At 50.5% G+C, this 57,671-nt stretch carries 48 protein-coding genes and 2 riboswitches (2 of these 50 cut by a window edge); of the genes, 18 read left to right on the top strand and 30 right to left on the bottom strand.

Features of this window, described 5'->3' with window-relative positions:
- Both AC0YOB_RS26050 and ytxJ read left to right on the top strand, forming a co-directional pair.
- On the top strand, positions 1-1,420 hold the 3' portion of the coding sequence (locus AC0YOB_RS26050; protein WP_475795244.1) for a glycosyl hydrolase family 18 protein. The gene continues 494 nt to the left of window position 1, outside the view; only the last 1,420 of its 1,914 coding nucleotides appear in the window; its start codon lies beyond the left edge, outside the window; the stop codon is at positions 1,418-1,420.
- Between the two features lie 101 nt (positions 1,421-1,521).
- Positions 1,522-1,863 carry a bacillithiol system redox-active protein YtxJ gene (gene ytxJ / locus AC0YOB_RS26045; protein ID WP_210040481.1) on the top strand — a complete coding sequence of 114 codons (342 nt, stop codon included), beginning with the start codon at positions 1,522-1,524 and terminating at the stop codon, positions 1,861-1,863.
- Here the strand turns inward: ytxJ and AC0YOB_RS26040 are convergent.
- On the bottom strand, positions 1,829-2,137 hold the full coding sequence (locus AC0YOB_RS26040) for a hypothetical protein (RefSeq protein WP_475795243.1): 309 nt from the start codon (positions 2,135-2,137) through the stop codon (positions 1,829-1,831). The two genes, ytxJ and AC0YOB_RS26040, sit on opposite strands and share 35 nt — an antisense overlap.
- A gap of 144 nt (positions 2,138-2,281) precedes the next feature.
- Between AC0YOB_RS26040 and AC0YOB_RS26035 the strand changes: the two genes are divergently transcribed.
- Complete coding sequence (locus AC0YOB_RS26035; RefSeq protein ID WP_210040480.1) at positions 2,282-2,386, top strand: YjcZ family sporulation protein; 105 nt, start codon at positions 2,282-2,284, stop codon at positions 2,384-2,386.
- A gap of 297 nt (positions 2,387-2,683) precedes the next feature.
- Here AC0YOB_RS26035 and AC0YOB_RS26030 read toward each other — a convergent pair whose 3' ends face one another.
- From AC0YOB_RS26030 to AC0YOB_RS26015, 4 genes are all read right to left on the bottom strand, one after another.
- The gene (locus AC0YOB_RS26030) at positions 2,684-3,226 is read right to left on the bottom strand and encodes a CBO0543 family protein (protein WP_475795242.1); all 543 of its coding nucleotides are present in this window, start codon (positions 3,224-3,226) and stop codon (positions 2,684-2,686) included.
- A 396-nt stretch (positions 3,227-3,622) separates the two neighbouring features.
- Entirely contained in the window at positions 3,623-5,482 is a 1,860-nt protein-coding gene (locus AC0YOB_RS26025) for a YncE family protein (RefSeq protein WP_475795241.1), read from the bottom strand.
- A 275-nt stretch (positions 5,483-5,757) separates the two neighbouring features.
- The gene (locus tag AC0YOB_RS26020; protein ID WP_475795240.1) at positions 5,758-6,954 is read right to left on the bottom strand and encodes a glycosyltransferase family 2 protein; all 1,197 of its coding nucleotides are present in this window, start codon (positions 6,952-6,954) and stop codon (positions 5,758-5,760) included.
- 12 nt (positions 6,955-6,966) lie between these two features.
- Positions 6,967-8,079, bottom strand: a complete 1,113-nt coding sequence (locus AC0YOB_RS26015; protein WP_475795239.1) for a glycosyltransferase family 2 protein — start codon at positions 8,077-8,079, stop codon at positions 6,967-6,969.
- A 602-nt stretch (positions 8,080-8,681) separates the two neighbouring features.
- On the opposite strand from AC0YOB_RS26015, the gene AC0YOB_RS26010 reads away from it, so the two are divergent.
- A complete protein-coding gene (locus AC0YOB_RS26010; protein ID WP_475795238.1) occupies positions 8,682-9,761 on the top strand; it encodes an LLM class flavin-dependent oxidoreductase in 1,080 nt (359 codons plus the stop codon).
- Between the two features lie 299 nt (positions 9,762-10,060).
- Here the strand turns inward: AC0YOB_RS26010 and AC0YOB_RS26005 are convergent, their stop codons facing one another.
- The 7 genes from AC0YOB_RS26005 to AC0YOB_RS25975 all read right to left on the bottom strand — a co-directional run bounded on the left by AC0YOB_RS26005 (position 10,061) and on the right by AC0YOB_RS25975 (position 16,780).
- Positions 10,061-10,855, bottom strand: a complete 795-nt coding sequence (locus AC0YOB_RS26005) for a formyltransferase family protein (protein WP_475795343.1) — start codon at positions 10,853-10,855, stop codon at positions 10,061-10,063.
- Between the two features lie 2 nt (positions 10,856-10,857).
- The gene (locus AC0YOB_RS26000; protein ID WP_475795237.1) at positions 10,858-12,207 is read right to left on the bottom strand and encodes a DUF4910 domain-containing protein; all 1,350 of its coding nucleotides are present in this window, start codon (positions 12,205-12,207) and stop codon (positions 10,858-10,860) included.
- A gap of 298 nt (positions 12,208-12,505) precedes the next feature.
- The gene (locus tag AC0YOB_RS25995) at positions 12,506-13,186 is read right to left on the bottom strand and encodes a DUF7002 family protein (protein WP_475795236.1); all 681 of its coding nucleotides are present in this window, start codon (positions 13,184-13,186) and stop codon (positions 12,506-12,508) included.
- Positions 13,187-13,386: 200 nt separating this feature from the next.
- Positions 13,387-14,019, bottom strand: a complete 633-nt coding sequence (locus AC0YOB_RS25990; RefSeq protein WP_475795235.1) for a response regulator transcription factor — start codon at positions 14,017-14,019, stop codon at positions 13,387-13,389.
- Positions 14,016-15,086: a sensor histidine kinase gene (locus AC0YOB_RS25985; RefSeq protein ID WP_475795234.1), complete on the bottom strand. Its 1,071-nt coding sequence runs from the start codon at positions 15,084-15,086 to the stop codon at positions 14,016-14,018. Before AC0YOB_RS25985 ends, AC0YOB_RS25990 begins: the two co-directional genes overlap by 4 nt.
- A gap of 1 nt (position 15,087) precedes the next feature.
- A complete protein-coding gene (gene liaF, locus AC0YOB_RS25980) occupies positions 15,088-15,789 on the bottom strand; it encodes a cell wall-active antibiotics response protein LiaF (protein ID WP_475795233.1) in 702 nt (233 codons plus the stop codon).
- Positions 15,790-15,805: 16 nt separating this feature from the next.
- Positions 15,806-16,780: a DUF4097 family beta strand repeat-containing protein gene (locus AC0YOB_RS25975; protein ID WP_475795232.1), complete on the bottom strand. Its 975-nt coding sequence runs from the start codon at positions 16,778-16,780 to the stop codon at positions 15,806-15,808.
- A 262-nt stretch (positions 16,781-17,042) separates the two neighbouring features.
- On the opposite strand from AC0YOB_RS25975, the gene AC0YOB_RS25970 reads away from it, so the two are divergent.
- Entirely contained in the window at positions 17,043-17,705 is a 663-nt protein-coding gene (locus tag AC0YOB_RS25970; RefSeq protein ID WP_475795231.1) for a phosphatase PAP2 family protein, read from the top strand.
- A 178-nt stretch (positions 17,706-17,883) separates the two neighbouring features.
- Here AC0YOB_RS25970 and AC0YOB_RS25965 read toward each other — a convergent pair whose 3' ends face one another.
- Entirely contained in the window at positions 17,884-18,351 is a 468-nt protein-coding gene (locus tag AC0YOB_RS25965; protein WP_210040451.1) for a GlcG/HbpS family heme-binding protein, read from the bottom strand.
- 172 nt (positions 18,352-18,523) lie between these two features.
- Here AC0YOB_RS25965 and AC0YOB_RS25960 point away from each other — a divergent pair, with 172 nt between their 5' ends.
- A complete protein-coding gene (locus tag AC0YOB_RS25960; protein ID WP_210040449.1) occupies positions 18,524-18,928 on the top strand; it encodes a CBS domain-containing protein in 405 nt (134 codons plus the stop codon).
- A 108-nt stretch (positions 18,929-19,036) separates the two neighbouring features.
- On the opposite strand, the gene rhaA is transcribed toward AC0YOB_RS25960, so the two are convergent.
- The 6 genes from rhaA to AC0YOB_RS25930 all read right to left on the bottom strand — a co-directional run bounded on the left by rhaA (position 19,037) and on the right by AC0YOB_RS25930 (position 26,155).
- Positions 19,037-20,314, bottom strand: coding sequence for an L-rhamnose isomerase (gene rhaA, locus AC0YOB_RS25955; RefSeq protein ID WP_475795230.1), 1,278 nt, complete (start codon positions 20,312-20,314; stop codon positions 19,037-19,039).
- A 298-nt stretch (positions 20,315-20,612) separates the two neighbouring features.
- Positions 20,613-22,289: an ABC1 kinase family protein gene (locus tag AC0YOB_RS25950; protein ID WP_475795229.1), complete on the bottom strand. Its 1,677-nt coding sequence runs from the start codon at positions 22,287-22,289 to the stop codon at positions 20,613-20,615.
- 32 nt (positions 22,290-22,321) lie between these two features.
- Entirely contained in the window at positions 22,322-22,672 is a 351-nt protein-coding gene (locus AC0YOB_RS25945) for a phasin family protein (RefSeq protein WP_475795228.1), read from the bottom strand.
- A gap of 51 nt (positions 22,673-22,723) precedes the next feature.
- Positions 22,724-24,100 (bottom strand): Glu/Leu/Phe/Val family dehydrogenase, encoded by a 1,377-nt coding sequence (locus AC0YOB_RS25940; RefSeq protein WP_475795227.1) that lies wholly within the window; start codon positions 24,098-24,100, stop codon positions 22,724-22,726.
- A 290-nt stretch (positions 24,101-24,390) separates the two neighbouring features.
- On the bottom strand, positions 24,391-25,662 hold the full coding sequence (locus AC0YOB_RS25935; protein ID WP_475795342.1) for an MFS transporter: 1,272 nt from the start codon (positions 25,660-25,662) through the stop codon (positions 24,391-24,393).
- Positions 25,663-25,735: 73 nt separating this feature from the next.
- Positions 25,736-26,155 (bottom strand): Rrf2 family transcriptional regulator, encoded by a 420-nt coding sequence (locus AC0YOB_RS25930; protein ID WP_475787312.1) that lies wholly within the window; start codon positions 26,153-26,155, stop codon positions 25,736-25,738.
- Between the two features lie 222 nt (positions 26,156-26,377).
- Here AC0YOB_RS25930 and AC0YOB_RS25925 point away from each other — a divergent pair, with 222 nt between their 5' ends.
- Positions 26,378-27,322: a helix-turn-helix domain-containing protein gene (locus AC0YOB_RS25925; RefSeq protein ID WP_475795226.1), complete on the top strand. Its 945-nt coding sequence runs from the start codon at positions 26,378-26,380 to the stop codon at positions 27,320-27,322.
- A 203-nt stretch (positions 27,323-27,525) separates the two neighbouring features.
- Here the strand turns inward: AC0YOB_RS25925 and AC0YOB_RS25920 are convergent, their stop codons facing one another.
- The 7 genes from AC0YOB_RS25920 to AC0YOB_RS25890 form a co-directional block, all read right to left on the bottom strand.
- Positions 27,526-28,560 (bottom strand): glycoside hydrolase family 88 protein, encoded by a 1,035-nt coding sequence (locus AC0YOB_RS25920; protein ID WP_475795225.1) that lies wholly within the window; start codon positions 28,558-28,560, stop codon positions 27,526-27,528.
- A gap of 157 nt (positions 28,561-28,717) precedes the next feature.
- Complete coding sequence (locus AC0YOB_RS25915) at positions 28,718-29,725, bottom strand: ABC transporter substrate-binding protein (protein WP_475795224.1); 1,008 nt, start codon at positions 29,723-29,725, stop codon at positions 28,718-28,720.
- A gap of 487 nt (positions 29,726-30,212) precedes the next feature.
- On the bottom strand, positions 30,213-31,148 hold the full coding sequence (pyrB, locus tag AC0YOB_RS25910; RefSeq protein WP_475795223.1) for an aspartate carbamoyltransferase: 936 nt from the start codon (positions 31,146-31,148) through the stop codon (positions 30,213-30,215).
- Positions 31,149-31,313: 165 nt separating this feature from the next.
- Positions 31,314-31,952: a metallophosphoesterase gene (locus AC0YOB_RS25905; protein ID WP_475795222.1), complete on the bottom strand. Its 639-nt coding sequence runs from the start codon at positions 31,950-31,952 to the stop codon at positions 31,314-31,316.
- Positions 31,953-31,958: 6 nt separating this feature from the next.
- Positions 31,959-33,062 carry an ABC transporter ATP-binding protein gene (locus AC0YOB_RS25900; protein WP_475795221.1) on the bottom strand — a complete coding sequence of 368 codons (1,104 nt, stop codon included), beginning with the start codon at positions 33,060-33,062 and terminating at the stop codon, positions 31,959-31,961.
- Complete coding sequence (locus AC0YOB_RS25895; RefSeq protein ID WP_475795220.1) at positions 33,055-34,785, bottom strand: ABC transporter permease; 1,731 nt, start codon at positions 34,783-34,785, stop codon at positions 33,055-33,057. The genes AC0YOB_RS25900 and AC0YOB_RS25895 overlap by 8 nt, the downstream gene beginning before the upstream one ends.
- A gap of 8 nt (positions 34,786-34,793) precedes the next feature.
- Positions 34,794-35,990 carry an extracellular solute-binding protein gene (locus tag AC0YOB_RS25890; protein ID WP_475795219.1) on the bottom strand — a complete coding sequence of 399 codons (1,197 nt, stop codon included), beginning with the start codon at positions 35,988-35,990 and terminating at the stop codon, positions 34,794-34,796.
- Between the two features lie 161 nt (positions 35,991-36,151).
- Between AC0YOB_RS25890 and AC0YOB_RS25885 the strand changes: the two genes are divergently transcribed.
- The 3 genes from AC0YOB_RS25885 to AC0YOB_RS25875 are packed head-to-tail and all read left to right on the top strand — an operon-like array spanning position 36,152 to position 38,267.
- Positions 36,152-37,036 carry a LysR family transcriptional regulator gene (locus AC0YOB_RS25885; RefSeq protein ID WP_475795218.1) on the top strand — a complete coding sequence of 295 codons (885 nt, stop codon included), beginning with the start codon at positions 36,152-36,154 and terminating at the stop codon, positions 37,034-37,036.
- Between the two features lie 36 nt (positions 37,037-37,072).
- Positions 37,073-37,891 (top strand): ParA family protein, encoded by an 819-nt coding sequence (locus AC0YOB_RS25880; RefSeq protein WP_475795217.1) that lies wholly within the window; start codon positions 37,073-37,075, stop codon positions 37,889-37,891.
- A complete protein-coding gene (locus AC0YOB_RS25875) occupies positions 37,854-38,267 on the top strand; it encodes a hypothetical protein (protein ID WP_475795216.1) in 414 nt (137 codons plus the stop codon). The genes AC0YOB_RS25880 and AC0YOB_RS25875 overlap by 38 nt, the downstream gene beginning before the upstream one ends.
- A 157-nt stretch (positions 38,268-38,424) precedes the next feature.
- On the opposite strand, the gene AC0YOB_RS25870 is transcribed toward AC0YOB_RS25875, so the two are convergent.
- Entirely contained in the window at positions 38,425-38,868 is a 444-nt protein-coding gene (locus tag AC0YOB_RS25870) for an Hsp20/alpha crystallin family protein (RefSeq protein WP_475795215.1), read from the bottom strand.
- A 305-nt stretch (positions 38,869-39,173) separates the two neighbouring features.
- Between AC0YOB_RS25870 and AC0YOB_RS25865 the strand changes: the two genes are divergently transcribed.
- Positions 39,174-39,818, top strand: a complete 645-nt coding sequence (locus AC0YOB_RS25865; protein ID WP_475795214.1) for a class D sortase — start codon at positions 39,174-39,176, stop codon at positions 39,816-39,818.
- Between the two features lie 65 nt (positions 39,819-39,883).
- Positions 39,884-39,966: riboswitch (cyclic di-GMP riboswitch) on the top strand.
- A 39-nt stretch (positions 39,967-40,005) separates the two neighbouring features.
- A riboswitch (cyclic di-GMP riboswitch) is annotated at positions 40,006-40,086 on the top strand.
- A 14-nt stretch (positions 40,087-40,100) separates the two neighbouring features.
- Positions 40,101-40,913, top strand: coding sequence for a transglutaminase-like domain-containing protein (locus AC0YOB_RS25860; protein WP_475795213.1), 813 nt, complete (start codon positions 40,101-40,103; stop codon positions 40,911-40,913).
- A gap of 281 nt (positions 40,914-41,194) precedes the next feature.
- On the opposite strand, the gene AC0YOB_RS25855 is transcribed toward AC0YOB_RS25860, so the two are convergent.
- Positions 41,195-47,854, bottom strand: coding sequence for an SdrD B-like domain-containing protein (locus AC0YOB_RS25855; protein ID WP_475795212.1), 6,660 nt, complete (start codon positions 47,852-47,854; stop codon positions 41,195-41,197).
- Between the two features lie 577 nt (positions 47,855-48,431).
- Here AC0YOB_RS25855 and AC0YOB_RS25850 point away from each other — a divergent pair.
- Positions 48,432-50,369 carry a terpene cyclase/mutase family protein gene (locus AC0YOB_RS25850; RefSeq protein ID WP_475795211.1) on the top strand — a complete coding sequence of 646 codons (1,938 nt, stop codon included), beginning with the start codon at positions 48,432-48,434 and terminating at the stop codon, positions 50,367-50,369.
- A 119-nt stretch (positions 50,370-50,488) separates the two neighbouring features.
- On the opposite strand, the gene araA is transcribed toward AC0YOB_RS25850, so the two are convergent.
- Positions 50,489-51,979 (bottom strand): L-arabinose isomerase, encoded by a 1,491-nt coding sequence (gene araA / locus AC0YOB_RS25845; RefSeq protein WP_475795210.1) that lies wholly within the window; start codon positions 51,977-51,979, stop codon positions 50,489-50,491.
- A 667-nt stretch (positions 51,980-52,646) separates the two neighbouring features.
- Here araA and AC0YOB_RS25840 point away from each other — a divergent pair.
- Entirely contained in the window at positions 52,647-52,970 is a 324-nt protein-coding gene (locus AC0YOB_RS25840; RefSeq protein ID WP_210040409.1) for a helix-turn-helix domain-containing protein, read from the top strand.
- Positions 52,971-52,988: 18 nt separating this feature from the next.
- Here AC0YOB_RS25840 and AC0YOB_RS25835 read toward each other — a convergent pair whose 3' ends face one another.
- Positions 52,989-55,109: an ATP-binding protein gene (locus AC0YOB_RS25835; protein ID WP_475795209.1), complete on the bottom strand. Its 2,121-nt coding sequence runs from the start codon at positions 55,107-55,109 to the stop codon at positions 52,989-52,991.
- Between the two features lie 47 nt (positions 55,110-55,156).
- Between AC0YOB_RS25835 and AC0YOB_RS25830 the strand changes: the two genes are divergently transcribed.
- The 4 genes in view from AC0YOB_RS25830 to AC0YOB_RS25815 are tightly spaced (each overlapping or abutting the next) and all read left to right on the top strand, a layout consistent with a single transcriptional unit that may run on beyond the window.
- Positions 55,157-55,885 (top strand): response regulator, encoded by a 729-nt coding sequence (locus tag AC0YOB_RS25830; protein WP_475795208.1) that lies wholly within the window; start codon positions 55,157-55,159, stop codon positions 55,883-55,885.
- Entirely contained in the window at positions 55,872-56,738 is an 867-nt protein-coding gene (locus AC0YOB_RS25825) for a class I SAM-dependent methyltransferase (RefSeq protein WP_210040403.1), read from the top strand. The genes AC0YOB_RS25830 and AC0YOB_RS25825 overlap by 14 nt, the downstream gene beginning before the upstream one ends.
- Positions 56,738-57,493 carry an RluA family pseudouridine synthase gene (locus tag AC0YOB_RS25820; protein ID WP_475795207.1) on the top strand — a complete coding sequence of 252 codons (756 nt, stop codon included), beginning with the start codon at positions 56,738-56,740 and terminating at the stop codon, positions 57,491-57,493. The genes AC0YOB_RS25825 and AC0YOB_RS25820 overlap by 1 nt, the downstream gene beginning before the upstream one ends.
- Positions 57,490-57,671 carry the beginning of a CapA family protein gene (locus tag AC0YOB_RS25815; protein ID WP_475795206.1) on the top strand. The gene runs 1,153 nt beyond the window's last position, so only the first 182 of its 1,335 coding nucleotides appear in the window; its start codon is at positions 57,490-57,492; the stop codon falls past the right edge of the window. Before AC0YOB_RS25820 ends, AC0YOB_RS25815 begins: the two co-directional genes overlap by 4 nt.

Genomic DNA, 57,671 nt, shown 5'->3' with positions numbered 1-57,671 from the left:
GACCAATCAATGGATTTGGGATAACTTAAGCGCTGCGCAAAAGCAGGCCCAGCGTTCGGCGGCAGCCGTCTACGATATCCGGCAAAATGGCATATCGACCGGAAGCATGCGCTACTCCTTCCTCCTCGATGCGATGCGAGCCGCTGCCAGGCAGCCAGGAAGCGTTGTGGTAAACACCGCAACCGGACTTGTTCCATATACAACAATAAAGCCGTTCACTGTCACGCAAAATGGCCGGCCTGTTCAATCCTTCAGCGGGCTGGGCGGCGCGCTCGTTTATGCCAAGACGCTGTCGGGTGCGGCAATCATAAAAGACGGGCAGGAATGGTGGACGAATATTCCTTATTTGAGCGTTAGACAAGGGGATCGTGTTGTGTCCTATTTTCATACGAGACAAAGCGCAGTTGCCTTCGCTAAGGGTTACAAGAACGTTTCGGTCGCTGCGGCAGACGGCCGTATTATTTGGAGCGATACAAGGGAGCTTGCTTATTTGGCCTGGAATGGCACATCCAGCACGGATACCATACTAGCACAGGTCCACAATACACAGGGGCTGGATATCGACTCCCCTTCCTGGTTCGAGCTTGCAGGTTCTGACGGAACGCTGACCGATCATTCCGATCCTGCCCTTGCGGCATCGATGGAGAAAGAGGGCTTAAAGCTGACGCCGCTTGTTCATAATCAGTTTGATACAAAGATGACCAGCGTTTTCCTCCGCAATCCGGCTGCAAAAGCCAAATTTATCAACTCCCTGGTGGAGCGTCTCGAAGCGCTTGAGGTTGAAGGTGTGAATCTTGATTTTGAGGGGCTGGACGGGGGCGACCGCGCCCTCTACACTTCCTTCGTTGCCAGTCTAGCTGAAGCTGCGCACCTACGCGGCCTGACGGTATCCATTGATTTGCCGCGCGGCGATGTGGCATGGGATGCCCAGACCGCCTATGATCACAAGGCTTTGGCGAATATTGTCGACATGATCATGATCATGGCTTATGACCAGTATTGGGAGGGCAGCCAGCAAGCCGGCTCCGTCTCAGAGCTTCGCTGGGCTGAAGAGGGAATCAAGCAGTTCCTCGCCTACGGGATCCCCCGCGGCAGGCTGATGCTGGGCATTCCCTTCTATGTCCGCGAATGGCGGCTCGACGCGGCAGGAAAGCTGGTCGACAGCAAGGCTGTCTTTATGAAGGACGTCGCGGAAACGATTGAACAGCAAGATGCTGTCGGCACGTATGATCCCGGAGCTGGCCAAACGAAATATACGTATAAAAAAGACGGGTATACGTATGTATTCTGGGCGGAAACAGCGGATACCGTGAAGGCGCGGGTTGACCTCGCCAGAAAATATGGCCTGGCAGGCGTTGCGGCCTGGCGTCTGGGCTATGAAAGCTCCGATCTTTGGACGATGTTATTACAGCAGAAGTAAAGATTTGTCCGCGACTTTATTAGTGCTTCCTCCTACCGATATGGTATGATAATAGGGAACGGTTGAGAAACTATTAGACAGCTTAAGGAGGAGATCAGGATATGTCGCAATATAAAGAAATTCAATCTCTTGAAGAATGGAACTCCGCTCTGGAAGGTTCTGCAGATCGTCCGCTTGTTGTGTTCAAGCACAGCACGACCTGTCCGGTAAGCGCGAATGCGTATGAGGAGTTTACAAAATATCTGGAGCATGACTCCGGCTCCGATACGGATTATGTCCTGGTAAAGGTGATCGAATCCCGTCCGGTTTCCAACCAGATTGCGGAAGATGTTGCCGTCAAGCATGAGTCTCCTCAAATTATCATGATCAAGAACAAAGAAAAATACTGGAGCGCTACGCACTGGGCGATTACTGAAGCCCATATGCGCGCGGTAATGCAATAGTACCGATTCGCCTGAAATCCAAACAGCCAGCCTCTGAACGTCTGATGACGTCGTGGCTGGCTGTTTGGATTTCGTAAGTTAGCTGTTTTCCGTTCAACTGCTTCAGCAGCGCTTCAGCCGAGCCGACCGGTGCTTCGCAAGCGAAATCCCGGCACACATAGTCAGCCGCCTGGCCGCCTATGGAGCGTTTATCGGCCAGATGCTGCGGGTGCGGGTAGCTCCTGCCATTGCTGTCATGCTGCTCCGCAATGAAACGCGGGCTGCCATAGGGCATGTAAGCCTTTCCTCCTCCATGTGGTTTTGTTTTATCGCTACCCGGACAATCATTGGGTCAATGCCATTCCGTAACATTCATCCAATCACGCCGAAGCCTGTATGCATAAATTACAATGTACCGAAAATCAAGGAGGTGCTTTGAATGTCTGATGTAGTTGGCGGTGTTGGCTCAAGTTTCGCATTTATACTCGTCCTCTTTATCTTGCTGGTCATTATCGCTTGCAGTTGCGGTAAATTCGGTTATTAATTAACCCGGAACCTGACCCCCTTTCATGTTCCTAACTTGCAAAAATCCCCAATTGACCCGCTATGCGGGTCTTTTGCTCTATAATAATATATTTTCGCTGCTCCATACGAACCCCATTTGCGGCGCCATGTCGCTTCACAGATAAACATCGGAATTTGTTACTGAGTTTGTATCGTTGTCGGTAATGCAAACCAAACGATGGAGATGTTCACTGAATTGGAGCCAGGAGCAATTATGCATGCCGTGGAAAAAAACTGAGGCTATATTCATTGGAGGATCCTTTTCCTGCTGCGGCTTTCATTTAAACGATGACAGAGGAATTCCATTAATCACGATAAACAATATCGTTCCAATGAGAAATATAACGTAGGCCAGCAGCGGCCTGGAATAATGGAGCACCACAATCGGCAGCATTACGAAATCAAAAAGCATGGATTTCAGCAGGTTCCATCCGTGATCGTAGTGATAATCTCCAAACACATACAGAATTCCTTCTATTAACGTTAATAACAGCGCCCATACAGATATGTAAATCCCTTTTTTAATAATTCCTTTATCGTCTGGATAGTTGGTCAGATAAATTAGTGTCTTGGGTGGATAGAAGAAAATACATATCAATAAATCATTAATTAAATCTCCTCCCAATACAGAACGTTGATCCCACAACGTATATCTATAGGTTATTAGATTAATCATTAAATCACCAGCAATTAAGAACAAAATAGTGGATTGGTAATTTTTCCAATTCCTCCAATCACTTTTGTAGTAAGCAACGATCCAAACCAAAAGAAAAATCGCAATACGCATCATAATAATCACCCCAGTATCAAACATTCCCATTTCGTTTACTTTTAATCGTCAACTGAGGGATGCAAAAAAGCCACCCGCAGTGGAATGGCTGATATTATAGGTTTAAAATACGCATGAACACTCATTCCCGTGTTTTTTCACGTTATTTATTTACAGACTTCTCATCATTAATCCAAAATACATAATGTTTCTTTTTGTCCCATAAATCAGGATTGTCTTTCCTTCCCGTTCCGCAAAAGCCAGCGGATATGAATATAAATCCAAGTGATAATCGTCCCGGGATAACTTCCCGATCTCTTTGCGATGATGCAAGTCAATAAGAGAGGCATATTGATAGAAAATCGCGGTATACAAGCAAATAAGAAGACGTGCTTGTTAGCGGACAATGCACGTCCCCCTATCCTCAAAGAAGCATAGTCTGGAGCATTAACCATCCATAGACGATACAGAAATTACGGAGTGCCTCGTATAGCTGGCCACTATCGCATGAACCTGCCCCGGCATAGCCAAGGGCTCCCTTGCAGTCTTGCTGATCAGATTTGCACTATAGACATTGACGAAGCTGGGGTTAGGGTAAAAAGTCAATGAATAGGCATATTTACTATCCGCTGTAATTGTCATTCCTCCGGAGCTCGCGAGGGGAATAAAGGCGCTTGGAGGCGTTGATATACCGGCTGGAACGACCGAAATGATTTGCAGCCCTGACTGCTGTTGATTTATTGAATTTCTAATTAAGACGCAGATCCGCTTTCGATCCGGTGTCACGGCAATTTCTCTTTGATCCGTATAGCTGTCGATCGACTCAATGACGGTATTTCCGTTCATTCGAATTATTTTTTCAACATCCGATTGTATAATATACCTTGAATTATTGGGTAATCCGGTCATGCTGAGCGGACTTTGCAGAAGTGGATGGGTGATTCGCTGATTATTGAACAGATCGTTTACAGGAGCCGAGAAGATATCGCCGGGGCTGTGATCTTGAGTTTGGACATTCAAAGCCTGAATTTGATACGCTCCCGGGTACCCGACAACCGCAAAAGGAATTACTTGTTCCATATAGGCGGGTGATCCGTACTGGCTTGCAAGACTTGCAAAAATATCATGCGTAACCGAATGTGTCCCTACCGGAATAGCATCCACTATGCCTCTCGCCGAAGGAGTGCCCGCCATATTATTGATAGCTACAAATACAGTGCTGCTGTCGGGTGATACTGTCAGCGATACATTTTCACCTGATGAGGTGTGAAGATCGTACAGAAACAGTTTATTGGCTGCATCAAAGACCTTTACAATACCGGAGTGCAGATCGGCTGCGTAGAGATAGTTATTATCCGGGGTTACCAGCATGGCATTCGTATACCAGGATTGTTCAAATGAATATATTTTGACCGCTTCTCTGGTCAATAAGTGGACTGCATAAAGCGAGCTGTCTACTAAATTGGCTACATACAGCTGTGTCTCGTCCGGGCTTATCGCCAGGTTCAGCAGGTTGGCCGGCACTCCTCCGGTAGCCACACCAACAGGAACTGACGCACCGGTAATGGTATTAGTTACGGGATCCACATAAGAGATCAATGCAGTGGATTCATCGGGGGATAAATGAGCGACATAAACGTAATTGGGAAAAGTGGACGTTTGGAACACGGACGCATTGAAATCGCGTTCGCTCACGGTTGGATTATAACCGCCAATCTGGCTTTCTACACGCGCGCGCAGCGTGTAGGTATAGGATCCAGCCGACGGCTCGTCAACGAATGTCAGGGAGACGGGTCCCTTGAAGTTAATGGAGCTTCCGGTTCTGGTATGATCATAAATAACCGCGTTGGAATAGACGGGGTCATCATTTCGAAGAATTTGATACGTTATGTTCAGTACACGGGGCAAACCTGGCGGGCTGCTGAAGGCAAGTTGAAAAGCGGCATCCAGCTTAACGACCAGCTGATCGGTCGATACAAGCAAATTATGAATCGTATTCAAGGTTACCCATGCACCGGGCGTTCCTGAAGGAAATATGATCGGTGTCATTGACCGGTTGTAGCCCATGACCGGGATTACTCCAGACCCATGCCCCATCGGCCCGATGGGGCCAGCCGGTCCTTGCACTCCCGCAGATGGATTGCCGGCAGCTCCCTGGGCTCCTCCAGCCGGTCCAACAACTCCGGCACCTGTTCCCGAAACGGGATACCCCGTCATGCCTGCAGGTCCTGCCCCTTTCGGGCCTGTGCTGACTTGAAGATCAGAATCTCCCTTCGGCCCCGTCGGACCTAATGGTTCTATAATCATACGATGCACTCCCTCTCTGAAATCATGAGCAGTCCCACAAAATTCCTATCTGGAATTCCGTTATGGATGGTCTGGCTGCTGTCTCTCTATCATCTTTACAATATATGAAGTTTACAAGATTATGTCTTGGCATTTGCCTCAATTTTCTAAATCAGGGCAGCTGTAAACCCAAATAATAGATACCAGTCTGGTATAGAAATAAAGCTTGTATTTCTGCCGGCAACTGATGCAATAGAATGGGGCTTTAAGAGGAATCTCTCAAAGCCCCGCTTCATTCATATTGTAATGCGGCTATCATAGCGGTATCGGGGTTTGGCCCCGACAGCCTCTACCTCCTGAGGCAAAAGAAATCCAGCAGCCCTGCGGATTATGTAGCGCAGCTCATTCTTGTACCAAAAAGAGACGACATCATATTCGTTATCGAGCGAAAGCTTCAAGCCGGCAAATTTTCTTTGTCCGGTGGAATCAAGAGCATCCCCCGGCTTCAGCCACAAGAGATACGGCTCCGATGCGGCTTTATGTATAAATTGACATGCCAGACGATAGTCGACCATTCCAGTAAAGGTATAAACATGCCGGGTAAAGCGTTTTGCGATTTCCACCGTATGATCCGTGGATCCCTGATCCAGCACAACAATTTCATCAACTAGTCCGGCTGTCGACGAAAGCGAGGCTTCCAGCCGCTTCGCGTCATTATTTGTTGTCATGCATAAACTGAGCCGGATGGGATCCTTCTCGATAAGCTCTCGAATGGGCGCCCCCCACTTGCTCTCCGCCTTCTTTTTGTTTTCTATAAGCAGATTCTGTAAATTCATTGCCGGCAGCTGATTGCTGCTCGCATGTCCGATATGGTGAATGAAGGAATCCTGTACAATCAGCAGTTTGTAGCCATTGCGGATCGCTCTCAAGGATAAATCGTCGTCTTCATAATTGCCTAAACCATACTGTTCGTCGAAGTGTCCGATATCTTCAAGAACACTGCGTTTGGCGAGCAGGCAAAAGCCAATGAGACGGCGTACCTCCAGGACCCTTCCTCTACGTTGTTCACAGTAGCTTTTCGCAAAGCTCTCCATATCTTCAATAGCCTTGTAGTCCACCGCGATTTGTTGATTGCCGCTGGCATAGTTCGTTACCGGACCTACCATTCCGACCAGGCCGCTGCTATACAGAGCTTCGATTAAAGGCGTTAGCCAGCCTGTAGGGACAATGGTATCGTTATTGAGAAATAGAATGTTGTCCCCTGTTGACACCTCAAGACCTTGATTGCAGCCTTTGGCAAAGCCGAGATTATGCTTGTTGGCAATCAGGACGATGTTATCCAGACGTTTGAGAAAGTCAACCGTGCCGTCCGTGGAACCATTGTCCACAACGATGAGCTCGTAATCTTCCGATGTGCATCGTCTAATGCTGTCCAGACAATCCGCCGTCAACGCAAGCTGATTATAAGTGAGAATAACAATACTGGTCTTCATATCCCCACCCCTTTACTTGTTCTCACCTCCTGGCCACGTAAGCTCCACATAGCCGGCACCCAGCAATTCTTTGTAGTAATTTCTGTTGTAAATCATGCTTGGATGTGACGGATAGTAATGCAAGGCCACTTCATTATGGTAGTTGGCTTTGTGCGAATCCCCCAATCGGTCATAACACAAACACAGCTGCAGATGGGGCAGCCAGGTGGAAGAAACCGTGTCCTTCATTCCCATCGACTCTTCACGATCCGGCAGGGCTATGGCTTGCTCGTACCAGTAAATGGCCTGGATATAACGGTTATCCGTGAAGAAATACGATCCAAGCCTGCAGCAGAACTCAGACCGCGGAATATCATACTGGAGAGTTCTGCAGAGGGATTCAAATTGCATCTGTTTATCCCCCAGCCGTTCCCGGCATTCGGCCAGTTTCAGGCAAGCCTGAAAATTATCTTCAATCCACCCCAGTCCGGTTGCCAGAAAACGCTCGTAATAATCGCAAGCTTCCTCATTGAAAGCATGTTCACGAAGCTCATTCGCGTAATAATATAAATCCCGTGGGGAGAACGCCTCTCCCTGTTCGGCCCGCTTGCGGTATATCCGTAAATTCCGGTCGGTATGCGGCTTATCCTTCTGATGGGTGATGCATACTTCACTGGCAAGCGAACTGCCGAATACCGCCAAATATTCATGCACTGGCCCCACCCACAGAAAATGGCAATCACGTCTTACCAGACGGTTGCGTCTCAAGCTGGAGGTTACCTTCCCCTCACTGTCAAAGGCAAGATTGTATGCCATGCTTACCGATTGAATATCGGGTTTGAGCGATGCCTTCAATTCCTTGAGAAGCGTCCGGTCCTTCTCCTCAATGTAATCATCGGCGTCCAGCCACAGAATATATTCGCATGCCGCTTTGCTGAAGGAATAATTTCTCGCTGCCGCAAAATCGTCGATCCATTCGAAATTATAGACCTTCGCTCCCCATGCGGCGGCGATTTCCTTGGTTTTGTCTGTTGATCCCGTATCAACAATGATTATTTCATCTGCAATATCCTTGACACCGGACAGGCAGCGCTCCAGAATTTTCTCCTCATTGCGGACAATCATGCATAGACTGATCGTAATCATTGGCTTCCTCCATTCCGATCTTCCGTGACAGATTCCTCCAGCGTGGATTCCTGGCCTAAAAGGCGCAGCCAATTCTCATCATCTATATTTATATAAAATATATAGAAATAACAACGGATGTAGACCATCTCAGGCGGCGAGCCGGGCAATACCACAAATACTGAAAAAGACACCGACGGTTTTGACGGTACAACCGGATTAAATCAGTATGCGGGTGCAAAAGTTCACTTTTATTCCCCGAGGCGATATCGGCGCGGGTAAAAATTCATATTGATTAAAGCTTATCCGGCTGCTGCTTACCCTCCTCCTATCCGGATTCAGAAACAAGCTTTTTTCAAAATATAAGGAAGGAAGAATCGCCCGTTACATGCTGGCTTGCGGAATATGCATCAGCTGCACTTTCAGTTGATTGAAGGTCGCAGATAATTATTAAGAGGATCATGCCCCATCTCCGGCATGATCCTCTTTATGGTTTCCCCCAAGATACCGTGACACTTAAATGTGCCTACTTCCCAATATATTATTCTGGATACATAATAGCATCACTGGCAGGTGGACTATCAGAGAGTCATATCATACTTGAATTGAAAGCAGGTGCAATAGTGGAAAATCATCAAACAAATGCAGAAATCAAAGCACCCGCTTTTGAAATCGGCCTATATACTTTCGGGGATCTGGTTCCCAATCCGGACGGCGGGGGAATCATCCCTGCACGGCAGCGCATCCGGGAAATCGTGGACGCCGCTGTGCTTGCCGATGAGGCGGGACTCGATATCTTTGGCGTAGGCGAGCATCACACGCTGGAATTTGCCGTATCCTCCACCTCGGTTGTACTGGCCGCAATCGCACAGGTCACGAAGCGAATCCGGCTGACCAGCGCGACCACAGTACTGAGTACCATTGATCCGGTCCGGTTGTTCGAGGATTTCGCCACCGTGGATTTGCTGTCGGACGGACGCGCTGAAATTATTGCAGGGCGTGGAGCGTTCGTGGACTCCTTCCCGCTGTTCGGCTACGATCTTGACGATTATCACAATCTCTTTGCCGAGAAAATCGGCCTGCTTATGAAGCTGGGCGAGCGGGAGCGGATCACCTGGAGCGGCCGTTACCGCAGCGCTCTGAACAATCTGGAGATTGCTCCGCGTCCGAAGCAGCCTGAATTGCCCATATGGGTAGGTGTAGGAGGAACACCGGAGAGCGCAGCGAATGCGGGCCGGCTTGGACTTGGCATGGCGCTTGCGCTGCTCGGCGGACCTCCCGAGCGGGCAAAGCCCCTCGTTGATATGTACCGGCAGGCAGGTCAATTAGCTGGTCATCATCCATTGAAGCTGAAGGTCGCAGTCTCCAGCCACGGTTATGTGGCCGAAACCTCCCAGCTTGCGAGGGATGAATTGTATCCGTATTACAGCAGCTATCTCGAGCAATTTCTGGGTAAGCGGACAGGGAGGGGAAGAATGTCCCGCACCGAGTTCGAGCAATCAGCCAGACCCGGCACCGCGTTTGCCGTCGGCAGCCCACAGGAGCTGATCGAGACCATTCTGCACCAGCATGAGCTTTTCAGCCACAGCCGGTATATGGTCCAGCTCGATATTGGAGGGATGCCTTACTCCAAGGTCGCGAAGGCGATTGAATTGCTGGCTGCTAAAGTTGCACCCGTAGTACGGCGCGAGCTGGCACGCTGACGGCATTGGAATTCCAAGTGCAGGACACCTTATTCTATTTTCCAGCGGTTCTTTATTTATGAAGCCCAGCCTTTCATGATCTTCGATGAGACTGCAGATATAATGTCAGCGAAAAGAGCAGAACCTCGGTTTTGGAGGCTCTGCTCTTTTGCTGCTCTGCTGCTCTTCTGCTCTGCTGCTCTTTTGCTGCTCTGCTGCTCTTTTTCTATGATGTGTCTTCAACCAGCGCTAGGCTGACACCGGACGGGGTTTGTACGATTGCAAGCCACGCCTGCCAATCTGTCCGGAAACGATGTCGTCTAAAAGGCCTTGATTAATTTGGGCTCGGCGCTTTCAAGCTTCCCATCCAGATATTGATCCACAATATCATTATTAAATGTGTTATAGATCATTCTTAGATGCTGGGGCATCCAGTCAGCAGAAGTAAATAATTTCCCATTCGATTTTTGCGGAACGGCATGGATCGGGTGGCCATCGCTAACAAGCTGCAGGAGCTTTATTAAATCCTCCGACACTTGTATGACCGCCTTGCAGGCGACATCATGTATGCCGTCTCCGCGTTCCAGAACAGGAACACAATGATGGATGATGCCGCCTCCATCCAGCTTGGAGGTAAGCTTGTGGATAGTCATGCCTGTCCAGTTCGGCTTCAGGAAATAAAAAGGCCAGAATAACGTGGTATTTCCCCTGTACCAGGGAGATAAACCGCCATGAATATTCCAGGCATACGCGGGAAGGCTCGCCAGCATATCTTCATTGAGCTTATGGATGCCGTAGCTGACAGCAATATCGGGCTGAAGATTTTGTATCCACTGCCTTGTTTGCTCATCATTAAGATTTTCTTTCGTTGCAGGATAAACCGGGATGCCGCTAAAATAGGAGGAATCCAAAGATCCGAAGAATTGCTCCTCACTTGTTTGCCGGTCCAGGAAATGCCGCTCAAAATTTTGTCTGTCTATCGGGGATAACTGATCATCGGGAACGGGCATAAATTCCTCACGGACCTCGATTAATAATCCCGAAAGTAAATGTTCATCGTATAATTTTTTGGCTACATATAAATGGCGGGGATGAGACCCTGTAAGAAATATCATTTTCACCCTAGCTCTCTTCCTTTCTCATGGAACGGTCCTTTCAACAATCCCTTCTCCACCAGCTTCTGCACGTATGGCATAAGGCCGTCAATATTACATTTGCTCCGTTCTGCTATATCCAGTAAAGTATGTTTGCCGTCTGAATAATTGAGCAGCGTTAAAATGCGATTAAGCTGCGTACGGCTATCAACGATTTCATTGGAAGATAAAAATCTGGTTGCGGGAGCGTTCATGTCAGGGTACAGATCATGTTTGTCCAGCTTCACTTCCCCATATGGGAATTGATTGATATAGCAGCCTTCCGCTTCATTCATCCGTAAAAGGGATTCCAGCTCATCAATACTTTGTTGAATCGCTTCTATCGTCATGGATTCTTTGGTATCCAGCGAATTATGATACCCCGGGTAATCGCCATAAACCATCCGGGCCATCTGGCCGACAGGCAGATTAAAGCCCGGCGAGCAATACTGCCTTTCATCCGAACCGAATTCCGGAGTAAACGGTCTTGTATCCCCCTCATATTGACCATGAGCAACCATCTGCTGCCATATTCGATCAAGCGGATTTTTGCCGGAACGTGACAATTTATAGCTTAATTTCCTTTGTCCGCCCAGACAGGTCAGTACGAGTCCCGCATGGGTACGTTCTTTCATTTGTTTGCCGAACCGATGCAGGTAGGCAATACTGCCAATGGTCTCCGGCGCAAACACGAAACGGTACGAAAAGCGGCGATTGGGCCAATTTGCAATTCTGTTATACAAAAAAGCAGCAGCCAAGGGTCCGCTTAATTCGTTATTAGCCATAGAAGGATGACAAATGTACGTGCTGATTAAGATTTCCCGCTTGCTTTCTCCAGGCAAGAACGCATGGGCATAATTTAATTCGCCATTTATCATTTCGCTGTCGATATAGGCAAGGTAGTCGCCATCTTCAAGCTGTTCAAGCTGATTGTGGGAAAGACAGAACCCCCATCTGCGTGTGTAATAGGAGGTTACATATGGAATGGCATCCGGCAGCCCGGGGATTGTATATAAGTGCTCCTTGAGCTTTGCGAGCGGCATAACCTCGTTAACAGGGGTACTATAATTGAGAATATGAAGATTATTCGTTTTGAAATTTGCAATGATTTCACCATTTGGCCCCTTTAGCCATGCATCTCGAATCACCCATTCCTCCGGAATTACCCAATCAAATACTTGAGTTCCAGTGGGGATGCCAAACACTTCCAAGGGAAGCTTCTCCGACAGCAGCATAAGAGTGTCTCGCAATCCCTGGCCGGTAATACTGCGGCAAAGGGGAAAGAGCTCGTCAAATAACAGGTTTATTTCCGCCATTTCCTGCTGCTTATTCACTCTTAATCCCTTTCCTCTCTCTTCGTTTCATGGAGATAGATTCATATAAATGGACCAGCTTTAAGGATATGGCGTTCCTTTCCATAACCGTTGAACCCCACGTGCGGTCGCATCACAGCATATCCACATTATATGATCGGTGAGACCGGTTTGATACTGGTATAGATGCATCATAACTTGCAGTCCCGTTGAACCTTCGCATGAATTTCATGCGGGATTAACCGGCTGTTATGCAGCTGACAACGGCAGTTTCGGAGATCGGTAATCATACCGCCTTTGAGCACTATGGATCGTCAGACTATTTCAACTCTTCCAATTTCCTGGTCAGCCCCATCCACCTCTCAGGCACATCCTCCACCCGATCGGCATAAACCGCCTTCAAATAATCCGAGACGTTCATCACCCGGTCTTCAACCAGCACCTCCCGTATTTCAGACGGCTTCCCTGGCACCAGGTTATTCAATACCGATTGGAAGCGGTCCAGGGGCAGAAACATGGCCGGACTTTTTCTGTAGGAGCAGAGTTTGGGATAACGCGGTGAGCTCCCCGAATCATACTTGGAGAGCCTGACTGCGGAATAATGCCCTGACATCAAGGCATATGCATCAAATTCCAGTACGGCGAACCTTTCTTCCGGTTCTCTTCGCGCGTAGGTGTCCATCATTTTCTGACAATCCTTTAACGTTGGCCAGAAAAACACATGCCGGTCCAGACATGCCCGAAATTGTTCCAGAGTAGTTGCCGGATCAATCATACTGCCTGGAATTCTGAGATGTGCATTCACGATGATGGATTGACCATTATAATTCACGTTTACGGGTTTTAGCCGGCGATCGCCGGAAATATCGCGGCTTGCTTGGCTGCTGGACAATAGAGCATCGAAATGGGCGATAGCCGGCAAATTGCCCGCCCTTGTAAAGTGAAATAAGGACTGCCTGTTTTTTGCTTTTGTTATAGCGGTCACTATCTTATCGGTCATGACTTCAGCTCCTCCGCTCAATCGGCTTCTAATCCCCAGCTTGACATTATTCCCTTATAAGATGCACAAGCATTCCTTCCAGCGCAAAATAGTCAACAATCAACGCTCCCGGAGCCGATGATCTTCCATACAAAAAACACTCCTCCAATAAGCATGTGAGAAGTGTTTGAAGTTTCTTGTTGGATATGCGAGTCAACTTATTAAAGAGGACCGTTCCGATGCACGTACACCGCCGCCTGGGTGCGGTCGTCCACCTCAAGCTTGGCGAATATATTCGTAATATGCGTCTTGACGGTCTTGACGGCGATCACCAGCTCTGCTGCGATCTCGTGATTGGTTTTTCCCTCCGCAATCAGGCGCAGAACCTCGATTTCCCGCGCCGTCAGCGCATCATGGGGCAGCTTCTGCGGCGCTCGGCGCATCTTGGAAAGCACTTTGCCGGTCACTTCCGCTTCCAATACCGAATCTCCTCTGCCCGCGGCGCGGATCGCAGCGGCAATTTCACGGGCTTTCGTTGTCTTGAGCAAATAACTGAGTGCTCCCGCTTCAATAACCGGATACACCATATCATCATCCATGAAGCTGGTAAGCACAATTACCTGCGGTGCATCCGCCAGCTGGCATATTTGCCTGGTTGCTTCCACGCCGCCCATCCCCTTCATGACCAGGTCCATGACAACCACATCCGGTTTCAGTTCCTTGACGAGCTTGACGCCCTCTTCTCCGCTGGCTGCTTCTCCGACAACCTCAATATCGGTCTGTATGTCCAGGTAACTGGATAAACCCATCCTCACCATTTCATGGTCGTCAACCAGCACTACTTTTATGCTCATGGCTGCTTATCTCCTTCGTTCCCGATAATCGGCACCTTCACATCCACCTGTGTCCCTTTGCCCGGGGATGAAACTACAGTCGCCACGCCCCCAATTTCATTGGCGCGCTCCTGCACGGTTTTTAATCCATACGAGGAGGACTTGTCAGCATCCCGATCAAAACCAATGCCGTTATCCGTTATCCGCAAATGCACCTGATGGTTGTACAAGCCAAGCCTCACGGTTGCGGAAGTGGCTTCCGAGTGCCGGAGAATATTGGACAATCCTTCCTGGGTAATGCGGAACAGATGATCCTCGATGCCTTTTGGGAGTTCCTCCACGAGTTCAATCTCGGACCGTATCGTGAGTGATTGCTTGTCCGCCATCTCCTTCAGAAGCTCCTCGAGACCTTCCTTCAGCGATTTCCCCTCCAGTGCAGCCGGACGAAGCTGCCTGAGCAGCGCCCGCATCTCATTTTGCGCATTTCCTGCCATTTTCTCGACCATCTCGATTTGCTTCCTAGCTTTCTCCGCATTCAAATCCGCGCTTTCCACGAGCGCCGAGGTCATCAGCGAAATCGCAAACAGCTGCTGGCTGACCGCATCATGAAGCTCGCGCGCCAGCCTCTGCCGTTCTTCGACGATTGCCGATTTCTTCAGCTGCTCCCCCATCTCCGCTTTCTCTGTCGACAGCTTCTGCAGGGAAGCGACCTGCCGCTGAATATGGCCGGCCATTTCATTAAGACGCTGGGCCATCAAGCCAACCTCATCGTCCTCGCCTTCCCGCATCTGCAGACGATGGGAGAAATCCCCTCTTTCGAACAGGGTGATGGATTCCAGGAGCCGCCCCATTCTTTTCTTCAACGTATTGCCGAAGGCCCATCCCGTAATCGCCCCAATCAGAGCGACAGCAGCGCCCAGGATGACGACGACCGGAATGTTTTTCTTCTCGATCCACCATAACAGGCGAAAATCCAATTTATAGAAGATGATGATTCCGCATAGAGCAGCGGCGAACATAAGCAGCGAGAAACCGATTGCATATAGGGTAAGCCTCCATCTGATGCTGACCAGCCGGTTCATTTTCATGTTATAAATACCTCACAGCCATATCCCCGATTATGGTGCTCATGACAAGATTTATTTTCCTGCCGGCTTGCGTATAATTCGCCGTTTCCATCCGGAATCGGGGATTCACTCCCTCACGATTGCGGCCCAGAACATCCAGCGACCCATAATATACCGTAATATCCGCATGGACTGCAAGATCATAGGGGAGATATACGGTCACATTGCCGAGCAAGCGGTCCACGGTAATAACCCGCTCCCCTTCCGCCGCGATGGCTTGAGACAGATCGATATGCACATCGCCAATCCCTCTCGGAACGGACAGATCCGTTAATACCACCGGGCGGATATATACATCTCCGAATCGCTCGCGCAGCGGGACCCGGCTGGCAGCGCCGCGACTCCGGTTTCTGGCTTCCGGTTTATTTTGCAGAAACGACCGTTTATTCAGCAGCAGAATATAACCCGCATAGATCAGGGCTGCACCGGCAAGCACACCCGGCAGATCCAGATCCAGTCCTTGCGACAGCAAAATCAGCGCGATTGTCCACGGGAACATGGCTGCCCACCTAATCCGGGAGCGGAAAGTGGACAACAGCGAGCCCAGACTGAACCAGATTAAGGGATCGTAATATCCGTAGCCTGTTCCCGCAATGATCCAATAGATACCGGCGCTGACGACGATATAACCGGTGAACGGATGAATGAGCAGACGTTTAAGCATCCTGTTTCCTTCTTTCTTAGGAATGGGGCCCAATATTCACATCGCCGGCCTGCACATGAATGTCGATCGGGACCTTGCCCGTTCCGCTGGAGGCATGCAGCTGCCTGTCGCCCTGATTGATGATCTTGTCGAACGGATAATCAGCGTTTACGCTTCCGCCTTGGGCTGCCGCATCCAGTTCAATGTCCGCTTGCCCAGGCAGAGACAGAGTGGCATCGCCTTCGAGAATATTGATGGCAATGGGTCCTTCCGGCTTGCCCAGCCGCGCATTCACGTCGCCATCGTTGACTTCGGCTTGCAATCCTCCCGAATAGCGGTCCAGATTGATGTTGCCTGCCGTCAGATTCACTTTCCCGTCGCCGCCGGCAATATTCGAGGCATTCATCTTGCCTGTTACGATGGCAGCGGTATAATCGCCTGAATAGTGATCAAGATTGATTTTACCCGTTACGATATCGAAGGAGGCATGGCCCGCGTGCAGCCGTTCTCCCGAAAATTTGGATGTATACGCTTTGAAATCGAGCCGCTCCGCATTCACATCGCTCACATTCACATCACCTGACTGGAGCGTTATCGCAAGCTTATGCAGGACCATCCGGGCATCTTCCGATTGTCCGTACACATGGATATCCCCATCACTGACTTCCGCAATCAAGCTATTCTTATAGAAGCTTGGAATATGAAGGTCTAGGGTGGAGCCGGTCGGCAGAAGACCCTTGGCCTTATCCTCCACAAGGACGTCGATTGAAATCCCCTCTTGCTTGAAGCTTAACGTGCCGCTGCCATGGAGTGCTGCTTCCATTTCTTGCGAATCGTCATCCGCAATGATGCGGATGTCTGCATGTGAAGCCTTGATCGAAATCTGTTCAATCGTAACCGGGACGGCAACCCGCTCCTCCTGACTTCTCCACGTCAAGCCCTCTTTAGGGAAGGAGGCTCCTATCATAATGAGGCCGCCCAGCAGGAGCAGAACGCCGATTAGCTTCTTCAACCGCAACAACCTCCTGTAAGACGATGGCTAACCATCCCATTTTATCATCAGACGGCGCTTTTTCCATACGTACCTGGATCTGATCTTGTATAAGACCACGGTCTTAGAGTGTCTGAAGCCTCAACCGCCTTCCGGTCTTAGACGAATTACAACCTGAGGACGTTACGAATGCCACTCTTCATGGTTTATTCTGTATAAACCTGCAAGAGTACGGCAGCACCGCACCAGGCAGGCTGGAAAATTCGAAACGGAGTGACTGCTTATGTATAAGAAATGGAACCTGTTAAAAAAACACCTGCTGGCGCTCAGTCTGCTGTTGTCCATCCCCCTGCTCAGCATCGCTTATATTTATCTGAATCACAGCAGAGGCGAGCACACGTTCAGCCTGGTAACCGATCTGGACCAGCAAATTCCGTTTTTGAAAATATTCATTCTGCCGTACTTGGCCTGGTTCGTCTTTATATTAGCCTGCTTTGTGTACCTTGCCTTCCGTAATCGTCAGCTGTACATGCACACGCTGCTGCGCTTTAATATAGGGCTCGTCGTCTGCTACCTGGTCTATGCCGTTTATCAGACCCATGTGCCGCGTCCGGAATTGGTCGCCAACGACTGGCTGGACCGGCTCGTTCAATATGTCTACAGCATGGATGAACCCTTCAACTGCTTCCCGAGCACGCATGTGCTGACCTCGTACTGCATGATGAAAGCCTTTATCTCGTCACCCGGAATCAACCGGTATATCCGCATTGCGGTATCAGGCATGTCCTTCCTTATTATCGCCTCGACCTTATTTGTCAAACAGCATGTGCTGATGGACATGGCGGGTGCGATTGCGGTTGTGGAAGTGATTTATTTTGTCGGTGCCCGAACCTGGGCACGAACCCGTGCAGGTGAAAAGCGAAGCAGCATTACTGTCCTTCCTTAATGAGGGATTGTTCGGGAGGTGCAGATGTTGACCCCAAGCCCCAGACCTGCCATCGCCATTGCCATTGCCAGCAGCAGATAAGCTTCGATAATCATCTGTGCGCTGCACAAAACAAGCGCTGCCCTGACATGCAGGGGAGCGCTTGTTGTGCAGCTGCCTTTATCCGAATCGATCGAAATTACGTGTTCTGCGTATACGAGCCTATGCGTGCCTGCAGGGGACGGGGGCTATCTGCTGCGCGCATGCTGTCATAAGCTTGAACAGCTGCGGTGGCAACCTCTATATCCTGATCGCTTGTTCCGCCGCTCACTCCGACTCCTCCGTAGATCCGGCCGTCTTTAATGAGAGGAATCCCTCCCCCCAGGATGACAATCCGCCCGTTATTCGTTGTATTAATGCCGAAGGAAGGTCCGCCGGGAAGTGCCGCCTGGGACAGATTGACTGTCGGCATTTTCATCGCCACACTGGTCCATGCCTTGTTCAGGGCAATATCGATCCCGGCAATACGGGCATAATCCATGCGGTGAAAAGCAATCAGATTGCCTCCCTCATCAACAATCGCGATGTCCTCAGATACCCCGATCTCCCGGGCCTTCTTCTCCGCTGCCAACAGCAATGCTTTAGCCGTATCCAGCATAATCCGCATAGACGCATACACCCCTTATGACCATATATTAAGTAGTGTATGGTCATTTTCCCAGTGAAATGATCTAATATCTAAATTCTCCATGGCACCATTTAACACACTATTTAGTCGTAAAGTATGTTTTAATAAAAGAGAGCCAATATAAAATCTACAGCAAAGGAGCTCAGGCCTTATGCAAATCTCTTCATTCCTGTTTCCCAAAGACAAGGTTGCTTTCATCACTTCCTCCATGTCCATGAAGGAAGCGATGGATCAGCTGGAGCATCACCATTACTCGGCTATTCCCATTATTGACGACGACGGCAAATATATCGGCACCCTCTCGGAGGGCGATCTGCTGTGGAAACTGAAGAATACCCCGGGTCTTACCTTTGATAATATGCAGCAGGTGCCCGTAACCGAAATAAAGAAACGCATCCATAATGAATGCGTCTCGATTAATGCCCAGATGGAGGATATGCTGGCTCTGGCGGCTGATCAGAATTTCGTGCCAGTCGTGAACAATGACCGTGTATTCATCGGAATTATCCGCCGTAAAGATATAATTGCCTATTACACTAAAAATATTACCGATTGACTGCCGCTCCGGACCAGCATGGCATAAACACATTTCTCGAAGAGATGCTCTGCAATCCTGCTGTCCTCCCGCAATCATGGGGGATAAGCAGGCAGCCTCTTCCTGCTATTATTGATGTACGACAGGCGCCGAATCCCAGCGGCCCGGCAGTACGGATTTTTCATACGATTTGACCTCGGCCAGCCATTCCTCGCGAACCGGAACCCCGCTTTGCTCGCAGTAGTAATCCCATACCGCTCCAAATGGATAGGATTTGAATTCTTCAGCCAGTGCCAGACGTGTCGTATAATCCCCTTCGAGCTCCGCCTGCTTCAGCGCTTCAGCCGGTTCCAGCATGGCCCGCAGCAGGGCTTTGATTGTATTGCGCGTCCCGATCACCCATGCCGCCACACGGTTGATGCTGGCATCGAAGAAATCCAGTCCGATATGTGTAGTATCCAGCAGATCATTGCGCACAAGCTCCCGGCCGATGTCCAGCAGCTCGTCGTCAAGCACAACGACATGGTCGCTATCCCAGCGGACCGGACGGCTGACATGTAGCAGTATGCCGCTTGTAAACAGCGACAGCGAAGACAGCTTGTTGGAAATCACTTCCGTCGGATGAAAATGTCCCGCGTCCAGGCAGATCAGCTTATCATTCTTGATGCCATACCCCATATAAAATTCATGGGAGCCTACCGTATAAGCTTCCGCACCGAGACCGAACAGCTTGCTCTCCACCGCATCAAGGTTATGCTTCGGATCAAGCTCCTCCGCAAATACTTCATCGAGCGCTTCCATCAGGCGGCGGCGCGGCGCGAGCCGGTCGGCGGGAATATCCTTGTAGCCGTCCGGGACCCAAACATTGGTCACACAGGTCTGACCCAGCTGCTCGCCAAAATAAGCGCCGATTTTGCGCGAGGCTTTGCAATGATCGATCCAGAACCTCCGGATGTCCGCATCCGGATGGCTCAATGTAAACCCGTCCGCGGATTTCTCATGGGAGAAGCAGGTCGGATTGAAATCCAGCCCGAGCCCCTGTGCCTTCGCCCAATCGACCCAGGATTGAAAATGGCGGGGCTCCAGCTGGTCCAGATCCACCTTTTCGTTCGTATCGGCGTAGATTGCGTGCAAATTGACTTTATGCTTGCCAGGAATTAATGAGAACGCTTTCTCCAAGTCCGAACGTAGTTCCTGAGGCGTGCGCGCAGCCCCCGGGTAATTACCCGTTACCGAAATTCCTCCGGTCAATTCCTGATCCTGAAACAGGAAGCCGCGGACATCGTCGCCCTGCCAGCAGTGGACGGAAATCCTGATTTGGGCAAGCTTGCGCAGAACCTCGTCCACATCGATTCCATGCTTTGCATACAGCTGCCGGGCATCTTCGTAACTTGATTCAATTGACATGGTCGAACCTCCTAAAGCGATATGGGTGGTGTTACAGCATACTGTCTCGTACAAGAAGAAACGGCTGAAGCCATCCATTCTGTAGCTATGTCAAGTTTCTTCCCTCAGAAATATAAGCAAAGTATGATGGATTTTTATACTTTCTTATATTTCAAGAAAAGCCTTCCCTTGATCATCTCACGTAACAGTATGCCATAATCACCTGCTCAATTCCACGTCAATCGGGACAATTTCAGTCAGAAAATGAACCTTTAACGGCTATCCCTGCCGAGTACTCCAGCGTTCTTGGAAGAGTTCATCAGAACCGTCCTGATCTGAAGATCGAATAGAGCAGCCACATAAACAGAAACCCCGCGATGACAAAACCGATCTCGATCGCCGGGATGTTCCACAGCATGCTGTTTTGGTGACTGATGGAAGAACCGATGATCAGACCCAGCATGATGATGCTGAAGGACAGCAGCACAAGGCTGATTGACAGCCGGTTGCTGATCCGGTCCAGCTTATTCAGGATGCCGTCAATGCCCGAGACGCTGATCTCCAGCTTCAAATTGCCGTTATTCACAACGTTCAGCAGTCCTTTGATCTGTTTCGGAAAATCGACCAGGATCTCGCGGTAATCGGATACGTCCTTCCACAGCCGTTCTCCGATATTTTTCGGGTTAAAGCGCTCCTTAAGCAGTCGTTTGCCAATGGGCTCCGCTATCTGAATGATGCTGATCTCCGGGTCCAGCTTCTCGACAACGCCTTCCATCGTCAGCAGTGTCTTGCCAAGAAGAATCAAATCGGCGGGGATGCGGATTTGATGGCGGTAGGCCAGATCGAACAGGTCCTGCACCGATTCGCCGAGACTGACCTCGCTGAGAGCGACTCCATAATATTTATCGCGCATTTGATTGACATCTTTTCGAAGCTCTTCCTTATCGACATGCTCGGTAATTACCCCCATATCGAAAAGGGACTTTATAATGGCATCGGTCTTCTTGCGCATCAGCCCAATAATCAAATTGGAAAAATGAAGCTTCATTTCCGGCGTAAGCCGTCCGACCATCCCAAAATCGATAAAAGCGACAACCTCGCCCGGCAGCACCAGCAGATTGCCGGGATGCGGATCAGCATGGAAGAATCCTTCAATAAAAATTTGATGCAGCACCGCTTGTATGAGGCGTTCAGCGATAATTTTATTATTATAATTCTTGCTCTTCAGCTGCTCGTTGTCGCTGACCTTAATGCCCTCGACAAACTCCATCACCAGCACCTTGCCTGAAGAATACGCCCAGTACACGCCGGGAATATATATATTGACGTCCTTCTCGAACTGAGCGGCTATGAGCTCCGTGTTCTTTCCTTCGATCTTGTAATCCAGCTCATCAATCAGCGATTTGCCGAATTCCTCAATCATTTTTTGAATTTGATATTTTTTGGCCCAATCGAACCGGTTCTCCATAATGGCAGCCAGATTGCGGAGTATCTCCAGGTCGGTTTTGACCGTCTCGGCGATGCCCGGGCGCTGAATCTTGACCGCTACCCGTTCTCCGCTCGTCAACCTGCCTTCGTGAACCTGGCCAATGGAGGCGGCAGCCGTAGGCACTTGATGAAAATCAGCAAAAATCTCCTCCATACGCATACCGGATTCCGCTTCGATGATGGCCTGTACATCGGAAAAAGGAAAAGCTTCAACCTGATCCTGAAGCTTTTCCAGCTGCTTGATCATCTCTTCCGGCAGCACATCCGAACGCGTGCTTCCGATCTGTCCGAGCTTGATGAAGGTCGGACCCAAATCCTGAATGACATTCCCGATCCGCTCCCATAGCGATAATTTGGGCGTTTTCTCGGATTGCCTCATGATCCTTGCGGGCAGGGAAAGCATATGGAAAATATCAATTTCCTCCACGATAAAACCAAAACCGTTGCGAATCAAAGCGATTGCGATATCCCGATACCGGTTTATGTGACGCACTCGTTTACCGAACATAGGGCTGGGTTCCTTTCAGTTGGCCTTGACGCCTACGCCTGATCCTCTTGCTGCTTCCCGGGCTGATCCTCTGTCTGAACTTCACTCACAACTGCTTTCTCAACCTTCAGATCCTTGATCTGGGATTCCAGGCGCAGAATATCATCCTTGGTGGCAACGTTCAATTCAACCAGCAGCAGCTTGAGCTGCTCCCGCACGATCCGTTTGAGCTCATTTTGCTCGTCCTCGCCCTTTTGTATCAGGCGGTTCAGCAGCTCCTTGGAGTCGCCAGGGGCGATCTCCCCTTTTTTCACCAGCTCCTCGACCGCCTTCTCGACCTTTTCCTTGCTTGTAATCGTAATGCCTACGCCGAGCGCCAATGCCTTTTTGATCAATTCGTTCATCTTAACAGCCTCCCGTTCATTCCTTTATATTTACTTGCATGAATCCTGGCTTTAGTACAGCTTCCCCTGAATATATAGATTGGTCGACAGCTTCATGACCGCGTGGGTATAGCAGATTTGACGCAGCGAGCGGGTGTTCCCGAAGTAACCGGGGTAAATCGCGTTCATGGTTGATTTCATCTTGTCATGAAGCAGCTCAAATACCTGCGCTTCACTGTAAAATTGTGTCTCGCGGCCCTGCAGCCACTCAAAATACGAGACGATAACGCCGCCCGCATTCGCCAGAATATCCGGTATGACGATACAGCCTTTATCCAGCAATATCTGATCCGCATCGCCCGTAACCGGAGCATTCGCTCCCTCTACAATAAAGCTGGCTTTGATGCGCTCCACATTATCGGCGCGTATCTGATCCTCCAGCGCCGCGAGTACCAGAACCTCGACATCCAGATAGAGAATATCCTCCCTGCCACGGATTTCCGCTTTGACATTCGCTTCGGCAAGCCCTTCCGGCGTATTCGGCAGATCGCCATGATGCGTCTGTGCATAACCGATGAGAGCAGGAATGTCCAGGCCCTCGGCATTGTATAAAGTGCTGTTGCGGTCGCTGACCGCCACTATTTTATTCTGCAGCTTCGTGCACTGGTAGGCTTCCAGGGCCACGATGGAACCGACATTGCCGAACCCCTGAACGGCCAGCTTCAGCGGTCCGCCGGCAAGAGCCATAACGGTCTGGGCGAAGGCGTTGCTGCTTCCTGCAAACCCATGCTGTCCCTGAAGAAAATCATGGAGCAAATAGCGGAAGGTGAAATAAACGCCCTTGCCGGTCGCTTCCCTTCTTCCCAGGGAGCCTCCGTTAATGACGCTTTTGCCCGTGAAGCTGCCGCGATAGGGCTTCCCGGGATTAATGCTTTTATATTCAGCCATCATCCAGTCCATTTCGCGTTCTCCCGTGCCAACGTCAGGCGCTGGAATATCCTTGTCGGGTCCCAGAATATCGCTGAAATACTGGACATATTTTTTGCAGATGAGGTACAGCTCGCGTGCGGAATAGTTTCGCGGATTAATCGCAACCCCGCCTTTTCCGCCGCCAAAAGGAACCTCATGCAGCGCGTTTTTAAGTGTCATTAACGCAGCCAAATTAATAACTTCATCCTCGTTCACCGATTCGTGGAAGCGGATGCCCCCTTTATATGGCCCCAGCGTATCGTTATGCTGAGTCCGAAAAGCGGGAATCCTCGTCACCTCGCCATTGTCCAGCGGAACGCGCAGAAAGGATTTGTGCATGCGATTGGGAGTAGATAATATGGAGGCCAGAGATTTGAAGGCTTTCGCTCTGATTTCGTCCTGTAAAACCGGCAAATAAGCGGCGTCTTCCAACAGATTTTGTAAGGAACGCTCAATGACTGCGCTGGTCTTGCTTGTCATATGTATGGATCACCTCATATTTTGGATTGTCGTACGTTGCCTCCTCCAATTACAGTATAACCAACCGCGGGACTTTGACCAAATTTTTACTTGAGACAGCCTTAACCTTGGCAGCAGACTGCGGCGAAACAGCAATAAGGAGGCCTCTTCCTGGTCTCAGACCGGTAAGAAACCCTCCTTATTCGTAAAACCCGGGGACAAGCATGGCTGCGCAGGTGGAAGCCGCGTTTCACGCGCTAACACTTCTCCACCCGGCTTCCGCGGCTCACCGGTTATCTATATAAACGCCATCAGACTCCTACAGCGTGAGCCATCCTGACGGATTTTCGAATCCGCACGGCCATCACGGCCGCAAACAAGCAGACAAAGCCGGCCATCACGAACGGAACGGTATAGCTGCCGAGCCAGTCGCGCAGCACCCCTGCCCCATAAGCGGCAGTGGAAGCCCCTACCTGATGAGCAACGACGATCCAGCCAAATACCATTCCCGCCTTTTCTTTTCCGAATACATCGGAGGTGATCTTGACCGTCGGCGGGACAGTGGCAATCCAGTCCAATCCGTAGAATACCGCGAAGATCAGCAGTTGGGTGTAGCCCATACCGAGCGCGGCAGGCAGGAAGATCAGGGAAAGACCGCGCAGTCCGTAATACCAGAACAGCAGCCATCTGCTGTCGAACCGGTCGGACAGCCAGCCGGAGAGCGTCGTGCCTACAAGATCGAACACTCCCATCAACGCCAGCAGCCCTGCCGCTATGACAATGGGGATATCAAAATCGCCGCAGGCCGGGATCAGATGGGTACCGATCAGCCCGTTGGTGGAAAACCCGCAGAAGAAGAAGGTCCCGGCGAGCAGCCAGAAAGTTCCGCTCCGTGAAGCGGAAGCAAGGGTCTGCAGCGGCGCAAGAAATAAATTTCCTCTGAATGGAGCCGGCCGTGTGACCTCGGCCTCGCCTAGCGGAGCCGCTCCGACATCATAAGGGTGATTTCTCATCCATATGGCAACGACAGGGATCAGCAGCACAAGAACGGCTACCGTCGTAAAGATCGAGGCTCTCCAGCCAATCGCCGTCGTAATTTGCGCCAGCAGCGGGAGGAACAGCAGTTGTCCGGTAGCCGCGCTGGCCGTAAGCAGTCCCACCACTAATCCTTTATGCTTGACGAACCAGCGGTTTGCCACAGTTACGCCAAGAACATTGGCCATCATGCCCGTGCCCAGCCCGACCATGACGCCCCACAGCAGGAAAAACTGCCAGAGCGCCGTCATCAAGGGTGTCAGCGACAGACTGCCCGCCAGCAGAATCATGGCGATGACCATCATCCGGCGAATGCCGAAACGCGCCATAAGCGCAGCTGAGAATGGCCCCATAAGGCCATAAAGCAGGATCTTGATGGATAAAGCTCCGGAAACGGAGGCCCGGTCCCAGCCGAATTCCTTTTCGAACGAGAGCATCAGAACACTCGGTATCGAATTGATTCCAGCGGAGACGAGCAGGGCCAAGAAGGCAATCAACACGACGATCCATCCATAATAAAGCTTTGATGCCTTTGCGGCCTCTGTCATCATTTGTTCCTCCCGAATGAATAAATGCTTCTTTACTGTAATATTAAATATTACAGTAAAGAACAAAAAAAATTTACAGCCTGGATTGCAGCTCCACGCGACTTAGAATATCGGCAATTGTATAATTGCGCAGGTAGCTGCCCACCTGATCCTCCAATGAAATAAAAATGCCATCCATGGCGCTCTCAATATTGGCCCCGATCAGACATTGCGTATTGGGATTCGGAAATTTAGGCTTCAAAGATCCTTCCGAAGTAAGCAGATACAGTTCATCCAGCGTGACCTCTTCCGGCCTGCAGTTGAGCTCGAACCCGCCTCCGGCACCTTCTTTGGATTTGATATACCCTTTCTTGCACAGCATGCTGAGTACCTTGCGCACCCTTACGGGATGGACGGAAACGCTTCTGGCAATCCGGTCGCTTGGCGCTATATGTAAAGGCAAATGAGCCAAATAGGATAGACTGTGTACGGCTATTGTGAAATCGCTGTTCATACGCTGCCTCATCTCCATTGGTTGAATAACTATAATAATATTTGTTACAGTTACATCCGTCAAGAATTTTTTTCGTCCGGCAATGCAAAATTTTTTACGCGGCCTTTTCCGGTTTATTCAGGATTTGATCCGATTGTGGTACGATAATATTTCAATATGAATGATCTCTATTATTATTCATCATTAGCGGTAATCGATACGATAGTTGAAGGAGGTCCGTCAATGGACCATGCAGAACCTGAGTTTTCCCCAAGCTTTGCACTGGATGAATATACGAACCGCTTCCTTACCGAATATCCCGTGAACTGCCAGCTCCGGAAAGCTCCGCTTGGCCAACGGATGCTCCACGCCCATAATGGCTTCGAATTTTATTTTTGTCTGGATGGCTCCGGCTCATACATCGTCGGAGATCGGCTGTATCCTCTGAAAGCCGGCACATTGACCATTATCCGGCCTCACGTCGTTCACAGGCCCTTCACCGGAAAGCCTGAACCCCTGCACCGGTTCGTTGTTTCGATAGACGAAGCTTATATGGATGCAATCAACGCAGCCTGCTTCGGCTCCACTCTGCCTATTTGTTCCCTGTTCATAGATGACGATTACCAATCTGGCCATTATTTTCTTTCCACGCCGCAGCAATCGAAACTTGCCAGCCTTCTCTCGGAGCTGGAGCTGCAGCTCCAGAACAAGAACCCCTATGGCGAACTGGCTATCCTCAAATCCGTTGCGGAAATGCTTCTGCTTATCATTGACCTGCAAAAAACCGGACCGGCCGGCATGAGCCTGAACGAGTCTGAAGATGAACGGATTGTAGGCGGGGTATTATCCTATTTGACAGCGCATTATCAGGAAAAGCTCCAGATTGAAGATTTGCTGCGGCTGTATCCAGTCTCCCGGTCGCGGTTGTTTTATATTTTCAAGAAGGCTACCGGAAATACCATCAAGCAGTTTCTGACGGATTACCGTCTGAATCAGGCCAAGCGGCTGCTGGCGGAAACCTTAATGCCGGTTACAGAAATAGCTCTGCAAACAGGCTTCGGGGATATGTCACACTTCTTTCATGTGTTCAAACGAGGTACCGGGCTATCGCCAAAAAAATACCGCGGGGGAGCCGACCGGCAGCACAAAAAGGCAATCCGGTATGAGCCGGATCACCTGAATGTGTGATGAAAAATTTCAGGCCTGCATATGGAAGCGTCATCTTTCGATATTTCACAATTGTTTATAAGTGAGCCAGCTGTCTGCCGCTTGTCGAAGCAACTGCCATACGCCTGAATTTTTGGTCTCCGGCTAACTTTCTGCGCAGATTACACGGGAGCTCGCGATCTTTGGGATGAGCGCGCAGCCAGGCGCTTTGCTCACCGCCATACTCATTCCTTCCCGCGCATGGCTTGAACGAGCAGCAGGAGAACCAATCCTTGACCATAGAGAGCCGGATAAATGGGAACCTCATTATAAGCCGCGATGCTGGCCAATACAGGCGTGCCGCCGGAAACGCCTCCGACTACCCCCTCCTCCGAAATATAGGGGATCACCGCTTGTACGACGCGTTCTATGACAGAGCTAAGCTGTTCATCGGATTCAATAAGTCCCATATCAAGAGCTTTCGATAATCCGCAGCCGATTCCGGCGCTTCCGGAAATCTCTCGATAATAATCAGGGTGATCCATCACCGTACTCCATAAACCATCCGCCTGCTGGTAGCCTGCCAGACCTGTAATCAACCTGCCGTATCTTTCGGTAACCTCATCGGGAACCTCAATCAGGGGAGCAATCTCCTCCAGGATCATGGGGATCCCAACCGTTACCCATGCATTCGCTCTTGTCCAGCGGGCTGCGGACATATGGCTGCCGGTATCGCAATTCCAGCCGTGGAACAGCACCTGGGTCTGCGTATCCTGAAGCAGCCGCAGGTGAATCAGAACCTGACTCGCCGCTTCCTCCGCATAACGCTTATTGTTGAGCATGGAAGCGGTGCGCGCCAGAAAAAGAACAGCCATAAAGATCGTATCCGCCCATACCTGCTCCGAGAAGCTGGCATTCTCGGTAACCGTATGTTCAAAAGCCTGTTCCCGGGTACGGGGAGCCTCGGTAACCAGCCACAGGGCCACCCGCTCCGCTTCTTCCGCATACCAGTTCTCGCCTGTCAGACGATGCAAAGCCGGAAATACCGCAAAGGGAGCAATGCTGTTTATAACTCTGGTTCCCTCCGCCTTGTCTTTGTTATTCGCCACCCAATTAACCAGATATGCCAGTATCTCCGGGTCCTGTACGGCTTCGTAATATTCCATCAAAGCAATGACGCCCACTCCGGGCACCCAATCCCATTGCTGAATGTCCATTCCCCATTGACCGGAATGATCCTTCTTCATCTGCTTCCATATTAAATCCCCATACTGCCGCATCGTCAAGCACCTCCTCAAGATTTGCTGCCGGACTCAACAGCCGGCAACGCCAATTTACCATGTTCCGGGCAGCAAACACTTGGGGGATCGTCCTGAAAATATGGGCAAACGTCCACAGGGAACCGATTCCGGATTCCTTGTGAAAAGATCGGATATCTTACTTGGCTTGATGCTTGAGCAGCAGATCTGTCAATGTATCGATTTGTCCGTAAGTCGAGACGGGATCAAAATAAAAATAAGTTTTATAATCGAGGCTGATCACATGCCCCTCTTTGACGGCCTTCAAGCTTTTCCATACGGAGCTTGCCATTAAAGATTTCAGAGCTTCATCCGTTCCGTCAGGGTAGGAGCTCAAGAAGATATAATCCGCATTCAAATATTCGGGGAGCACTTCAAGCGATACGGTTTTGTATTGCTCGCCGCTGTCAATCACATCTTTTTGCACAAGCGGGGGAGCCTTAAAGCCAAGGACATGATAGATGACCTCTCCCCCTCGGCCATAATTATCGCCAAGCATGGCAATGGTTTTGCCGTCCGTTTCGAGAAGCGATGCGGTCATACCCGGCTCCATGATCCCTTTCAGCTTCTCTTTGGCCTCCTTGGCCTTGTCCTCGTAATCAGCCTGCCATTTCGCGGCTTCCTCCTGTCTGTTCAGCAAATCGCCGAACATGGATACTTCCTCACGGATATTCTTGATGGAATCGTAAGGAATGAGCAGCGTCGGTGCGATTTTGGCCAATGCATCATAGCTGTCTATCAGTGTATCATTGATGACAATCAGATCCGGTTCAAGCGCCAGCACCTTTTCCAGCGAGGCAGGCGAGCCGATGTCCGTAATGGTTTGCTCCTGAGTGGTCAGGAACGGGCTTCCCATCCACCACTCCTTGCTTCCGCCAATCGGCTGGATACCCAGAGACAGCAGCGTCCCATGGTAATAACCGGCAACGATCCGCTGCGGATTGGCGGGAATTTCAATATCCCCCTTAACTGTTTTGACGATTCTGGTGTCAGATCCACCCTGCGCTTCTTCTTCCTTCTCCCCGCCGGCTGCCGCTGAATCAGACCCGCTGGCATTCGTACCCGCGGCGTTTTGCTGTCCATTTGCAGGTGCTGGTTCCGAATTCCCCCCGCAGGCGCTTACGATAATTGCGAATACGACGAGCATACCTAATATTCCTGTTCTACGTGAAACGTGAAGCATGCTTATCCCCCTTCTTAATTGTTAATGATTATCATTATCATTTGTAATGATAACAAACATCCCGGGAATCGTCTATCCATAATCTGACGAATATTTGTGGCAAACTATTGCCGTATGACACCTCTTCGGGCTGCAGTTCCGGGGATGAGGTATTATGCCATAAAAACTTTGTTTCAGCTAAGCCGCGTATCTTCTCCCTATTGAGGTAAATGGAAAAAAAGCCCTGCCGGTTAGAAATTGGCAGAGCCTGAGACCCGAATTTCGTTATAACCTGCAAATTATATTAGCGTTCGAACGCTTATTCGACATTTTTCAACTAGACGAATCCAAGCTGCCTGCAAGGGGAAACGAACAAAAAACACGCATGCTTTGCCGTTCGGCATCAGCACTGCGTGTGTTCAACCCACAGCTATCTGAAACTGCGTGTTTTTTGATCGTGTTCTTTATCCTGCTAGACGGTCCTTGTCTCCAGACATTTCTCAAGAATAGCCATACGGATAAACAGGCCGTTCTGGGCTTGCCGGAAATAGCCTGCGCGGGGATCGGCATCAACCTCCGCTTCGATTTCTCCCGCGCGGGGAAGCGGATGCAGGATGAGGGAATCCTCCCTCATATGCTCCAGCAGATGACGGTCAATGATATATTTTCCTGCCGCAAGCTGATATTGCTCCATTGACGGGAACCGTTCTTTCTGAACGCGTGTCTGGTAGAATACATCGGCCGTTTCCGCTACCCTGGCCAAATCGCCGGTTTCCTCGTAAGCTACCCCCTTCTCGTCCAGATAATGCTTGACCGATTCCGGGATCCTGGCATTATCAGGGGCGATAAAGGTGATCCTGACATCCTTATAGTTCGACAACAAATAACTGAGCGAGTGCACCGTACGCCCATAGGTCAAATCGCCGATCATGGCGATATGCAGACCTTCGATCCGTCCCAATTCCTTCTGAATGGTGTACAGGTCCAGCAGCGCCTGGGTGGGATGCTCTCCAGAGCCATCGCCCGCATTAACAACAGGAACTCTCTCCGAGACCGCCGCCGCGCGATGCGCCGCACCTATATCCGTATGACGGAGCACAATAACGTCGCAATAGCCCGAAACGACCCGCACCGTATCCTCCAGCGTTTCTCCCTTGATCGCCGAAGAGAACTGCGCGGCATTCTCCGTTCCAATGACGCTGCCTCCGAGACGGTACATCGCCGATTCGAAGGAGAGCCGGGTCCTGGTACTGGCTTCAAAAAACAGGGAGCACATAATTTTGCCTGCAAAACGGGTTGTCCCGCCTGTCGCCACAATCTGTTCCATTTGTGCAGCGGAGCGGAATAGTTCTTCCAGCGCCGTTTTCCCAAATTGCTTCGAACCAATGACGTGAAATGAGGGATTCATAGGGTTTCGTTCCTTTTCCGGCAGCGAATACAAGCTTCGTGCCCTTAATAGTTGAATTCATTCAAATACCGCTATATAAAGTGGATCACTCTGGATCGGCAAGCATGCCAAAAACTCCCGACCTTTAGAATTATAACGCAATTCCGGGTCGGGAGGTATCCTTCTTTATTCAGGTTTGCTTGACAGTGCGGCTATCCTTTTTTTGCGATAATTTCCGTATTTTTGATCCGCTGCGGTTGAACAGGAGAAGGTGAGCGAATTCGTCAGATCAACAAGCGTCAGACGGCAGCCGTGCTTCGCTCCGGTATCAATCCCAAGCTTCCGGTTCGCCTGCCACAGCTCTCCCCGCTCCGCGCCGAGCCGATGTGTTGGCGTATGACCGAACACAACCGTCCGGCGGTCCGAATGGGGATACCGGTGAAAAGGCTCCCTGATTTCCGTCAAATCCAGGATCGTCTGCTGCTCCAATGAAACCCCAGGCCTGATCCCGGCGTGCACGAACAGATAAGAATCATGCCCGGCATGCAGCGGAAGCGACAGGATATACTCGCACCAATCCTTGCGGCGGGCCTCCTCCGCCTTCTTCAGGCCTTGAAACTCCTTGTTTCCCGCAAGCGCAACAGCTCCGTCTCTTGTCAATGCCTGAACATAGTCCAGTGTATGGAAGGAAGCGATGTCGTCATCAACATAATCGCCAAGCAGATAAAGACGATCGGAACGGGAATCATAATCCGCTGCTTCAAGCAGCAGCTTCAAGCCTTCCGTATGTCCGTGAATATCCGAAATAACCAATAAACGAGACAAGGTATTTTAACTCTCCTTCGTATCCAGGGCATAAACAAACGTCAATGCGACCGGTATTTCAACATGAAGCTCCGCTCCAATCGAAACACGGCTGCTGTGGAGCACGGATAAACGCTGCCCGTCTTCCGTTTTCACCAGAAGCCGCCACTGATTTCCCTCAAAAGCGCAGTGAATAACCGAAAGAGTCAGCCGATTGGAGCTTGCCGACCCGGATGTCTGAGACCCGTCGGTCAACGTAATATCTTCCGGACGGATCATGACTTCCACCCCGGCACTTTCATGAAGCGGTGCCGTTTCATTGGCAAATGCATATTGAAAAGTCACGCCGCCTATCCGTACACGGGGTTCACTATCGACATAGGTGATCATCCCCTGCAGCACATTGGTCGCGCCCAGCAGCGAGGCTGCCCAGCGCGAAGCCGGCTTGCGGTAGCACGCCTCCGGCTCATCAAGCTGATCCACCTGGCCGCTCCGCATAATCATCAGACGATCCGCCAGTGAAAATGCCTCGCTGGGATCATGGGTCACATGAAGTACGGAAATACCCAGCTGGCGGAACAAATAAGACATCTCCGTGCGCATATCAATGCGCAGCCGCATATCAAGGTTGGATAAAGGCTCATCCATCAGGAGCAGCGAAGGGCGGGTTGCGAGCGCCCGGGCAATAGCCACGCGCTGCTGCTGGCCTCCCGACAGCTGTGGAGGAAATCGTCCTTCCAGCCCTTGCAGCTGGAGCAGATCCAGCAGCTCCCCTATTTCCTTGCGCTGTTCCTGTGCGCTCATCCGTTTGCGCCTCAGTCCATAGGCGATATTATCGTAGACCGTCATATGCGGCCATAAGGCATAATCCTGAAATACCATATTGATGCCGCGCTTCTCAGGTGCGACAAAACGGCCCGGAGCCGCGACAGTCTGGCCGCGCAGCCGGATTTCTCCGTCATTCGGGGCGTCCAGTCCGGCAACCAGCTGCAGGAGTGTGGATTTTCCGCAGCCGGAAGGCCCCAGTATACTAATAATTTGCCCTTCCTCCAGCTTGAAGGAAACGCCCTTCAGCGCTGTGAATGAGCCATGCTTCTTCACCAAGGAGTTTACTTCCAGAACATCAGTCATGCAGTTGTTTCTCCTTTCTGCGGAACGCCAGCTCAAGCAGCAAAATAATCAGAATGACGAGTCCGCCGCCAAGCATCGTTGCCGCAGTGGCATATCCGAATTTTAAATCTTCAAAGCCTTTGTTGATCGCCACCGGCAGCGTCATGAAATTAGGCGGGTACAGGATGGTCGACACCGCAAGGTCGAATACGCTGGAGCCGAAGGCGGCAAGCCCTGCGGATAACAGCGCCCCGCGGACAAGCGGCAGCAGAATTTCATGGCTGCGCCTGATAAAGCCAACGCCCTGAAGCTCGGCGGCATGTATCAGCTGGATCGGAATTTTCGTTAAGGAGCCGACAATGATACGCGTAATGATAGGAATAGCGCCGGCAACGCTGGCCAATACCAGAATCCAGGGCGTTCCGTATAACAGTAGTCCGATGTTCTCCAGCCATGCTTGATTCCAGACGAAAATATATCCGATGCCCAGCACGACACCCGGAACTGCCAACGTAACCAATGAAAAAATATCGATCAGCCGCTTCCAGCGAAAACGTGAATAAATCAGCACATAAGCGACAAGGAATCCAATAATAAGGCTGATAATCGCGGTTGAGCCGGCAATCATCAGAGAATGATACAAGCCCTGGAACAAAGCCTGCTTGTTGACGAACAGCTCCCGGTAATAATGGAGCGTCCAATTGCTCCAGACAAAGCCTCTGGAAATATTATTCATAAAGGACACAGCCACATTGGTTCCCATCGGGATTCCTATTACAAGGATGAGAAACAGGATATTCCCTGCTGTGAGCAGCAGACCTTTGCTCCCCATATTCTTGGGTACAGCTGCTGTTGCGCGGGAAGAGAGAAAATCAAATCTGGCTTTGCGCAAGGCATAGAACTGGACGAACATGGCGATCGCAATGAACAGAACCAGATAAAAAGACAATACGCCCGCCATATCAAACCGGATCGGCGACGTATAAATGGCCGAATAAATAGAGTAAGGCAGCGTCGGAAACCGGTACACCGCCGCAAGGGCTGATGGCAGCCCGAAATCGCCGATCGTATCCATAAACACAAGCGCGGCCCCGGCCAGAAATGCCGGCAGCAGAAGCGGCACCCAGATCGTCCGCCACACGGTAAAGGGACTGGCTCCGCACAGCTTGGCTGCGCCTCCCAGCTGATCCACCTTCCATTCCATGGCCGTGTATACACTCAGGTAGGCAAAAGGAAACTTACTCAGCACCATAATGGCGACAAGCCCGGCGGGTTGGAATACGAGCGAGGTCACCCAGTCCCAGCCAAATATTTTATGTGCAAAGCCATTGGAGGAAGCGAACAGAACCCAACCTTGGGCAAGTATAAAAGAAGGGGTAATCAATAACACCCAGACGGACAGATCAAGCCATCTTGCCGTAGGGAATGACCAGCTTGAACGAAGCATGGCAAGGCCCCCGCCTAGTAAAGTCGCAAATACCGTCGTGCCGCCTGCCAGCAGCAGGGAATTCAGCATGGACTGCCGCCACAGCGGCCGGCTGAATACATCAAGCAGCAAGGAGAGATTGCCGGGATTCCAGTCACCGAAGAAAACGCCGGGAAAAACAACCTGGATCATTACGGCTGCCAGCGGATAGAGAATAAGCAAAGCCAATATTGCAGATACGAGCCAGCCCAGAAAGTTGGGAGACAGGGACGGCCTCAGCCGCCCCTGCCCTATGTTCCGATTATTTGCTTTTATCATACTGCAGCCTACTTAACCGATTGGTCAGCGAACCATTGCTTGATTTCGGCTTCATGTTCAGCTGCCCATGGCGCTTGCGCATAAACAAGCTTCGTATCCTTGGCGCGGTCATCCTTGGCATTAACGCCGACAGTGGAAGGCTCAAAGTAGCTTTCTGCTCCCTGATCGATCAGGTACTGCTGCGTTTTGGGATCCAGCAGGAATTCAATGAATGCTTTGGCAGCCTTCATATGCGTGCTCTCCTTCTGAATGGCTGCGACACGAACGGATGCCGGAGCGCCTTCTTCAGGCCAAACGATTTCGATCGGCTCTCCATCCTTCTTGAGCGTATAAGCATTGCTTTCCTGGATGGCTGCCACCTGAATCTCTCCGCCGGCTACGGCAGTAGCGACATTCGGGTTTTTCGGATAGACATGCATACCGTTGTCCAACATTCCTTTGAAGAACGTTTTCCCTTCATCCATTCCCTTGTTCTCGAAGAACCAGGATACGAAAGGATAGGCAGGAGCAGCTACGGCCGGATCGGCCATGCCGACGAGTCCTTTATATTCCGGCTTGGCGAGATCCGCCCAGCTTTTTGGCGCTTTATCGGCCGTGATCAATTTCGTATTATAAATAATGACGCCCGCAGCATGTACGCCGGTTGGGAAATAGGCATTGTTGGCAGGTACGATTGGTTTTGTAAAATCAGTCAGATTCTTGAGGTTCTCCGGCTGCCAGTCTTCCAGCAGCTGGCCTTGCTCTCCCAGTGAATGAATGGAAGGCAGAGCATCCATCCATACAACATCCCAATGCGGATTTCCTTTTTCCGCTTCGATACGGGACATCGTTTCCGCGCCATTGCCGACAACAAGATTCACTTTGTAACCCGTCGCTTTTTCAAATTCTGGTCCGATAATCTCATCAAAGTCATTCAGATAGACAGTCAGAGGCTCATCGTCGGACTTGTCATTCGGATCCTCAGCAGGAGCATTTGCTGCCGCATTCCCAGCTGCATTCTCCGCAGTGTTTCCTGCGGTATTGTCTGCTGTGTTTCCTGCAGCCGTTCCAGTTTCATTGCCCGACGCGTTAGCACTTCCTGCTGCCGCATTCGCGTTTGTGTTTGTGTTGCCGGCCCCATTGTTGCTCCCGCATCCTGCCACTGCCAGCACCAGCGCCAGCATGAACAGGACAGTCCCCACCTTTTTACTCCACATTTTACGCATTTCTAAAATCCTCCCTAAATCTTTTTCGTTTTACTAGACTTAGAATAGTCGAGTTTTGTTTACTTGAAATTAACGTCGTATATTGATTTTGTTAACGTTATCTTATTATATTGATAGATACATAGATACCATCTATAATAAGGCCAAAAGGAGGCATCACGATGAACATACAACAGCTAAAGGTCTTTGTAGCCGCCGTGAACTATAAAAATCTGACCGAGGTGGCCAACCAATTGGGCCTGAAGCAGCCCACCGTCAGCTTTCATATCAAGAAGCTGGAGCAGGACACCGGGGTAGAGCTGTTCATCAAATACCACCGGCAATTTCGCCTTACGAATGCCGGAGAAGCGCTTCTGCCCTATGCCGAGCGGATTGTGACTCTGTTCGAACGCGCCGGTCAAACGCTGGCCGACTACCGGTCACACCGCAAAGGCCATATCCGCATCGGCTCCAGCTACACGCCGGCCACTTACCTGCTTCCGCCGTTATTGTCCAGCTTCAGCCAGAACTATCCCGATGTCTCGCTGCAGCTGACCGTCAAAAAAGCCGATCTCATTGTGGATCTGGTGAAGAACTTCGAGCTGGATCTGGGTATTGTTTCTCATACTCCGATGGAGGACGATCAGATCGAGCTGCGGCCGTTGATGGCCGATATGCTCAAGCTGATTCTTCACCCTCAGCATCCCTTGGCAGCCAAGGAAGAGATAACGATTCATGATTTGCACGGGCTTCCCTTCCTGGTTCATGAACCGGGCTCCACCTCGCGCAGGCTTGCAGATGAATGGGCAGCCGAGAATGGGATGAAGCTTGCCGTCAGCATGGAGCTTGGCGCGATTGAGCCTATCAAGGAAGGCGTGCGCTGCGGGATTGGAATCGGCATTCTGCCGCAAAGAAGTGTGCTTAAAGAGGTCGAACGGGGAGAACTGGTGATGAAGGGTCTGCCGAATTATATCAATCACCGGTTTATTTGTCTTGCTGTCCGCAAGGAAATGGAGCTTCCCGCTGTCGTCAGCAGACTTGTCGATCACTTTTCTGATATAATGTAATAAATACCAATTGGATAGGCAGGTGCTGATTTTAGCATGGCTAAAATATTCGCGGTATGTATGAACAAAGGCGGTGTGGGCAAAACAAGTCTTGTGACTCATTTGGCCGCAGCGGCTTCCTCCCTGTTCCCGGACAAAAAGACGCTGATTATAGATACCGATGCCCAGGGCAATGCAGCCGTTGTTTTTGGCAGCGATCCCGATAAGTCCGAACTTACCATGTATGATGTATTCACTGGCGCCAAATCAATCAAGGATATCCTTATATCCATTAAACCCAATCTTGATTTGGCTCCGGCATCCGACAAGTTCAACATGCTGGAATTTCATATTTTATCCCAACTGGAATCGTACCCCTCTCCTTTTCTGCTGCTAAAAAAAGAGGTCGATCAGATCAAGTCGGATTATGATTACATATTTATTGATTGCCCGCCTTCACTTGGCTTGATAGCCGGCAATGCATTGAAAGCCGCTACTGATGTGCTGATCCCTTTTGTTCCGGAAGCCTTCTCCGTCAAGGGGCTTCAGCGCGTAATCCAGACTATCGAAGCATTCGGCTCCAAGGAGGAACCTTCGCCGCGGATTACCGGCATCATTGCGATGATGGTCGACGGGCGGTCCAAATTGCATCAGGAATTGGTGGGCCATGCCCGTGAGTTCTGCAGCAAGAAGGATATCCGGCTGTTCGAAACCATGATTCCGCGGTCGATCAGCTTTGCCAACGCCGCAGCCTATGAGGGCTCGCCGCTTGTATGGACTGACCGCTCCAATCCCGCTGCGGAAGCCTATTATACTTTGGCCAAGGAGGTGTTCGAATATGCCGCCAAGAAAAAAAGAACTGCTCGTAAACTTTGAAGAACCTACTGACAAGCCGTCCTCCGCTGCACCGGAATCCATGGTAGAAAAAGCCGAAAAAACGCTGCGCACCAGAAAGAAGCCGGCTGCAGCCAAGCAAGCCCGGAAATCGCCAGCCGATCCTCCCGGTCAGGAAGCTCCGCCAACTCCAGCTGTTAAAGTGGAGGAACTGGTGCCGCAGGTCAAGCTGGATAAGAAGCTGCGCAAGGAAACCCACTCCAAAGCCGAATTTTATATCCGCAAGGATCTGCTGGAACGGGTCAAAACGATATCGCAAGATAAAGGCAAAGGCTTCAAAACCAACCTTATCAATTATGCGCTGGAGCAGGCATTGGATGGGCTTGACAGATCAGGCCATTCTCCTTCGGCGGATTAGACGTGCATCATCCATTATAGATGTGTTTATGACAAAACAGGCCGCCAGCGGGTATTCCGCCAGCTGCCTGTTTTGTTGTGGTTTGCCCTTGTACCCTTGGCCGTGTTCCCCGATTACAGCGATTATTTCATCAGACCTTCAGCCAAAGAGACAAATCTTATTGAATTTCAATGCGTTTCTTAACGGATTGCGCTTTTTCCTTCTTGGGTATTTCCAGCTTCAGAATACCGTTCTCGAAGCGCGCCGATATTTGGTCATCCTTAATATTTTCTACATAGAACCGGCGGACAAATTCGCCATAATAACGTTCACGCCGGATAACCTGATGATCTTCCCCATCCACATTCTGTTCCTGGTTGCGCGAAGCCTTAATCGTCAAATAATGATTGCTGTAGCTGATATCGATATCAGCTTTACTGAATCCGGGAAGCTCGGACTCAATCAGAAAAGCATCCTCGCGTTCGTGAATATCCGTGCGGAATGGATGGGTATTGCTTCTCATCGGCGCAAAGAAATCTTCATTGAAGATATCATGGAATGATTTCATCAAGCTGCGGCTGACATCTTCATTTCTTTTCCGAAACGGAACTAAATCCAACATGTACATCTCCTCCAATTTCTTATAATGTGATGCTTACACTTTTTATTATAAGGTTGCTGTCTGCTTTCCTCAAACCCGATAAAACAACAATAAAAATCATTTTCCGTGAATTTAAGGAAATCCGGCAGTCCCCTCGTTATTTTTCTCAGTCTTTCTTTGACTTTCTCTGACTTTGACTATTTTTGACCTTACACTGCAGCTGGCGTGCTGCCCAGAATAGCCATGAGGACGTTACATTCCACATGTTGTTCAGATTTTGTACAGTTCCTATCTGGTATAATGGCCTTACAGGAGGGCCTGCCAACATGAAGAAACTGCTTTCTTTTTTGCTGATCATCACTGGATTTGTGCTGATTGCGCTGCCTTTTGCAAAAGAATGGCATTATGATCAGAAGCAGCGGCGTCTGCTTGATCGCATGGATCATAATACCTTCGCCTCCGCGGCTGAGAAATCCGATCGCCTGCTTGCAGAGAGTTACCAGCGACTATCCGACCTGTTTTCTAATGAAGCAGACGCTGCCTTACCTGAGGCTGTCAGCGACGATCAGAGCAAGGAAGATACTCAAGGAATCGCTGTTATTGAAATCGGCAGCCTCGATGTGAAGCTTCCTGTTCTGGAAGGCGCCACAACGCAAAACATGAAGTACGCCGCTGTCCATCTGACAGAAACAGCCGCACTTGGAGATATTGGCAATGCTGCCCTGGCTGCACACCGGGCTCATACGAAAGGCCGATTGTTCAATAGGCTGGGTGAAGTGAAGATGGGCGACAAAATTACGATACGGGTCAAAGACAAGGTTATGGAATATACCGTATTCAAAATATCGGTCGTCAAGCCAACTGACCTGTCCGTATTGAATGGCAATGACACCGACAGGGTGCTCACGCTTATCACATGCGATCCGCTGATTAATCCGACCCATCGTCTGATTGTCCAGGCGAAAATGTAATCTATTATCACTTAAAAATAGTTGTATATTCTATCAAATATTGGTATAGTAAATGTCAAGATAAGTCACGATAACGGCAAACCTGTCGAAAGGCAGCGACGCAAAGCTAGAGGGCCTTCCCATTATTGGATGGCAGCCAGCTACCGAAAGTTTGTCTTTTTTTGTTTTCTAAAAACAATAAACACTCAACGATAAATGGCAAACTTGTCGAAAGACAGGGACGCAAAGCTAAAGGGCCTTCCCGCTTGGATGGCAGCCAGCTACCGAAAGGAGTCTTATTTCATGAAATCTTTTTTTCTTGTTCTCGCGACCGTAATCATTTTGTCCCTTCCCCTCTCCACGACTGTAGCTGCATCCGGTACGGACTCCCCGACTTGGCTCGATACGAAGCAATTGGACAATGGAGTTATCGGAGCTGCATTTAAACCTGCCGCAAAAACACCTATTGTGCTGTTAATAACCAAAAACGGAGTCACTTATACATACAAATTGCCTGCCACAGGTACGATGGAATACTTCCCCCTGCAGCTTGGTGATGGTGCTTATACTATCTCTCTTATGCAAAATGTTACCGGCACCAAATACAAAAAAATCGGTACGGAATCAGTTAACCTGAACTTGAGCGATGACAGCAGTGTATTTCTCGGTTCCGTGCAAAATATCAATTGGAAAAGCTCTCCGACTGCTGTCGCCAAAGCCAAGGAATTGACGAAAAACAAAACGAAAGTTGAAGACAAAGTCAAAGCGATTCACGATTATATCGTTAAAACCATCAAATATGATTCCAAATTGAGCACATCTGTAACAACGGACTATATTCCCGATGCGAACAGAACGTTGAAATCAGGCAAAGGCATCTGTTATGATTACTCCTCCCTGTTTGCAGTCATGGCTCGCAGCGCCGGCATCCCTACAAAGCTGGTTATGGGAACAACCGATTATGTGAAAGGCTACCATGCCTGGAACCAGGTAATGATTAACGGGAAATGGAGCAATATTGATACAACGGTTGATTCCGGTTTGGGCAAAACCAGCACAAGCAGCAGTTCAATGTTCAAAGAAGCCGGCAAATACGCAGCAGCTAAATTCTATTAAGCATTAATCTGATCGCTTGATAGCATCTGTCATTAAGCAAAAGCAGCTTAAGACAGCAAATAGCGCAAAAAAGAGACTATTACAGGATCCCCCCTCCTGTAAAGTCTCTTTTTTGCATTTTAACGGGCAGTTCGGTATTAAGTGGTCTGGATATGCAATCCTTTATTTCATGACAAATGCCTCACCTATTGTGCATCTCACCATTATCATATGAGGAGCCGCGCCTCCTCATATGATAATGCGGAGGAACAGCTCCTGATGGATTTTTACTAAAAATGATCTTATTTCTGGAGATGCTTCCGGCGCAATCTCAGCAAAACAATTCCGAGAATGACCAGGCACAGTCCTGCAAGTTGAAGCGGCAAAGAACTGCTTTCCCCTGTTTTGGGGAGCGTCTTGCCAGGTGTGCTGCTGCCTGGATCGTCATTACCGGGTTCTATACCGCCCAAAGGAATCTCATCCACATTTACATCGAACAGGACTTCTTCTTCGTTGCCGTCCTTGTCAATTACGATGATAGAGAAATGATCCTCGCCCGTATAGCCCGGTTCAGGTGTATACATCCATTTACCATCCGGATCAACCGTCAATGTACCATGTTCCGGTTGGGTACCGATTGCAACATTGCCGCCTTCTGGTACTTTAACCGTCCCTTTAATCGGTTTGTCCTGTACGGTTGTTTCCTGCTGCGGTACTTGTGTATCGCTGCCAGGTTCTGCGCCTGGATCAGTCGGCTCACCTGGATTCGATGGTGTACCCGGGTTACCCGGATTGACTGGCGAACCTGGTTCGCCCGGTGCTCCCGGATCAACCGGCGGCATTCCCGGATTTGCCGGATTTGCCGGATTTGCCGGATCCTCCGGATCGTCAGGTGTTGTCGGATCCTCCGGATCAAGTGGAGGGAAGTACGGATAATAAGGATACATTAATCCCAAATCGATCGTGAGATCTTCCCATCCCCGCGGGGCGTCTTCACCAATCGTGATGACTGCTGTAGTACCGTCAGTCAGCTTATTGGAGTCTTTATCAGCCGCTATTCCCACTGCTTCCGGAGTTGTCAATTCATAGCCCTCAGGAGCTTCGAATTGAACAAAATATTGGCCTCCGACCAGATTGTCAAACCGATAATAACCCGGTTTCCCTGCAGCATCATCTGCAGTCAAAGTCTCTGCAAGCAATTGCATGTCTTTGTTATAAAGCTTGACCTTCACGTTGTTAATACCGTCGTCATCAGCTTCATCCTGCATGCCATTCCCGCTGCTGTCCAGCCATACGTAGTTGCCAATGACGCCTTTGGCAACAAGACCCAAGTCAATGCCGAGATCCTCCCAGCCGGGAGTTTCGCCGATTTGAATTTTAGCTGTAAAACCATTCTCATCGGTTGCATTGGAATCCTCTTTGACGTCGGCTCCTTGTTCCTGAACGGTCCTCATATAGTCGGCAGGCACAATGAACTTGACTAAATAGTCGCCTGGCAGCAATCCGTCGAACAAATAATAACCCGCTCTGCCTGTCGGATCCGCTGCAGTTGTTGTAGCGGCGACAGGGGTTCCTGACACATCATCTTTGAACAACTGGACTTCGAGTCCGTTGATTCCCTGAAGCTCATTCTCGTCTTGTATACCGTTCCGGTTTCGGTCCAGCCATACATAGTTTCCGATCACGCCCCGTGGAACCAATCCCAGATCGATCGTCGGATCCACCCAATTGGAAGGTCCGATTACAATCTCATCGGTAAAGCCGTTGCCGTCCGTGCTGTTGGAATCCGCCTCGGGCGATCCAACCACCGGTTTGGTTGTTTCATACTGTCCACTGTAGAAGAATTTAACGTAGTACCTGCCTTCTTTCAGGCTGCTGAACAGGTAGTAGCCTGGCTGGCCGCCATTATCCTTCGTCACCGCTGTGGCGATTTCCGTTCCATTCCGGTCATCGTACAACTTCACGGTTACTCCGTTGACGCCGGATTCATCATCGTTTTGTATGCCGTCCTGATTCTTGTCCAGCCATACATAATCGCCGATAGCGCCTTTCATTGCGATCAGGCCCAGATCAATACTGTGATCCACCCAACCCGGAATTTCGCCAATTTCAATAACAGATGTAATTCCGTTTTTGTCCGTTGCGTTAGAATCCAGATCCGGATCCGCTCCTTGTCCCGCAGCGGTCTTCACATAATCTGTTGGAACAATGAACTGCACAAAATAATTGCCTTGCAGCAGATTATCGAACAGATAATAGCCCGGCTTACCTGTGGAATCGTCAGCCGTGGTTGTTGCGGCAACAGGAGCTCCAGCGGGAGAGTCCTTATAAAGCCGAACTTCGATTCCGTTGATTCCTTGAAGCTCGTCTTCATTTTGTATGCCGTCGCGGTTGCGGTCATCCCATACATAATTTCCGATTTCACCTCGCGGCACCAATCCCAAATCGATGGTCGGATCATCCCACTTAGAAGGTCCGATTACGATTTCATCCGTAAATCCGCTCACATCCGTGCTGTTCGAGTCTTCAGCAGGCACTGCCGCTTCAGGAGAAGTCATTCCATACTGTCCTTCGTAAATGAACTGGACATAGTAGGTATCCTCCGGGAGTCCGGTGAACAGATAGTAGCCGTCTTTGCCGGCATTCTCATGGGTCACCGCCTCGGCAATTGCCGGTCCGGCAATATCTTTGTACAGCTTCACGATAACGCCGTTAAGTCCGGACTCGCTGTCGTTCTGAGCGCCGTCTTCATTATCGTCCAGCCACACATAGTCTCCGATCGTGCCTCTCGGGTCCGTAGTAACAGGTACATCAAGCGTTACTTCAACCATTGGTGTCTCATCAGGCTTCGCAGAAGCTGTATTCGTTACCTTGGGCTGCCCCATATCGGAGTTTGTAACTGTATAGGTATACTTGATTTGCTTGGACTCGCCTGGCTGCAGCACCGGAATGGCCGGAATACCGGATACCAGGGAATCACTGATCACCACATTGTGCAGAACAGAACTGCCCGTATTCACGATCGTAACCGTGTATTCAATTTGCGTTCCCTCTTCGGTTACGGACAGCACATTGGCAGTTTTGTTGATTTTGAGTCCCGCCGTCGGAATCTTCGCATCATCCGTGATCGGGTCAGGAGATTCGTTATAATGCACGGTTGCCGTATTATCCAAATCGGTGCCGTCGATATCGTCGGCCGTGATGGTATACGCACCTTCCAGCGACAACGATTTGCCAACTGCCAAATCCTTAATGACAACATAAGGCTCCGAGCCCGTACCCGGGTTGTCGATGCGGGTAATAATATCCGGGCGGCTGTGAGTATTTCCATTGATTGCAATTGGATCGCCATCATACGTAAGCTTATCGAATTGGAATCCGGACTGTCCTCTGTCCAATGCATCCGAAACCTTGATATTATGCATGGTGACGGACGAAGTATTCGTCAAATCGATTTTGTAATGAACCTTGTTGCCTTTCACTACATAATCCTGCGAAGCGACGCCTGCTGTCCCCGGTTCCACGTTTGTGATGGTTTTATCCATGTCAGCCGAAGGATAATCGTTATTATCAGGAGGACTGGTTTCAATCAGACCCAGATCGATCGTACGATTCTTTTCGGCCGTGCCAAGCGTGATTTCATCGGTTTTGTACGTTTTGTAGCCGCTGGCACCGATTACGGGTGCAACAAAATTGGAATCCTCAGCGATTGCATGATTCGGATCGGTTCCCTTCTTGTTGGCATCAGTAGTTGTGTATTTGTCGGGAACGACGAATTCGACGTTGTAGTCGCCAGCTTCAAGTCCCTGGAACAAGTAGTAACCCGGTCTGCCATTAAAATCATATCCGGTCTTGCTCGACTTGAATGGAGTCGTTTCCCCTGCTTTGTACAGGTTAACCGTGACGCCGTTAATTCCCGCGCCTTGTCCACTGTCCCCTGAGAACTCCTCGTTCTGCGTCCCGTCGCGGTCACTGTCGAACCAGACAAAATCGCCAAGCTCGCCAAGCGGAACATGCTCGTTGTCCGGATGTACAAGGAATCCGACCTTGTTCGGAGCGGTCGGAAGCATTTTGCTGCCTTCACCGCTGCCGCTGCTTCCATTCTCAGTCGCCTGAATGGCGAATGAGTTCCAGGCGACGGAGTCCGTTGGAGCACCTACCGGGGCATCCATTTTCCAATCCAGCACGATGTAATCTCCTGGAGCCAGTCCCGCCAGATTATCACTTCCGCTTATACCGGACAATTCAAAATACAGTGACCGGATATCCGTCAAATCATCTCTGTTGAAAGACGCCTGAGCCGTCCAGCCGGTCTTTCCGCCGGTCACGTTATCGAAGTTGACCACGTTATCCTGGTTGGTCGATTTGCTGTAATAGGTGTTCAGCGTATAATCGACTTCCTTCGGAGCTCCGGCATTCTGAGGTGTCCAGGTGAATGTCTTCGCTCCGGATTCCAGCACTTCCGCCAGATTCGGCTGCCACTCGGAATGTCGTTCTTCAGCCGGTCCGGAACTCACGTTCACGGCCGTATCCCCGACAAATGGAAGGATATCAATGACATCGATTTTACCCAGTCGGGTGTTTCCGCTGTTGAAGATGACCAGCTTGTAGTCCGCCGTTCCACCCTCGTAGGTGACGCTGTAATACGGGAACTCCGTATACTGCGGCGTATCGGCAAAATCGAAAGGCATATCCGGGATTGCAGGGTGGCCCTCATACTCCGGATTTTCTGCCGCTCTGAAAATTGGCGCCAGATCACCTCTGTTCCATTTGGTCGATTCGACCTGGGAAGACTTCTTCACTTCAACCGGTATGGATGCATGAACAAAATATTCATCAACTCCCGGTGTCGGATCAATCGTATCCTTGATGGAACTGTTGCGCGATTGCCATGCACCTGGACTATCAGGCACATCCTGCGACTGATCTCCCGTATACCAGAAAGGTGTCCCCGGTACAGCAGTTGTAAGGTAGAGATCGTTGGTATACGTATGAGTGCCGTCAGTCATCGGCGTTCCAGCCTCGACCTGGCCCTTGTAATCGATCCGGAAGCTTTGTCCGGGTTCAAGGGATACCGGAGTAGCCCAAGACCATACGACAAGCGATCTTCCATCTTTGAAGTTGTCTATAATGTGAACGCTCGGCTCTGTCAGAGCTGGATTATCACCAAGAGGGACAATATCAAAGGATTGCTGCAGCGCTTCATTCTCGTCAGCAATCAGAGGATTGGTGTAGTAACCAAAGCTGACAGGCAGCAAATCATATACGGCTGAGGTTACATAGTTTCCTGTAGCGCGTTTATCATTTTCCACCGTCAGTTTGAAAGGCACTGTGCTCATGGGACGATAATTGCCGGTCGTTACTTCTTTTGTGGCATTTATCCAAGGCTTCTCGTTGTTGATCTGGAAGTCAGCAGCAGCGTTTTTGGACTTGTCATCCAGTTGATTCGGAATAACAGCGTTTAACTCCTTATAGTCCAGCAGGACCGAATTAAGCACTGTATCTCCGTGTACAACAGGATCAGCTGTGATTCCGTTGACACCTGTTCCGTTCGTCACACTTCTTACAATACCCTTAATGGTAATATCAGAAAGTGAGCCATTCACGGGCAGTTTATCATTGTAGCTCCATTCGAGCTGTTTCAGATAGGCATCCGAATCCAGAATGATATCCTTGTTGGCGTCAAGTCCATCGGTGCTGCCGCCAATTCGGATAAGATTACCCGGTTGGCTTACTATATGCCAGACATTGTCATTCGTCAAATAACGGAATTGGTCCCACTGAAAATTCGCTGTCGAAATGGAGGTGTAGTCCATTTCTGGCGGCAGCGTATCAACGAGCACCAGATCGGATAACGGCGAATTCACGCCTGTACCCGAATTATTGATTCCGCCAATCGTAAATGACTGCTCCTGACCGGGAAAACGGTATTGAAACTCCCGGTTCTTGAACAATCCCGGCGTTCCGGATTTCGGAGGTCCGAACTCCGTTGTTACTTCCGCATTATCACTTGTTACAGTTCCAGTCCCCGTCAGCGAATAAGTCGCAAAGGTGACCGTGTTCTTCTGATTCTGCGGATTGTTGGAAGCATAACCGTAATTATCCGGATACGCGACGGTTACTTCTGCCTCAAATTTCCCGCCGGAAGGCACCACAATATTACTCCACGTGATGGTCCCCGAGCTATAATTACCGGAGGGATTCGAGCTTACATAAGTCGCCTCTGGCGGAAGTGTGTCTGTAAATGCCGGCACAGTCAAACTTCCGGTATCCGTGTTTCCGGCAGTTCCCTTGATGCCGACCTTATACTTCACCTGGCCGCCGACGATCTTGACACCATTGCCCAAGCCGGTATCCTGAGTCTTGTAGGTCGACCACTTATCATAGGTCACATCCGGAACCGTAGGCGGGTCCGGGTCGTCTCCCCCATCGGGATCGGGCCTGATCGCCACATCGACGGCTGCCGGAACCTCGGTTGTCCCCCCCGGATCCGTTACCTTGGCAATCGGCGTATTGGTCGTCGGTACGGAGGAATCGGAACCAGTAGGCTTTACTTTGACCGTAATTCTGAGGTTCCCTGAAGTTCCCGCTTTCAGCACCCCGTCAGGAGGAGGGCTGAACGTTACGGTTTGCCCCGCTTGCGAATCCCACATTTCAGAATTAACAATTTCAAACTTATCGGGGACCGTGTCCTCAATGACCAGGCTTTTCCCAACCTGAGTCGCATCGCTCACCTGATACTTGATCAAATAATCAAACGTTTCACCTACATCCACTTCTGAAACCGGCGTATCGAGTCCGGTCACAACCGCCTTGGCGGTAAAAGAGAATCCCGGGAGTGAAACGGGAGCGGCCGAAGACGTAATATGAAGCATAGGCTGCAAGAGCACCTGCAGCACCAAAGCCCAAATCAGCGTCAAAGCCAGCTTTCTCTTGCCGTCTTTTCTGAAATACGAACGCATAACTCTACCTCTCTCCACTTTGAACATTCTTACATTCCTTGCTCCTCAAAACGCGACGACATTTCAACTCTACAGCCATGGATCAATTCGCTTGCCAAGCACTCCTCCTCCCCCCTCACTCCTTTCTCTCCTAGTCTTGTCGGTGCGCTGTCGAAAATTGGAGAGTTACAGCTGACTATACCTATATGATCTGAACAAAAACTGAACAAAAATTTTGTGGAATAACTGAACATATTCCCGGTTTCATCTCCACCGGAAGAAGGGAAACGGGACATTTGACCTAATCCCTTTCCACACCCATTTCAAAAGTCCCTGATTCCCCATTCGGAACCGTTGTTTCACCAGACACCATTCCCCATAGATACAGTCCAAATGACCTATCCAACAATCCTGCTGACAACAAAAACAGGCCGCCCGGCAGATACCACCGCGCGACGGCTGAACATTCATAATTCACTTCAATGGAAACGCCCGCGTTCTCCAGAATTCACGCATCTTCACGGTTATGAAAATCACTCCGGCAGGCATACATATTATCCTTGGCTCTTTCATATCGGCCAAAGGGGAGGGGGATACCATGCTCCAAAATATCAAAGCCGGGATCAGTCTGCTCTCCAGCCGATTAATCAATCATCAATCGCCGGACGGAAGTTGGCGGTATGGCTTTATAGAGAGCGGGCAGACGCTTGATGCCGCAGCAATCATCCTGATGCGCATTGTAGAAGAGAAGCAGCCAGGCGATCCACTTGTTCAAGCCTTGGCTGAGCGCATCATCGCAAGCCAAGGCGATGACGGCGCCTGGCGCGTCTATCCCGATGAGCCTGCCGGCAATTTATCCGCTACAGCGGAAAACTACTGCGCCCTGCTCTACGCCGGCTTCGATGCCGAAGCCCCCTTCATGACGAGGGCTTATGAAACGATCCGCAAGTTGGGCGGTTTATCCGGCGTTGACAGCCTGATGACCAAGTTCCTGCTTGCCGTTATCGGGCAATATCCCTGGCCCAGGTGGTTCCCGCTCCCCCTTTCCATCATGCTTCTTCCCTCTTATTCCCCCGTTCATTTTCAACAATTTTCCGGTTATGCCCGCGTCCATATGGCTCCGATGCTGCTTCTCGGGTACCGCAAGCCGAACTTTGGCCTTGCCTCCATCCCCCGGTTGGAACTGCATAGATCCTCAACGAAGCCGGAAGATCCGTACGGGGAAAATGAGGAGGCCAGCTCCTTATGGATGCGGCATTTTGACCGCAGCAAGCTGTCCCTCCTGCAGGATTGGCTGCTGGCCTTGAAGAAGCTTCCGCTGACCAGCGGATTCAGCTCCTTCCTTTCACAGAAGAATGCCGCAGCCCGCGCGGAGCATTTCATGCTTGAGCGGATTGAATCGAACGGCCTGCTCTACAGCTATGCAACCTCGACAATCCTCATGATTTATGCCCTGCTTGCCACAGGGTATGAGCGCACTCACCCGGTTATCAGAATGGCGATGAAGGGACTTCAAAGCCAGATTTTCCAAAGAGACGGCCAATGGATGCTCCAAAATACCAATTCAGCCGTGTGGGATACAGCATTGATCAGCTACGCGCTTCAAGAGGCCGGAACGCCAGCCGACTCGCCCGCTGCCCGAAATGCCGGGGAATATCTGCTTTCCAGGCAGCATACGAAGCCTGGCGATTGGAAGTTTGGCGTCCAGCATCCATTGCCAGGCGGCTGGGGATTCTCGGATATCAATACGATCAATCCCGATATGGACGATACTGCAGCAGCGCTCAGGGCTATAACAGGCATGAAGGACCCCCGTTATGAAGCAGCAAGCTCCCGCGGACTGCAGTGGCTTATATCGATGCAAAATAATGATGGAGGTTTTGCCGCATTCGAGCGCAATATTGATAACCCGCTTCTGCTGTGGCTGCCAATTGAAGGAGGCAAGGATGCAGCCACTGATCCGTCCACGGCAGACTTGACGGGCCGAACGCTGCATTACCTGGGGCACACACTCGGACTTACTGCCAGATACCGTTTCGTCGAACATGCAACAGAATGGCTGTATCATAATCAGGAGAACGACGGGTCCTGGTATGGGCGCTGGGGGGTTTGTTATATTTACGGAACCTGGGCGGCACTAACCGGCCTGATGGCTGCCGGCGAACCGGCAGAGCAGCCCGCCATCCGCAAGGCTGTCAGGTGGCTGCAATCCATTCAGCATGGGGATGGCGGCTTCGGTGAGTCATGCCTCAGCAACCGGGTGAAGCGGTACATGCCGCTTGCAGCCTCCGTACTCTCCCAGACTGCATGGGCGCTGGATGCCTTGATTGCGGTCAGGGATGAGCCGGATGAGTCGATCCAGCGCGCCGCGGGTTTTATCCTGCAAAATCTGGACAGTAAAAGCATCGTCTCCAGTTACCCGACAGGTGCCGGACTTCCGGGCCATTTCTACAACCGATATGAGAGCTATTCGCTGGTTTGGCCGCTGCTTGCGCTTTCCCATTATGAGCAAAAGTATGGCGCATCTCCCAAATAAAGCAGTGCGCTTTTCGAAACTGATGATGGCATGCAAAAAAAAGCGCCCCTTAGGAGGGACGCTTGTCAATTAAAAGCCAGTGCGAATTGCAATTGAAATACGATATTGCGTAAGAAAGATTAACGGAGCTTCCAATACAAATCACTCATGCGCAGTTCGTTGCGGAGGGCACGCGTGCTGGTCGAATTATCGATGATGACATATTCGATGCCGGCCATCTCCGCCCAATCCACCAGCTGCTCCACTGTAACCTCATAGGAGAAAACGGTGTGGTGGGCGCCTCCAGCATGAATCCATGCTTCTGCCGACTCGCTAAGGGAGGGCTGCGGCTTCCATAATACGCGCGCCACTGGCAGCTTAGGCATGTCGTGATCGGGCTGGACCGCATCCACGACATTGATGATCAGGCGGAACCGGTTGCCGAGATCGATAATGGAGGCATTCAACGCCTGCCCGCTGCGGCCATCGAATACCATCCGGGCCGGATCGGCTTTGCCGCCAATACCGAGCGGATGTACTTCAAGGCGCGGCTTGCCTGTGGAAATGGTCGGGCAAACCTCAAGCATATGCGCACCCAGCACCATTTCATTCCCCGGTTCAAAATGATAGGTGTAATCCTCCATAAACGAGGTGCCTTTGTTGTCCGCAATCATCTTCATCATGCGGGTCAGGGCAGCCGTCTTCCAGTCGCCTTCTCCGCCAAATCCATAGCCCGCCTCCATCAGACGCTGTACCGCCAGACCCGGCAGCTGCTTGAGGCCGTGCAGATCCTCGAACGAGGTGGTGAAAGCCGTGAACCCTCCTTCCTCCAGGAAGGATTTCATCCCGAGCTCGATGCGTGCCTGCTCGCGTATGGCCTCCCATTTCTCGGGGGAATTTCTGGTTTCAGCTGCAATCACATACAGCGTTTCATATTCATCCGTCAGAGCGTTGACCTGTTCCTCGGAAATTTGCGCTATACGTGCGGCGAGATCGCCGACGCCATAGCCGTTGATGGACCAGCCGAATTTGATTTGAGCTTCCACCTTATCCCCTTCTGTAACCGCAACCTCCCTCATATTGTCCCCGAAGCGGGCCACCTTGAGGCCGCGTCCTTCTGTGAAAGCAACCGCGGTACGCATCCATCCGGCAATGCGCCCGCGGGCCTGCGGGTCTTCCCAGTGTCCGACAACGACTTTGCGGGCTATGCCCATGCGGGCACCGATGAAACCGTATTCGCGGTCACCGTGCGCGGATTGATTCGTATTCATAAAGTCCATATCAATGCTGTCCCATGGAATATCGCGGTTAAATTGCGTATGCAGATGCAGCAGCGGCTTGCGCAGCTCGGACAGGCCGGCGATCCACATTTTGGCCGGAGAGAAGGTATGCATCCAGGTGATGATGCCTGCACAGCTATCATCCACATTGGCTTGCGAACAAAGCTTGTAAATCTCATCCGGCGATTTCACCACCGGTTTGAAGATCACTTCAAAAGGGATAGAGCCGTCGCTGCCCAGCGCCTCTGCGATCGTACGGGAGTGATCTGCGACTTCAAGCAGCGTTTCCGGACCGTATAAATGCTGACTGCCTGTTACAAACCAAAACTGATAAGGTCTCGTTTTTAGCATGTTTTTTTTCCCTCCATACTGCAACCGTTAGATGAGTTATCCATCCCGGTTGTCAGTGAAAATATACTGCAACCGTTAGATGAGTTATCCATCTCGGTTGTCAGTGAAAATATACTGCAACCGTTAGATGAGTTATCCATCTCGGTTGTCAGTGAAAATATACTGCAACCGTTAGATGGGTTATCCATCTCGGTTGTCAGTGAATTATACTGCAGCCTTTAAACGGGGAATTGCCCATCCGGCTGCCGGTAAATCATTTGTCCGAGTTGTCAGTACATATTCTCTACTTGTACAGACAATTCAGTCCGTCAATCCTTCAATCACTCCATGAACTGCTAATTCCCAGTGAAAATGCCTGTTCCATTTCAACCAATTTCGCTCAACTTGTACGTACAACTATAACAATATGTATTGTACGCCCAAGCGTATTCTTTTTCAATACCTAATCTTGCCCCAATCCTGAACAAAAGGGCGGATGACAAATTTGAATCCATTCTAAATGGCCTAAAATCGATTAAATCATTGTTTTTCCCGTATTTCTTAGAGAAATTCACGGAATGCACTTGACATTGATACACTTTGTATCATAAATTACTAGTATATAGAATTAAAAGGTACCCGTTTGTACTAGGACTATTGTCCGGTGTGAACGTAAGGAGCTATTGCTATGACAATGGGAGATCGATTAAGGGAATTGCGATTGAGAAAGCGTCTGTCGCAGGAAGACGTCGCCAAGCAGATTGGAATCACCCGATCCGCGTACAGCCATTATGAGATCAACAACCGCCAACCTGTTTACGAAACATTGAAGAAGCTGGCCATTTTGTTTAACGTAACGCTTGATTATATTATCGGCGGCGAGAGTACCAAGCAGGAACACAATGTATCCCCGGATGCCTTCGAAATCATCCGCATTCTTAACGGCATGGACCATGACAAAAGAAAACAATCCATCGACCGGATGCTCGCTGTAATTAAGCAAGCCGAGTGACCTCTTTACAGCACGGCTTCATAAAATGAAAGCTGGAAGCGCTATCCAGATAGTTGTACCTATTCCAGGTTCGCTCTTGGCACCGATTTTGCCGCCATGCGCTTCAACAATCTCTTTGGCAATCGCAAGGCCCAGACCGCTTCCGCCATCAGCCGAGTTACGGGATATTTCTTTTTTATAGAAACGGTCGAATATATAGGGAAGATGTTCCGCTTCTATTCCGATCCCGGTGTCAGAGACGGTAATTAAAGCATCATGGGAATCACGTCTGTAAGAAAAAGAAAGCGTTATCTTGCCCCCTGTTTGGGTATGCTTGATGGCATTGTAGACCAGGTTTGCCATGACCTGGTCTATTTTTGGCAGATCGAGCTGAAGACTGATCTGCTGCGGATCCGGATAATCGCTGCCGTCCTTATCCCCTATGTATTCGCACTCAAAAGCGAGCCCTGCGCTGCGCACATCAATCTCGTACTGCTCGCAAAGCTGCTCCCGCCACTGCTCCAGGCTGACAGCCGCCTTGTCAAAACGCAGCTGCCCCGCTTCCAGCTTGGAGAGCTCAAAGAGATCATGGATCAGCCGTTCCAATCCGCCTACCTTGCCAAGCATCATGCGGACGTACCGCTGCCTCTGCTCCTCCGTGCTTACGACTCCGTCCTGAATAGCCTCAAGATACCCCTGCAGCAATGTAATGGGCGTTCGCAAATCATGTGAAATATTTGTCATTAAATGTCGTCTGGAGGTCTCCATCCGGCCAAGCTCCCGGTTCGCTTCCTCCAGCGTCTGGTTGGTCTGCTTCAGGGCGTCCGTTCTCTCCTCGATCCGTTCCTCCAGGTGCGCATTCAATTCCCGCAGCTCATTGGACACCAGTTCGACCCGGCGAAGGGCGCTGGAGAAGCGCGTGGAAATGATAAAGGACTGCATCAATATAAAGAAAAACAACCCGAGCGGCACAAGCTGTGCATATACAAGCCATTCATTATAGAAAAACACATCATTAAATACGGTAAGAACAAAAACGCCCATACCGGCAAGAACAAAGCTTGCCCCTTCCCTTCTGTTCATCCTTGCAACGACCAGAACGACCAGGCAATACAACCCCACAACAAGGGCAAACAGCTGATAAAACAGCAGGATTTTGGAATAAATAATCGCCGGAACGATAAGAACGAAGAAGGTGAGTACAAAGCCGATGCCCATAATCGCTTTAATGGCTTTCCTGGATGCATCCTGCGGGAAGAGCCTGTATACATACAAGTAACCGGAAATTGCGCATAACGGCAGTGATATGTAGCCCAGCTTCACCCCTGTTTCCCATGAGATCAGAAAAAACTGGAGCAAATATGAATCGCCGGTGACGCCCGCTCTCAAGGCTACGATCAAACACAGCAGGCCAAAATGAATCGTAAATTTCTCCTGCCTTCGGAATGCATACAACCCGATATGATAAATGCCAATAATCAGCAGGCTTCCGAAAATAACCATATCCTGCGCAGCCGACCATTTTTGCATACGGAGCATGGAGTCGCTGCCCCCTAATCGGAATTCGACCCATATCCCGCCTTTTCGATGCTGAAAATTAGACACCTGCGCCACAATATCGATCTGCCCCGTTTCCGCCTTGAACGCCACTACGCTGGGATACTGCTCCGCTTTCGATGATTGACGGCTTGTCCCCACCGTGCCTTCCGAAGCCAGAAGCTCGCCATTGATCCACAGCTTGTAGGCGCTGTAAATATTGGGCACCCGCAGAGCCAGCACCTGTTCCGTTGGATCGATCCGGACTGTCAGCCGGTAGGTGGCAAAACCCATCCCGTCCGCCAATCCGTAATCCCTGGGATAGCTGTTCCATGATTTCGGCACATCGACATAATGACCTCCCGGAACATTCGAAGCCAGTTGCTCCGGCGTCAGCAGCTGGCGCGGATAGAATGCCCATTCCCCGTTTAATGGCACGGCTCCCTCTTCCAGAAAAGAGCGGTTGCGAAGATCCAGAGTGCCATGCTCCGCTGCATGCTTGTGAGAGTCCCGGCTGTCTCCGCACCCTGCCAGAGCAAGGGGCAGTGTCAGCAATAAAATGAGTAAAATCAACAGACGGCGAATAAAAAACTCACTCCTTTTTTGAAAACGCTGATTGCCCATACCTCCCTCCATTAGATATAATGGTTCGAGATAGGGGAGGATGTAAGATGAACGGCAGTAAAATTTTGGTGGTCGATGATGAACCGGATATTACCGAGCTAATTGCCCTATATATGGAACGGGAGGGTTTTATTGTCCATTCCACGGATAATGGAGAAGAAGCCATCTCCCTCGCGGATGCATTGAAGCCGGATCTGATCATTTTGGATATATCGCTTAAGACGCTCGACGGCTTCGAAGTTTGTACAAGAATTCGCGCTTCATCCGAAGTGCCCATCTTGTTCATTAGCTGCAAAAGCGATGATATGGATATTATACACGGTCTGAATGTGGGCGGCGACGACTATATCACCAAGCCCTTCAGTCCCAGCCAGCTGGTAGCCAGAGTCAAGGCCCACCTGCGCAGACAGAACGTCTTCGAGCAGCAGCGCGCTGAGCGGGAATACGAGGAGGTTCTGAGCTACGACGGCTTAATCATCGATCTTCTGGCCAGGACTGTCCATGTTCAGGGGAAGGAAGTATTCCTCTCAGCCAAAGAATTCGAGCTGCTTGTCCGTCTGGCCAAGTCTCCCAACCGGGCGTTTGCCTTGAATGAGCTCTATATGATCGTTTGGGGTCATGACAGCATGGGGGATACGCGGACCCTTATGGTTCATATCAGCAATCTGCGCAAGAAAATCGAGCCCAATCCGGCAAATCCGCTTTATATTCTGACGGTACGCGGTGTGGGCTATAAATTCAATTTCAAGGAAGGAAGTTCTCATGTACAACGCTGATCAATGGAAGGATTATGAACTACTGGATACCGGAGGAGGTGAAAAGCTGGAGCGCTGGGGCTCCTTTGTGCTCAGGCGTCCGGATCCCCAGGTGATCTGGCCGATCACAAGCGAAGCCGGCTTGTGGACAAGCGCGGACGGCCACTATCACCGCAGCTCGTCCGGCGGCGGCGAGTGGGAATTCCGCACGAAGATGCCCGATCGCTGGTCGGTCTCATACGGCGAGCTGAAATTTCATATCAAGCCTACCAGCTTCAAGCACACGGGGTTGTTTCCCGAGCAGGCCGTCAACTGGAGCTGGATGATGGATAAAATCCGCAGGGCCAACCGTCCGATCCGGGTCTTGAACTTGTTCGCGTACACGGGCGGTGCAACTGTTGCAGCCGCAGCAGCCGGTGCAGAGGTCTGTCATGTCGATGCAGCCAAAGGCATGGTGCAGTGGGCCAAGGAGAATGCCCAGCTGTCCGGGCTTGAGAACCATCCCATCCGTTACATTACCGACGATGTGTTCAAATTCGTGCAGCGCGAACAGCGCCGCGGACGCGAATATGATGCCATTATTATGGATCCTCCTTCCTACGGCAGAGGACCAAATGGCGAAATGTGGAAATTGGAAGAGAATTTATATCCATTCCTGGAGTCCTGCAGAGCCATCCTGTCTCCGAACCCCCTCTTTGTCCTCGTGAATTCCTATACGACAGGCTTGTCCCCTTCTGTGCTGCATAACCTGCTGCATATGACAATCGGCCAGAAGTATGAGGGAACCATCCGCTGCGGAGAAATCGGACTTCCGATTACGGCGTCGGGCCTGACCCTGCCCTGCGGTATACTGGGCCGCTGGGAGAGTCAATGATGAGCAGCGGGTACCCCCTGCCCGGCCCGGGGAAGCTGACGGTTTTATATGAGGATAACCATCTGCTCGCCGTCGTCAAGCCGCCCGGCGTCCTCTCCCAGGAGGATGATACGGGCGAACCGGATATGGTGAATCTGCTGAAGCAGGATTTGAAGGAACGCTACTCTAAGCCCGGCAATGTTTTTGTCGGCCTCGTACACCGGCTCGATCGTCCCGTTGGCGGAGCCATGCTTTTTGCCAAAACTTCCAAAGCGGCCTCACGTCTGTCTGATTCGGTCCGCACCCGTTCTTTCGACAAGATCTATGTTGCCCTGGTCCAGGGAGCTCCTGAAGCATCCTCCGGCCGTCTGGTGCACTATCTGAGCAAGGACGCGAAGCGTAATATCGTTACCGTGTATGATCGGCCGGCAGCCGATGCCAAAGAAGCGGTGCTGGATTACGCCGTTGTCGCAAGCAGGGGCCGCTGCTCTCTGGTTGTTGTCCGCCTGCTGACAGGCAGATCCCATCAAATCCGCGCTCAAATGGCCGCAACCGGCTGCCCGCTGCTCTATGACCGGAAATATGGCGCGGCTGCTGTTGAAGGAGAACGGGATATCGCATTGTGGTCTGTATCAATCGGTGTGTCACATCCGGTAACCAAGGAATGGATGACCTTCCGCTCGCTTCCCCCCATGGAGGAGCCGTGGAACAGATTCGACGCGGAGGATTATTCCAGAGGGCTTGAGAAACTGCCGGCTCCAGGAGAACTTCGATGAGAATGCTGCGGCTTGTCATAACGGTAATCGCTCTTCTCCCGCTGCTGTCGGGCTGTATGGATACACCGAAGCTGAACGATAACCCGGGCATTGAGAAAAGCTCCGAAGCCGCAAACACGGATACGGATACGGGTACGGAGCAGCTCCAACCAAAACCGATTGAGTCCTCGCCTGCCGC

Source organism: Paenibacillus sp. JT31N17, assembly GCF_056269255.1.
Note: the sequence above shows the minus strand (reverse complement) of the source record. Positions and strands in the feature narration are given on the sequence as shown.

Coding starts and splice junctions, on each gene's coding strand:
- AC0YOB_RS25820 (WP_475795207.1), top strand. CDS start 56,738: ATGAGCAGCGGGTACCCCCTGCCCGGCCCGGGGAAGCTGACGGTTTTA.
- AC0YOB_RS25970 (WP_475795231.1), top strand. CDS start 17,043: ATGTATAAGAAATGGAACCTGTTAAAAAAACACCTGCTGGCGCTCAGT.
- AC0YOB_RS25925 (WP_475795226.1), top strand. CDS start 26,378: ATGGACCATGCAGAACCTGAGTTTTCCCCAAGCTTTGCACTGGATGAA.
- AC0YOB_RS26030 (WP_475795242.1), bottom strand. CDS start 3,226: ATGGGAATGTTTGATACTGGGGTGATTATTATGATGCGTATTGCGATT.
- AC0YOB_RS25850 (WP_475795211.1), top strand. CDS start 48,432: ATGCTCCAAAATATCAAAGCCGGGATCAGTCTGCTCTCCAGCCGATTA.
- AC0YOB_RS25950 (WP_475795229.1), bottom strand. CDS start 22,289: ATGTTCGGTAAACGAGTGCGTCACATAAACCGGTATCGGGATATCGCA.
- AC0YOB_RS25835 (WP_475795209.1), bottom strand. CDS start 55,109: ATGGGCAATCAGCGTTTTCAAAAAAGGAGTGAGTTTTTTATTCGCCGT.
- AC0YOB_RS25855 (WP_475795212.1), bottom strand. CDS start 47,854: ATGCGTTCGTATTTCAGAAAAGACGGCAAGAGAAAGCTGGCTTTGACG.
- AC0YOB_RS25945 (WP_475795228.1), bottom strand. CDS start 22,672: ATGAACGAATTGATCAAAAAGGCATTGGCGCTCGGCGTAGGCATTACG.
- AC0YOB_RS25995 (WP_475795236.1), bottom strand. CDS start 13,186: ATGACCGATAAGATAGTGACCGCTATAACAAAAGCAAAAAACAGGCAG.
- rhaA (WP_475795230.1), bottom strand. CDS start 20,314: ATGTCAATTGAATCAAGTTACGAAGATGCCCGGCAGCTGTATGCAAAG.
- AC0YOB_RS25915 (WP_475795224.1), bottom strand. CDS start 29,725: ATGCTCGTCGTATTCGCAATTATCGTAAGCGCCTGCGGGGGGAATTCG.
- AC0YOB_RS25895 (WP_475795220.1), bottom strand. CDS start 34,785: ATGATAAAAGCAAATAATCGGAACATAGGGCAGGGGCGGCTGAGGCCG.
- AC0YOB_RS25885 (WP_475795218.1), top strand. CDS start 36,152: ATGAACATACAACAGCTAAAGGTCTTTGTAGCCGCCGTGAACTATAAA.
- pyrB (WP_475795223.1), bottom strand. CDS start 31,148: ATGAATCCCTCATTTCACGTCATTGGTTCGAAGCAATTTGGGAAAACG.
- AC0YOB_RS25990 (WP_475795235.1), bottom strand. CDS start 14,019: ATGAGCATAAAAGTAGTGCTGGTTGACGACCATGAAATGGTGAGGATG.
- AC0YOB_RS25840 (WP_210040409.1), top strand. CDS start 52,647: ATGACAATGGGAGATCGATTAAGGGAATTGCGATTGAGAAAGCGTCTG.
- ytxJ (WP_210040481.1), top strand. CDS start 1,522: ATGTCGCAATATAAAGAAATTCAATCTCTTGAAGAATGGAACTCCGCT.
- AC0YOB_RS25940 (WP_475795227.1), bottom strand. CDS start 24,100: ATGACAAGCAAGACCAGCGCAGTCATTGAGCGTTCCTTACAAAATCTG.
- AC0YOB_RS25930 (WP_475787312.1), bottom strand. CDS start 26,155: ATGAACAGCGATTTCACAATAGCCGTACACAGTCTATCCTATTTGGCT.
- AC0YOB_RS25860 (WP_475795213.1), top strand. CDS start 40,101: ATGAAATCTTTTTTTCTTGTTCTCGCGACCGTAATCATTTTGTCCCTT.
- araA (WP_475795210.1), bottom strand. CDS start 51,979: ATGCTAAAAACGAGACCTTATCAGTTTTGGTTTGTAACAGGCAGTCAG.
- AC0YOB_RS25830 (WP_475795208.1), top strand. CDS start 55,157: ATGAACGGCAGTAAAATTTTGGTGGTCGATGATGAACCGGATATTACC.
- AC0YOB_RS25880 (WP_475795217.1), top strand. CDS start 37,073: ATGGCTAAAATATTCGCGGTATGTATGAACAAAGGCGGTGTGGGCAAA.
- AC0YOB_RS25960 (WP_210040449.1), top strand. CDS start 18,524: ATGCAAATCTCTTCATTCCTGTTTCCCAAAGACAAGGTTGCTTTCATC.
- AC0YOB_RS25890 (WP_475795219.1), bottom strand. CDS start 35,990: ATGCGTAAAATGTGGAGTAAAAAGGTGGGGACTGTCCTGTTCATGCTG.
- AC0YOB_RS25865 (WP_475795214.1), top strand. CDS start 39,174: ATGAAGAAACTGCTTTCTTTTTTGCTGATCATCACTGGATTTGTGCTG.
- AC0YOB_RS26020 (WP_475795240.1), bottom strand. CDS start 6,954: ATGAAGACCAGTATTGTTATTCTCACTTATAATCAGCTTGCGTTGACG.
- AC0YOB_RS26025 (WP_475795241.1), bottom strand. CDS start 5,482: ATGATTATAGAACCATTAGGTCCGACGGGGCCGAAGGGAGATTCTGAT.
- AC0YOB_RS25985 (WP_475795234.1), bottom strand. CDS start 15,086: ATGAAAATGAACCGGCTGGTCAGCATCAGATGGAGGCTTACCCTATAT.
- AC0YOB_RS25900 (WP_475795221.1), bottom strand. CDS start 33,062: ATGACTGATGTTCTGGAAGTAAACTCCTTGGTGAAGAAGCATGGCTCA.
- AC0YOB_RS25935 (WP_475795342.1), bottom strand. CDS start 25,662: ATGACAGAGGCCGCAAAGGCATCAAAGCTTTATTATGGATGGATCGTC.
- AC0YOB_RS26005 (WP_475795343.1), bottom strand. CDS start 10,855: ATGATATTTCTTACAGGGTCTCATCCCCGCCATTTATATGTAGCCAAA.
- AC0YOB_RS26035 (WP_210040480.1), top strand. CDS start 2,282: ATGTCTGATGTAGTTGGCGGTGTTGGCTCAAGTTTCGCATTTATACTC.
- AC0YOB_RS26015 (WP_475795239.1), bottom strand. CDS start 8,079: ATGATTACGATCAGTCTATGCATGATTGTCCGCAATGAGGAGAAAATT.
- AC0YOB_RS25920 (WP_475795225.1), bottom strand. CDS start 28,560: ATGCGGCAGTATGGGGATTTAATATGGAAGCAGATGAAGAAGGATCAT.
- AC0YOB_RS25965 (WP_210040451.1), bottom strand. CDS start 18,351: ATGCGGATTATGCTGGATACGGCTAAAGCATTGCTGTTGGCAGCGGAG.
- AC0YOB_RS25825 (WP_210040403.1), top strand. CDS start 55,872: ATGTACAACGCTGATCAATGGAAGGATTATGAACTACTGGATACCGGA.
- liaF (WP_475795233.1), bottom strand. CDS start 15,789: ATGCTTAAACGTCTGCTCATTCATCCGTTCACCGGTTATATCGTCGTC.
- AC0YOB_RS25875 (WP_475795216.1), top strand. CDS start 37,854: ATGCCGCCAAGAAAAAAAGAACTGCTCGTAAACTTTGAAGAACCTACT.
- AC0YOB_RS26040 (WP_475795243.1), bottom strand. CDS start 2,137: ATGCCCTATGGCAGCCCGCGTTTCATTGCGGAGCAGCATGACAGCAAT.
- AC0YOB_RS25870 (WP_475795215.1), bottom strand. CDS start 38,868: ATGTTGGATTTAGTTCCGTTTCGGAAAAGAAATGAAGATGTCAGCCGC.